This is a genomic window from Saccharopolyspora elongata, assembly GCF_004348985.1.
Taxonomy (GTDB): Bacteria; Actinomycetota; Actinomycetes; order Mycobacteriales; family Pseudonocardiaceae; genus Saccharopolyspora; species Saccharopolyspora elongata.
This window is the reverse complement of sequence record NZ_SMKW01000064.1, coordinates 1-53,947: the sequence shown is the minus strand read 5'-3', so window position 1 is coordinate 53,947 and position 53,947 is coordinate 1. Positions and strand designations below refer to the sequence as shown.

Here is a 53,947-nt window from a genome sequence, read left to right as displayed (position 1 = left end):
TCGTCGAGCGCACAATCGCCTGGTACCACGGCATGCGACGCCTCCGCATCCGCTGGGAACGCCGCGACGACATCCACGAAGCGTTCCTCGGCCTGGCCACCTGCATCATCTGCTACCGACACATCAAGACCCTTTGTTAGGAACCCTAAGCGTTGTGTCCAGCCGAGGGAGCAGGAAGAGACATGCCGGCAATCCGATTGGCGCCCGGGCGGCGGTGTTCGCCGCAGCCACCACCGTGCAGGCCCCCGCCCAGCGGGCGCTGACCACCCGGCCGGCACCGGAACAGCTCCCGGCCGCTCCCGAGCCGCAGCCGGCCGCTTCGGCGCCCGCCTCGCCCGGATCTCTTGCGGTGCAGGAGGAATCGAAGCCCGAGCCGGTCGTGGAGGCAGCGGTTCCCGCCTCGGGCGGGGTCGATGTGGCTTCGGTGAGGTCGGCGTTGTTGGAGGTGGTGTCGGAGAAGACGGGTTACCCGGTGGAGATGGTGGATCCGGGGATGGATCTGGAGTCGGATCTGGGGGTGGATTCGATCAAGCGGGTGCAGATCTTGGGGGTGTTGCAGGAGCGGTTTCCTGGGTTGCCTGTAGTGGGTCCGGAGCAGCTGGGTGAGCTGCGGACGCTGGACCAGATCCCCGGTTTCCTGGTGGCCGACGTGGGTGATGCGAACCCAAAAGCGCCGACCCGCTGAGGGACGGGGCCGCGCCCGCCGAGGACCCGGCCCCCACACCTCGGCACAAGGTGGAGTTGGTTCCGTTTCCCGGACGTGATCTGCTCGGTGACGCCTACGCCGCCGAGCCCGTGGCCGTGGTGGTCGACCGCAGCGGCGGCGACGCCGATGCGGTCGTCAGCGGGCTGCAGGCACGCGGCTGGACCGTGCGCCGCGTGGACCTCAGCGGTTCGCCGGCGGCGTTCGACGGCGAGACCACCGAACTGGAAAGTGTTCTGGCACAACACCTCCAGGGCCGCGTGGACCTGTGCGTGAGCCTGCTGGACGGCGATACGTGGGACGCCGGCGTCCGGCAGGTCGCGGAGACGATCCTGGTGGCCAAGCATGCGCACGCCGCGCTCACCGAAACCGCCGAAGCGGGGTCGAGGGCGGGCTTCGTCACGGTGACCCGGCTCGACGGCGGTGTCGGACTCCGGGGCGGGCGCCCCGCCGCGGAGGCGCTGGCCGGTGGCGTCGGCGGTGTGGTCAAGACGCTGGCCCGCGAGGCAACCGGCGTGTTCTGCAGGGCACTCGACGTCGACCCGGACGTGGACCGCGACGACTTCGTGGCCGCGCTGCTCGGGGAAATCGCCGACGCGGCCACCGACACCGCCGAAGTCGGCGTTGACGTCGCCGGAGCCCGGTGGACGGTCGTGCCCGGCGAGTTCCGGTTCGCCGTCGCGCAGCGCGAGGAGATCGGCGGCGACGTCCCGGACATCGGCGTCGACGCCGGGGACACGCTGGTCGTCACCGGGGGAGCCAGGGGAGTCACGGCGCTGTGCGTCCGTGCGCTGGCGCAGCACACGGAGGCGGCGTTCGTCCTGCTGGGCCGCACGGCACTCGCAGACGAGCCGTCCTGGGCGCGAGGAGTCACCGACTCCGAGCTCAAGGCGGCGGCGATCGAGGACATCACGGCAGGCGGCGAGCGCCCCACACCTCGCGAGGTCGAGCGGCGCTACCGCGACCAGATCGCCCAGCGGGAAATCCGCGCGACGATCGAAGCGGTACGCCGGGCAGGAGCCGAGGCCGACTACATCGCGGTCGACGTCACCGACTCCGATGCCGTCAGCACCGCGCTGGCTCCGCTGCGGGACCGGATCACCGGCGTGGTGCACGGCGCCGGGGTGCTCGCCGACGCGTACCTGACGGACAAGACCGGCGATGAGATCCACCGCGTGTTCCAGACCAAGCTCACTGGTCTGCGCACGGTCCTCGACGTGCTAGACGCAACGATTCGTTGCGCCACCTGGTGCTGTTCACGTCCGTCGCCGGTCTGCTCGGCAATGCGGGCCAGGCGGACTACGCGGCGGCGAACGAGGCGCTGTGCCGGCTCGCGGCGAGCTGGAAGCGGCAGCGCCCCGACTGCCACGTCACGGCGATCGACTGGGGCGCGTGGGACGGCGGGATGGACCACTTCCACGCCCGCGGTGTGTGGCTGCTGGATCCCGAGGTCGGTGCCCAGGCGTTCGTCGAGCAGTTCGGCAAGGAGCGCTCCGACGACGTGTGCGCGCTGGTGGGTGAGGACAAGTCGCTGTCGGCAGGAGACCCGGGCGCGGTGGCCACAACTGGGTCGAGGGAACCTACTTGGCCGCCGTCGAGAACCGCCACGCGGCGGAGCCACCCATGTCATGCGTGGTGCGGCGTTCACGAGCCGGGTGAACCAACTGCGCCTAGCCGGCGCCCGGCTGCCCGCCCGCGCCTGTTCGTACGTCCCCGCACCCCTGGATTCCGGCGCTTGGAGGAATCAGGGGTAAAGCCATTGCGGCCGCCTCTTCATCGTCCGCTGCGGACACGTCCTGGCCGGTGTGCCCGGGCTGCTCGGCCATGGTGTACGCAAGCGGTTCGCGCGCGCCCACCAGGCGTGCCCGGAATGCGGCAGGCACTCGCCGCTGACCGCGCGGCAGCGGATCGACGTTCGATGTGATCGTCGCTAACTCGCCCTTCAGCTTGAAGTGGAAGCCCTGGGCCAATGACCCGCGCCATCGGCGGTGTCGCCCCGCAGTCGTCGGCTGATTGGGCGTTTGTGCAGCATATGATCGCCAGCATGGGCCCGAAGAAGGGCCGTGCCAGCGTCGTCCTGCCTCACGGCGTCCTCTTTCGCAGTGGTAAAGAAGCAGCCATCCGTCGACAGGTCCTCGAAGACGCCTGAGAGCGGCGGAGGACCTAGGTGTAGCGCCGGAATCGCTTCTGGTGGTGGGGGATTCGCCCACGGCGCGTGAGCGGGACGCTCGGCGGGTCGGCCAGTGCTCGGCGGGGTGGTTCACCCGGCCGCGGACAGCTCGCCGAAGTCCTGCACGCCGCGCCCGACATGGTCGGTCGCCCGGATCCTCAGCAGTATGCCCGCCTAGCGAGCGGGCCCGGATGACGTCGGCTGGTTGAAATATTGCTTGATCGGCCATGCGACCTCGTCCACCCTGCTGCCGGTGTGCTGGTCAGCGGGTACTGTGACCGGCTCAGTCCAGTTTTTCGAAAGCTGCGACGGCTTCCCAGCGGGCGCCGAGTGCGTTGAGCAGTGTTGCGATGTTGGCGTCGCGGGCGATGTCGTTGCCGGCGAGCAGTGCCTCGTCCAGTTGCCGGGCTCGGTGGTGCACCTGGGTGAGCACTGCCTCGCCTTCCTCGGTGAGGGACAGCAGTTTGCGCCGGGCGTCGCGCGGGGATTCGATGCGCTGGATGAGACCTCGTCGCTCGAGCCTGCGACACAAGTCGGCCATCGTCGAGGTGTCCAGCGCGGCGGCACCGGCCAGCGAGCTCTGGTCGTTGCCCGGGTAGGCGCGGACGGCGGAGAGCACCGCGAACTGCGGACCGGTCAGCACCGAGTCGACGTGCCGGTTCCAGGCGGCGAGGTAGGCCTGGTACAGCCGGCGGGCGCCGTAGCCGGGGGCGGCCAGCAGGTCGGCGGGTGGTGCCGGAGCGACGGCGGACGTATCTGCAACACGTCGGTCCGTGCGCGCTGGCTCCCCCATTGCGTTCCTCCCATGCAGCTGGGCACCTGGGTTAGGTGCCCCTTAATAATACGTACCCGGATGGTTGCACTGGTACGGGACTGGCTTGGCCGGGGTGGATCCAGGTCGCTCCGGTGCGATCCGAGCCAGGTCGCGCTCGTTCAGGTGTGGGCTCGCCTGGGCCGCGCAACTCGGGGCTGTGCAAGGGAATCATCTTGTCCGCCATGTCATCTGGTTGATCAGCTCTCCGCGTGTAGCGGGGGTTGTTCTCGCGCGTGACGTGTGCAAGCGCCGTTGTTGACGTGTGGATCTTGTTCGCAGGTTCGGGCAGACAGGTCCCGTGAAAACAACTCTTGCGTGTTCGGATAATCCGTGCTCGGATTATATGCGGAGGTGGTCAACGGTGGACCAGAACCTGTTCAACGACATCTGCTTGCAGCAACTGCGCCTGTCCGGCGTGCACGAGGGTGAGACGGTCGTCGTGCTCACCCGCGGCGGGGAGCGTGCGGAGTACGCGGACGCGTTCCTGTGGGCCGCTCAGCAGTTGGGAGCTGCGGCGTTCCACATGCGGTTGCCCTCGCCGGCGAGCGCCTCGGGGGCGTGGGCCGTGGGCGACTCCGGCCTCGGGAACATCCCCAAGGCCGTGGATGCCCTCAAGGGCGTCGACATGGTCGTGGACTGCACCTTCTTGCTGTTCAGCAAGGAGCAGTTCGCCATCCAGGACGCCGGAGTCCGGATCCTGACCGCCGTCGAGCCGCCGGAGCTGCTCGCCCGGTTGATGCCGACCAAGGAACTGCGCGAGCGGGTGGAGATCGGCGCCGAGCTGCTGGCCAAGGCGAGCACGATGCGGATCACCAGCCCGGCCGGTACCGACGTCACCTACCAGCTCGGCATGTACCCGACGTTGTCGGAGTACGGCTACACCGACACCCCGGGTCGATGGGATCACTGGCCGGCAGCGTTCGTGTTCACCGGCGGAGCCGACGACGGTGTCGACGGGAAGATCGTGCTCTCGCCGGGGGACGTGCTCCTGCCGTTCAACACCTACGTGCAGACCCCGGTGGAGATCACCATCGAGAAAGGTTTCATCCGGGACATCCGCGGCGGCGCCGGGTCGTCCGGGCTGGACGCGGACCTGCTGCGCTCGTACATCGAGAGCTTCGACGACCCGCGCGGCTACGGGATGAGCCACGTCGGCTGGGGTCTCGACGAGCGTGCCCACTGGCACGGCCTGACCCAGTTCCCCGGCGGGATGGGCATGGAGCTGCGCAGCTTCTACGGCAACGTGATGTTCTCCATCGGGCCGAACAACGAGCTGGGCGGCCCGAACGACACCGCCTGCCACTTCGACATCCCGATGCGCGGCAACTCGCTGTACCTCGACGACGAGCTGATCGTCGACGCGGGCGAGCTGACCGTTGCCGAGATGCGCCCGGTCGGTCGCCGATGAGCGCGGACGCGGTGGTGCGCGAGCACCACATCGGAATGATCGTGCCCAGCTCGAACCTCACCATGGAGACCGAGCTGCCGCGGATGCTGCGAGCTCGGGAGGAGGTCGATCCGGGGGACCGGTTCATCTTCCACTCCGCGCGGGCGCGGATGCAGCACGTGACCCCGGAACAACTGAGGGCGATGAACGCGCAGGCCGAACGAGCGGCGGCGGAATTGGCCGACGCTCGCCCGGCGGTCGTGGCCACCGCGTGCCTGGTGGCGATCATGGCGCAGGGGCCGGGTTACCACTGCACCGCGGAGGACGACATCACCCGCGCGCTGCGCGCCGAGGGGTCCGATGCCCCGGTCGTTTCCAGCGCTGGTGCACTGCTGTCCGGCATCGGTGCGCTGGGCGCGCGCAAGGTCGCGATCCTGACGCCGTACATGAAGCCCCTGACCAAGGCGGTGGCGGACTACATCGAGGACGCCGGGGTCGAGGTGGTGGACGCGCTCTCGCTGGAGGTGCCGGACAACCTCGCTGTGGCGCGGCTGGATCCGGCCGATCTGCGCGAGCACTACCGCAAGCTCGACCTCTCCAACGCTGACGCGCTGGTCCTGTCGGCCTGCGTGCAGATGCCGTCCCTGCCCTCGATCCAGCCGATCGAGGACGAGGTGGGGATCCCGGTGCTCTCGGCCGCGACCGCCACCACCTTCCGGATCCTGTCCGAACTCGGACTCGAACCCCGAGTGCCCGGTGCGGGCAAGCTGCTCAGCGGAGCGGTCGCCGCCCCGGGAGTGCCGACGCACGCGGCCTGACCTTCCGGCGCGCGACGCTCGTGGCCGGGACTGCCCTCTGGTGGGGCGTCCCGGCTCCTCGAGCTGCGCTGCACGTATTGACCCGATGCGAGCTCGTGCTCGCTCGTCCGCATCCTGATCGCCTGCGCCCTCTTCGCGCTGATCAGAAGCGCATCAAGCGGTAATCACCTGCGAACAAAACCTTTTCAAACAAGACCTTGCATATCCGGATAGTACGTGTTCGGATCACCTGAATTCGACGCGGGTCCGGCGAGGACGAGGAGGCCAGCGTGGCTGCGAGCCAGTCGTTCGAAGTCGTTGTTGTCGGTGCCGGCTTGGGAGGCCTGTGCGCCGCGCTGTCGCTGCGGCAGCGCGGCCTGCGGGTCACCGTGGTCGAGGCGGCGGCGCAGCTGGGGGAGATCGGCGCGGGAATCCAGACCGCGCCCAACGCCAGCCGGATCCTGATCGGACTGGGGCTTCGCGCCGAGCTCGAGCGCGTGCGCACCGAACCCCAGGACCAGGTCCGCCGTCGCTGGGCCGACGGGAGCATCATCGGCCAGCTGCCGCTCGGGCAGCGCGTGATCGACCAGTACGGGGCGCCCTACTGGCACTACCACCGCGCCGACCTGCACGGCGTCCTGCTCGAGGCGTGCTTGGACCCGGCGGGGCCCGGCCCGGTGGTCGAGGTCGCCACCTCGGCGCAGGTGGTCGATCTCGATCGCACCGACCCGGCGCGCCCGGCGGTGCTGACCGCTGATGGACGCCGGTTCACCGGGGACCTCGTGATCGGGGCGGACGGCATCCGATCCGCGGTGCGGGATCTGGCGGGATTCGACGACACCCTGGAGTTCTCGGGGGAGATGGCCTATCGTGCGCTGATCCCCGGCGACCTGGTGGCCGCCGACCCGGCGACCCGGTTCCTCGTGGACCGCTTCCACTCCACGATCTGGTACGGCCCGGACAAGCACCTGGTGCACTACATGATCCGCGGCGGTCAGTACCTCAACATCGTCGCGATCGTCCCGTGCACCGAGGAGATCGCCCGGGACTGGAGCGGCCCGGCGACCGCGGCGCAGCTCGCCGCGGAGTACGAGGAGTGGGACGACCGCGTTCCGGCCGTCCTGGCCAAGGCGAAGGACGAGGACGTGTCGGTGTGGGCGATGTACCGCCGGCGCCGCGACCCGGTCTGGGTCGACGGGCGGGTCGCCCTGCTCGGCGATGCCTGCCACGCGATGCTGCCCTACCAGGCGCAGGGCGCTTCCCAGGCGATGGAGGACGCCGCTGTGCTCGCGGAGGAGCTCGGCCGGGTGACCCGCGACGGGATCGAGGCGGCGCTGGTCCGCTACGTCGATCGACGGGCGAAGCACGCGGGCATGGTCCAGGATGCGTCCCTGCAGAACATGAGCTTCTACCACCTGCCCGATGGCCCGGAGCAGCGTGAGCGCGACGAGAAGCTGCGTCGCTTCGATGGTGAGTCCGACGTGTCCTACGACTGGCTGTGGAACGGCAGCCCGCTCACGGACCCGGACACCGAATCCATCCATTACCAGTTCGCACGCTGACGCGTGACGCCGCTACAGCTCAACGGAGTGACTCATGCGTACCGGAGACCAAGTCGTCCAGGACCTGCCCTGGCGATGGAGCGTGCAAGGCAAGATCTTCCTGATCGGCGGACTGGGCTACATGTTCGATGCCTGGGACGTCGCGCTGAACGGCTTCCTCACCCCGCTGGTGGGGACCGAGTTCGGGCTGTCGCCGGGCCAGAAGGGGTTGGTGGCCACCGCTAACCTGATCGGCATGGCGGTCGGTGCGGTCGCCTGGGGGACGGTGGCCGACCGCATCGGCCGCAAGCGGGCGTTCAGCATCACGCTGCTGCTCTTCGCGCTGTTCTCCGCGGTCGGGGCGCTGTCGCCGAACCTGGAGATCTTCCTGCTCCTGCGCTTCCTCGCCGGCGTCGGTCTCGGTGGGTGCATCCCGGTCGACTACGCGATCGTCAGCGAGTTCTCACCCCGCCGGCAACGGGGACGGGTGCTCTCGGCGATGGACGGCTGGTGGCCGGTGGGGACCACGCTGGCAGGCGTCTCGGCGACGTTGCTGGTCCCGGTGCACGGGAACTGGCGCTGGATGCTGGTGCTGATGATCCTGCCGGCGGTCCTGCTGATCTGGGTGCGGCGCGGTGTTCCGGAGTCTCCGCTGTACCTGGTCCGCAAGGGCCGTGAGGAAGAAGCTCGCGCAGTCATCGACGATCTCGTCCGGCGCACCGGAGCGAATCCGGAGCCCTACGTGATTCCGGCGGCGGTCGTGGAGGACACCCGCGGTGGGGCACTGGCGGCAGCGTTCGACCAGCTTCGCCGGGTGTGGGCCTTCAACCCGCGGATCACTGCGGTGTCGTGGACGTTGTTCACCAGCGTGATGCTGGTGTACTACGCCGCGCTGAGCTGGATGCCGTCGATCCTGAAGGCGGAGGGCTTCGGCGAGATCGCGGCCTTCGCTTCGACCGCGCTGATGAACGCGGTGGGCATCGTCGGCGTCGCACTGGCGGTGCTCGTCGTCGACAGGGTGGGCCGCAAGCGGGTCATCGCGATCGCGGGGCCGGTCATGTCGGTGATGCTGGTGGTGTTCTCGTTGCTGTTGGGAACGCCCACGTTGGCGGTCGTGGCGATCGGCGCCTTCGGCCTGTTCGCCTTGGTGGTCATCCCGGTCATGTACGCCTACGTCTCCGAGCTCTACCCGACGGAGCTGCGCGCCTCGGGCTTCGGCTGGGCGTCGTCGTCGAGCCGCGCCGTCACCGGCTTCGCCCCGCTGCTGTTCGGCAGCGTGCTGTGGCCGGTGCTGGGCCTGCCGTTGACCTTCACGGTGCTCGGTGTGCTCGTGGTGGCCGCGGTCGTGTTCATGATGGTCGCCGCGCCGGAGACCCGAGGTCGCGAACTGGACCGCATCACCGATCTCGGTGCTGAGCCGACGGATGTGAAAGCGGCTGTCACAACGGAGACTTCGGCGCACTGACGGCGAAATCCGTTCCAGGTATCGAACAACGAGGAGGTTGACCGCGTGAAGCCCGCTGCGTTCAGCTACCACCGGGCGCATGACGTCGCCGATGCCGTCGGCTTGCTCGGCGAACTCGCCGCAGCGGGCGAGGAGCCGAAGCTCATCGCCGGTGGCCAGAGCCTGATACCGATGATGAACTTCCGGCTCGCCCGGCCGACGGTCCTGGTCGACATGGGACTGCTGCGCCGCGATCCGGCGATGAGCTCGATCCGGCGCGACGGCTCGGAACTCCGGATCGGGGCGTTGAGCACCCATCGTGCGGTCGAGACCGCCGGCCACACCTTGGGGCCGGAGTTCGACGTGATCTCCCGGGCCATGCGGTGGGTGGGCCACCTGCCGATCCGCTCGCGCGGCACCGTCGCGGGCAGCATCGTGCACGGAGACGCCACCGCCGAGTGGTGCTTGCTCGCCCTGCTGCTCGACGCCGTGATCGTCGCCGAAGGCCCGAACGGGCAACGGGAGATCCCGGCCGCGGAGATGTTCTACGGGTTCTACGCCACGGCCGTCGAACCCGACGAGGTCGTCGTGGAAGTGCGCTTCACGCGCCCGGCGCCGCGAGCCGCGCTCACCGAGTTCGCCCGCCGCCACGGGGATTTCGCCACCGTCGACGCAGCGGTCGCGCTCGACGCGGACCCCGTCGCCGAAGCGGGTCCGCTGACCGGAGGTCGGGTGGTGCTCGGCGGCGTGGCCCCGGCGCCCATCCGGGTTCCCGAGGCCGAGGCCGTGCTGGCCGGTGGTGTCCCCGGGCCGGATCTGTTCACCGCGTGCGGGGAGGCTGCCGCTGCGGCCATCGATCCACCCGACGACGCAGCGGGTACCGGCGCCTATCGCCGTCGGCTCACCCGGACGCTCGTCGCCCAGGCCCTGCACGAGGCGTGGGAGAAAGGAGTGACGCGATGACCGGACGCGATACCGGTGTCCGAGACGGATCTCCGCGGTCCGACGGGAAGCGCTGGGTCGGGGCCGCCGTCCCCCGGCGCGAAGACCCCCGCCTGCTGCGCGGTCGGGGGCGGTTCATCGACGACGTCCAGCTGAGCGGGATGCTGCACGCGGGTTTCGTCCGCTCCACCGTCGCGCACGGCCGGATCCTCGACATCGACCTCTCCGCGGTCCGGGAGGTCGAGGGCGTCGTCGCCGCCTACACCGCTGAGGATCTCGACCTCGGCGACATCGTGGCGCTGCTCGATCGCCCGCCGGAGGAGTTCGCACCCACCGCGATGCCCATCCTCGCGAAGGAGAAGGTGCGCTTCGTCGGCGAACCGGTGGCCGTGGTCATCGCTCGCGACCCGTACAGCGTGGAAGACGGCATCGAAGCCGCGGTTGCCACCTACGAACCCTTCGGCGCGGTCGTCTCGGAGGAGACCGCGTTCGCCGCCGACGCACCGCTCGTGCACGAGGAAGCGCCGGGGAACGTCCTCCTCGACGTGTCGATGTTCGACACACCCGGTGTGGACACCGCGTTCGAGGCCGCCGAATCCGGACCGGGGTGCGTGGTCGAGGTCGTCACGCGAAGCGGGCGGCAGAACGCGCTGCCGCTGGAAACGCGCGGTGTGGTCGCCTCCTGGGACGACCGCGACGACCAGCTGCTGGTGCAGACCTGCACGCAGGTCCCGCACCAGGTGCGCACGGTGCTGGCCCGCTCGCTGCGCGTTCCGGAGCGCACCGTGCGGGTCACCGTCCCCGACATGGGCGGCGGATTCGGCCAGAAGTGCGTGGTCGGCCGCGAGGAGATCGCGGTCGCAGCGGCGGCCCGGAAGCTGGACCGCCCGGTGAAGTGGATCGAGGACCGCCGGGAGGCGCTGACCGCCGCATTCCTGGCCCGCGAGCAGCGCTACCGCACGCGCGCGGCGTTCGACGCCGAAGGCAGGATCACCGCCCTGGACGTCGACGTCGTCTGCGACATGGGCGCTTACTCGTGCTACCCGTTCACGGCCGGCATCGAACCGCTGATGGCCTCCGCCGAGATGCCGGGCGTCTACCAGGTGCCCGCCTACCGGGTCCGCGGCCGCGCCATCACCAGCAACAAGGCGCCGACCGCGCCCTACCGCGGGGTCAGCCGTCCGCAGTACGTCATGGCGATGGAACGCGTCATGGAGCGCGCCGCGCGCGAACTCGGCATCGACCCGGTCGAGATCCGCCGGCGCAACGTGATCACCGAATTCCCCTACACCGGCGTCAACAACGTCACCTACGATCCCGGCACCTACCGGGAATCGCTCGACCTCGCCGAGGCCACCCTCCGCGATGAGGGCTGGTACGAGTTCCGGGAGCGGGCCGCCGCCGAGGGGCGGCACATCGGCATCGGCTACTGCTGCTTCTCGGAGCGCACCGGCTACGGTTCCGACGCTTTCGCCAAGCGCAAGATGCAGGTGGTTCCCGGTTTCGACGTCTCCGAGATCCGGATGGACACCACGGGGTCGGTGGTCGTCACCAGCGGCACGATGAACCACGGGCAGTCGCATGAGACGACCCTCGCCCAGATCGTGGCCGACCGGCTGGGACTGGACCTGGACAAGGTCAAGCTGCGGCAGGGCGACACCGAGCGCATCGCCTACGGATGGGGCACCTTCGCCTCGCGGTCGGTGACGATCGGTGGGTCGGCCGTGTCCGTCGCGGCCAGACGGCTCGGCGAGCTGTTGTGCACCATCGCCGCGCACCTGCTCAAGACACGCCCGGACAACGTCCGCCTGGACGGCGATGGGGGAGTCGTCCAGACCGACGACCCCGCGCAGCGAGTGTCCTTCGAGGACATTGCGGACGTGGCCTATCTGCGCAGCCACCTGTTGCCCAAGGGCGTCGAACCGACGTTGACGGCGACTGCGAGCTTCGACGTCGCCGGTGACGGCACGTTCTCCAACGCCACCCACGCGGTGGTCGTCGAGGCCGATCCGGGCACCGGCCAGATCAAGATCCTCCGCTACGCCTGTGTGGAGGACTGCGGAGTGGTGATCCACCCGCAGGTCGTCGATGGCCAGTGCCGCGGCGGGATCGCCCAGGGCATCGCCGGAGCGCTGTTCGAGGAGGTCACCTACGCCGACAACGGCGAGCCCTCGGCCGCCAGCTTCATCGACTACCTCGTGCCGACCGCGACGGAGATCCCGGATATCACCGTCACCCACCTCGAAACACCTTGCGCCTTCACCGAAAGCGGCGCCAAGGGTGCAGGCGAGGGCGGCACCATCGGTGCGCCGGCCGCCGTGCTGAACGCGATCAACGACGCACTGCGCCACACCGGAGTCGAACTCGACACCACGCCCGTGCACCCGCAAACCGTGCTGGCCGCGCTGGACGCGGCCCGCTCCCCGCAGTTGTCCAGCCGAGAGGAGGCGACCACCCCGTCATGAGCGAGCGACACCTGATCGGGCTGAACGTCAACGGTGCAACGCACGAGGCCCTCGTCGAACCGCGGAAGACCCTGCTCGACGCCCTGCGCCACGACCTCGGTCTCACCGGCACCCACGTCGGATGCGAGCACGGGGTGTGCGGGGCCTGCACAGTCCTCGTCGACGGCGAACCGGTGCGGGCCTGCCTGATGTTCGCCGTACAAGCCGAGAACAGCGACATCCGCACAGTCGAATCGCTCGGCGAGAACGGGGAGCTCTCCGACCTGCAGCGGTCCTTCCGCGACCACCACGGACTGCAGTGCGGGTTCTGCACCCCCGGATTCCTCATGCTCGCCGAGGGCTTCCTCGCCCAGCAGCCGAATGCCGACCGCGAGGAGATCCGAGAGGCGGTCTCGGCCAACCTGTGCCGCTGCACGGGTTACCAGACGATCGTCGACGCGATCGACGCGACCGCTGCGTGTCGAAGGTCCACTTCGGACACCGAACCTGCTTGCCCTGGCGGCAACTCTGCCGAGAAAGAAGCGACACCGTGATCCTGGAAAACCACCTTGAAGTCCCGGCCGACCCGGATGCCGTGTTCGCCCTGATCAACGACGTCGAGCGGGTGGCGGGCTGCCTGCCCGGCGCGACCCTCGACGGGCGGGACGGCGACACCTACCGCGGCCGCGTCAAGTTCAAGGTCGGCCCGATCAGCGCCGCCTACTCCGGCACGGTGAGGTTCAGCGAGGTCGCTGCCGCCGATCGCCGGCTGCGACTGCTCGCGCGGGGAGCCGACAGCCACGGCAACGGCGACGCCGAAGCCGATGTCACCCTGACCGTGATCGAAGCTCCCGGGGGAGCGACGCTCAACCTGCACACCGACCTGTCCGTGCGCGGAAAGCTCGCCCAGTTCGGCAAAGGCGCCATCAGCACCGTGTCCAACCGGCTGCTCGACCAGTTCGCCCGTAACCTCGCCATTCAACTGCAGCAGGGGCCGAGCACCGCAGCTCCGGAACCGGCCCTCGGAACCCCGGGCAGCAACGGCGTCGCGCCCGCCCCGGCCGCGAGGCCCGCTGCGAACGACAGCCTCGACGGGCTGGCGATGCTGCTTCCACCCGAGACCCGGCGATACGCCGCGCTGGCGGCCGTCGCAGCGCTCGGGTTCTTCCAGGGCTGGCTGCTCGGCCGGATCCGCACCCAGGACAAACTGATCAAGGAGTTGCAGCGTGCCCGTCGATGACCACCGATCCGCCGGCCTGCACGGGGCCGAGACCGATGCGACCTACGACCGGGCCGGATTCGGCGCCGCTGTTCCCCGCGGCAGCCGCCCGGCACTGGTCGTGGTCGACCTGACCCGCGGATTCACCGAACCCGGCTTCGCTTCCGGATCCGACCTCACCCGGGAGGTGACCGCGGCGGCCGTCCTCGCGACCACGGCCCGGCAACACGACGTACCGGTGATCTACACCGCGATCAGCTACACGCCCGCCGAGGCCGACGGCGACTCCATCGCCTGGCTCCGCAAAGCACCGGGCATGCGAGCCCTGCGGGAAGGAAGCGAAGAGGTCGCTCTCGATCCCCGACTCGAGCAGCACGCCTGCGACCACCTCGTCCTGAAGAAGGGTGCCTCCGCATTCCACGGAACCGGCCTGGCCACCCTGCTGACCAGCCTGGGCACGGACACGCTGCTCGTCTGCGGCGCCACCACCTCCGGCTGCGTCCGCGCCACCGCGGTCGATGCCGTGCAGTGCGGCTTCAACACCCTCATCGTGCGGGAAGCCTGCGGTGACCGAGCGCAAGGCCCGCACGATGCCGCCTTGTTCGACCTGCAAGCCAAATACGCCGATGTCATCGGCCTCTACGACGCCTTGGCCTACCTCGACCGCCTGCCCGGGCGCAACACTGCCGCGCCCCTCGCATCGGCGGCTGGGTAGCGCGCCGACCGCTGAGCCGACTCGCCGACACTGAAAGGCCACTCGTGACCACCTCCCTCCCGCCGATCCCGACCGAACCACCGACTGCCCGCACCATGAGCCAACTGGCGTTGGCCGATCTCGGCGCCGTCCCCGCGGTGAGCCGATGGGTGCGTTCGGGACCGCTCCGGCTGCACCTGCTCGACTACGGCCCGGCCGACGGCGTGCCGGTGCTGATCCTTCCCGGCATCACCAGCCCCGCCATCACGATGGACTTCGTGGCGCGAGAACTGACCGACCTCGTGCGCCCGCTCGTGCTCGACATCCGGGGCCGCGGACTCTCCGACAACCCGCCCGAGCCCATTGCAGCGAACGGTGCAGCTGCACTGCATGGCTACGACCTCGCCAGCTACGCCGCGGACGTTGATGCGGTCGTGTCCGGGCTACAGCTGGAAAGCCCCATCCTGCTCGGACACTCCATGGGAGCACGGATCGCGGCGCTGGCCGCGGCCACCGGCCATCACGAACTGCGAGGGGCCATTCTGGTCGACCCCCCGATGAGCGGACCGGGCAGGGACCCTTACCCCACAACCCTCGAAGCCTTCCTCCGCCAACTCGACCAAGCCCGCGACGGCACCAGCGCCGACGAGGTGGCGCAGTCCTGGCCCCGCTGGCCCCGCAGGGAACAGGAGCTGCGCGCCCGCTGGCTGTCCTCCTGCTCGCGGACCGCGATCGCGGCGACTCACGCTGGGTTCGAATCCGAGGACTTCTTCTCCTATTGGCCCAACGTGCCCGCCCCCGTGGTTCTCGTCTACGGAGCCGACAGCCCGGTCGTCACCGCCGCTGGCGCGCAGGAAGCAGCCAAGGCCAATCCCTCCGCCGAGCTCGTCGAAGTCCCCGGAGCCGGGCACATGGTCTTCTGGGACGAACCCAACGCCAGCCTCGCCGCAGTGCGTGCAGCACTGCGGAAGCTGAGCTGATCGCCTCACCGACGGCCTATCCGCGGCAGCGAGCCACCGCGCAGCCGGTCGGTGGGGATCGAGGTTCCCCGCCTCAACGCCGGGCAACCCTGATGCGGCGGTCGTTCGCGTCGAGAACCCCAAGGACTTCGCCACGATCGCCGATCTGGTGAGAAAGGGCTACATCGTGCGTACTCGCTCCGACGCCAACGTCGTTGAAGCCATCTCCGGTGACACTGCCCGGCGCGATGAAGCGATCGCATCGGGCGCCCAGTTGGTCAGCACCGATTTCCCTGAACCTGACCCGAGGTTCGACCCCGCCTACCAGGTCGATATGCCCGGCGGCACACCCGCACGCTGCAACCCCGTGAACGCGCCGGCGGAATGCACATCCCTGGACATCGAGAACCCAGCGCACCTCAAGTAATCGCACTGCACCCCACCGCCGTGGCGCCCCCTGGCCATCGCTCCACAGGGCGCCACGGCGATGATTCCGAGGCTGGCCGCACAGGCCGTCGATGAAGCGGCCCGTGGAGATCAGCATGAGCTCGTCGGCACCGGTGTGCGCTCGCCAGGGCTGGTGGCGAACTTCGCCCTGTCCGGGTCGTGCTCGATGCGCCGGCCAGGGGCGGGTGTGGTCCGGGGTGGGGACTACCGCTGCACTGTGATGGCTAGTGCGGGGCAGCCGGCCGCAGCCTGTTCGATCTGAGGCAGTAGTTCGTGTGGCGGGTCAGGGTTGAGCAGCATCACTCTGCCGTCCTCGTCGTGTTGGTCGAAGACGTCGGCGGCGATCAGTGCGCACTGGCCCGCGCCGATGCACTTGTCCTTGTCGGGGATGATCTTCAACGGAATTCCTCGTCTCATAAGGGCTGTGGGGTGCGTGGAGCAGCCCGGGGCACTACCAGGTAACGGGGACCTCGTTCAGGCCTCCGGTCAGCCGGTTCGGGCGGACCGCGATGTCCTCGAGGTCCACGGCCAGCCGTAGGCCGGGAAACCTCCGAAACAGCGTGGGGAAGACCGTGCGCAGCTCGGTCCGGGCCAGGTTCGCGCCGATGCAGAAGTGCGCGCCGTGGCCGAACGCGAGGTGCGGGTTGGGACTGCGTGTGGGATCGAACTGCTCGGGGTCGGTGAAGGCCGCCGGGTCCTGGTTCGCGGCGCCGAGCGCGATGATCACCGCGTCACCGGAGGGGATCGTGTGCCCTGAGATCTCGATGTCCTCGTGTGCGTAGCGCACCAGGCCCAGGCCGCCTGGCGAGGTCCGGCGCAGGATTTCCTCCACCGTGCCCTCGACTTGCCGGTCGGGGTCTGCGGCGAAGGCGTCCCGGCGGTTCACATCGGACAGCAGCATCAGGACGCCGAGGTCGATGCGTCCCGCTGTGGTCTCGTGGCCGGCGAAGATCAGCCCCGCGGCAAGTCGCGCGAGGTCCTCGTCGGTGAATGTGGGGAATGCCCGTTGCGCGAGTACCAGATCTGAGATGACGTCCTCAGCAGGATTGGCCCGCTTGGTGTTGGCCAGCTTGCTCGTGTACGCCTTGAACTCGGACATGGCGGTGCGGGCGACGTCGCCCTCGTTCAGCCGACCGATCCGGTCGGAGAGGTCGCGGAAGAGGTCGCGGTCTTCGTAGGGCACGCCGAGCAGTTCGCAGATGACGAGCACGGGCAGCGGGAAGGCGAGGTGTTCGTGCAGGTCGACCGGTTCACCGGGAGACCGGTCATGCGCTGCCTGCATCGCATCGAGGCAGCCGTCGGTCAGTTCCCGGATGTGATCGCCCAGCGCGCGCATCCGTTTTGCGGAGAATGCCGGTGCGAGCAGCTTGCGCAGCCGCTGGTGGTTCGCCTGCTCGGTGTTGTAGTCACCGACCGGGCCGCTGTTGAGCGCGGCGTCGGAGACCTTCGCGGCCGTTTCCGGCGCTGGGTGCGACCGCCCGAGGCGGGGATCGCTCAGCAGCGCCCGTGCTTCGGTGTGGCGGGTCACCAGCCACGCCGGGTCGCCGGTGGGGGTGCGGACCTGGGTGAGCGGGGCCTGGCGACGCAGGACGGCGTAGCGCGGGGCGAGGTCGAGCACGTTCGGACGGGCGAACGGAAGTTGGGGTGCGGTCATGGGCGTTTGCCTCCTCGATCGGTGGTTTCGTTGCGGATGCGCGTTCATCAAGCGGTCTCTTGCGGGGCAGGGGAACGGAGGGGATCCGGTGCATTCGCGCGAGCGTCACAGCGGTCGGTCGCGCGGGCACAGCGGTGCGTACCGGCCGCGCGGCGGAAGACCCGCCAGGCCAGCAGCGCGCCGAGTCCGTGCACGAACGGCCCGGCGGCATTGGTGAAGCCGAGGGTGACGGTCTGGCCGGCCAAGAACAGGGGGAGCTCGACCGACAGCAGGACGACCTTCGTGGCGAACAGGACCAGGTTGGCTCTGGTGAAAGCCCGGCGGCGGATCGGGCAGCGGCGCCATCTGGTCCGCTCGCCGGTGACCAGCCCCGCGACCAGGGCCAGTGGCGGCCAGCCGAACGCCAGCAACACCGGAGTCACCGCGGCCGTGACGCCTTGGATCACCAGGCCCGGGAGGAAGAAGTTGGTGGCGTCTTCGGTATGTGCGGCCAGCGCACTTCCAACGCAGACGACGCCGAGGGCGCCGAGGGCGCGCCAGGCGGGTTCCCTGCGAACCAGCCGGTAGATGCCGGTGCCGACGCCGGCCGCGAGAGCGAACGCCACCGCGGCGGTAAGCCGTTGGGTCAGCGCGAAGCTCAGCGTGAAGCAGAGGATCGGTGCGATGTCGATCAACGCTCCACGGGCCCGCTTGCGCACGTCGGGCTCGGTGTCGTCCGCACGGTCGTCTTCTTGAGGTGGCGAAGGGGCCACGGCTGCTCCAAGGGGCTGACTGGGCTCGTCCGGTGTGCTGACGCCAGGAAACCCAGCTCGGCTGACCCGGCGCGGTCACCGAGCTGACCATTGCCTGACAGCGGCGCCGACGATGTTTCCGCTGTTCAGTCGCGCGCTACCGGCGGACGATCTTGTTCGGCCGCGCAGTAGGATGCCGACGGCCGGAATCCGGCGGCGCGCTGCCGCCGCAGACGAGTGACAAGGCGATGGGTACCTGCCATGCGGTCCGCTTCGCGGAATGAGGGTGTGTCGCCGCCGCGCGGAAGCGGGCAACGGCTGCTCGTCGTGGACGACGATCCGAGACTGGCCGAGCTGCTGGAGACCACCCTGAGCCTGGCGGGCTACCAGGTGGCGGTCGTGGATTGCGGCACCGAGGCCCTGCACGCCTGTGACTCGATCTGCCCGGATCTGCTCGTGCTGGACGTGATGTTGCCCGACATGGACGGATTCACGGTGTGCCAGCGGTTGATCGAGAACGGGGCGCGGCTGCCGGTCCTGTTCCTGACGGCGCGGGATGCGATCGAGGACCGCGTCACTGGTTTGGCCATGGGCGCTGACGACTACCTCACCAAGCCGTTCAGCGTTCTCGAACTGCTGGCCAGGGTGCACGCCCTGCTGCGCAGAGCCGGCACGACCGCGGAGCCCAGCCCGGTTCTGCGTTTCGCCGACCTGACCGTGGACGAGCGCAGCATGCGAGTCCGCCGCGGAGATCGGCTGATCGCGCTGTCGCCGACCGAGTACAAGTTGCTGCGCTACCTGCTGGTCAACGCCGACCACGTGGTGTCGAAAGACCAGATCATGGACCACGTGTGGCAGCACCAGTTCGACCCCGGCGTCGTCGAGAAGCTGGTGTCCCGATTGCGGGCGAAGGTGGATGCACACCCGCCAGCCTTGATCCACACGGTGCGCGGTTTCGGCTACAGCCTGCGGCGCCCCGGAGGCGACTGACATGGCGCGCGCCTGGCACGGCTCACTGCGGGGCCGTCTCATGGCGGGGGTCCTCCTGCTGGCGGCCCTGGGCATGGTGGCGGCCAACGTGGCCTCACTGATCGGGCTGCGCTTCTACCTCATCGATGTCGCCGACACCAACCTCACCCAGGCCCGCGACGCCGTCCAGCGCCACGTCGAGAGCCAGGCCTCCCCGATCTCGGAGACCACCCTCGACACCTTGGTTCCCGCTGGCGCCTACATCGCGCTGCTCGACGAGCATGGCCGCGTAGTCACGGAGACAGCGGCACAAGGCCCCAACGGGCAGCCCACCCCACGTCCCGACCTGCCGGCACCGGTCCCGGGCGGATTCGCCGAGCACCCCATCACCGTGTCGGCCCGAGGCGAGCTCATGCCGAGATACCGCACCCTGGGTTTCCCCGTCGGAGCGCACACCTTGGTCCAGCCGGCGACCGGCACGGCACCAAAGCCGGTCAGCACCATGGTGATCGCCAGCAGCCTCGGACCGTCTGACGATGTCGTGTACTGGCTCATCGGCGCCGATGCGGTGGCCACCCTCGCCGTGCTCTCCGGAATCACCCTGCTGGGTCGCGGTGTGCTGCGGGTGGGCTTGCGGCCGTTGCAGGACATGGCCACAACCGCCACTGCGATCGCTGCCGGCGACCTCCGCCAGCGCATCGAGGTCGTCCAACCGCATTCCGAGATCGGCGAGGTCGGTAGCGCGCTGAACCAGGCGTTCGACGCGCGACAACGGTCCGAGGAACGGCTCCGCCAGTTCGTTGCCGACGCCTCGCATGAGTTGCGCACGCCACTGACCACCATCAGAGGCTGGGCTCAACTGCATTTGCACGGACTCGCCCAGCAACCTGAACTAGTTGAGCGGGCGATGCTGCGCATCGAAGAGGAAGCCTCCCGGATGCACTCCACAGTGGAGGAGCTGCTGCTGCTCGCCCAACTGGACCAGGGCCGCCCATTCGCCGACATCCCGGTCGACCTCGGCAGGCTCGCCACGGGCGCCGTCACGGACGCCCGTACTCTCGACCCCGGCAGGCCGATCACCGTCGATGTCCAGGGCGAGGTGTTCGCCAACGGTGACGAGGAGCGACTGCTCCGGGTGCTTCGGAACCTGCTCAGCAATGCACAGCGACACACACCCGCCGGAACACCGGTTGCCGTAGTGGTCCGCTCGCTGCCCGACGACCAGGTCGGACTGACAGTCACCGACCACGGCCCCGGTATGAACCCCCGAACCGCAGACAGAATCTTCGAACGCTTCTACCGCGGCGACGACTCCCGCAGCCCTAGCACAGGCGGCACCGGACTGGGGCTGGCCATCGTCAAGTCCATCACCGAAGCGCACGGCGGCACGGTGACGGTAACCACCGCAGAGGGCGAGGGCAGCACCTTCACCGTCACCCTGCCCGCCACCCACTGACCAACCAACATCCACAGCGCAGAAGAAGAGTCCCGAATATGGGCTCCTGCAACACTGTTGGGCCAGTAGCGAGTCGCGTTGCTCGCACGTGGCTCCCTAGCGCGTCCCGGTGGTAGGGAACGGGTCTTATGTGGACAGATCTGGCTTGCCTTGAACGCGATCCTGGCCGGCGCCAACGGCAGCGGACAACGGCTCTCGCTCACCCGACGTCGTCGGCCGGATTCTCCCTGGTAGCGCCACATAGCCAGCTCTGAGCGAAGTCGCGCCACGCGCCGACGCTGTGGCAATCGACTGCTCGAGCCGAGCGAGACGTCAGATCGCGCGTTCACTCGGATGGTTGTGCTGCGGGCCACCCAGTGTTAATTTCGTTCCTAGATTTAAAAAGTCCATGCAGGTTGTGCTGCATGTGACGGTCCTCCAGCGAAGGTGGGTCCGGAGTATGAAGCAGGTCGCGTCCCAGCAGGCGCCCGTTGAACAACGTCGTGAAGTGCCGCCCGGTCTGGTGTACTTCCTCGGTGCTCTCGGAGCGATCCTCTGGGGTTACGACAACGGCGTCATCGCGGGTGCGCTGCTGTTCATGACCGAGGAATTCCACCTCGGCCCCGCCGCGCAGGGGGTGGTCTCGTCGTCGCTGGCGATCGGCGCAGGGGCAGGGGCCGTCGTGAGCGGCGCGCTGGCCAACCCGCTGGGGCGCAAGCGACTCGTTTTCATCGCCAGCCTGGTCTTCATGGGCGGGACGCTTGCCTGGGCCACGTCCGGTTCTGTGGCGATGCTCGTGGTCGGCCGGATCGTGATCGGGGTCGGCATCGGCATCGTGTCCGTGTCCGTCCCGATCTACCTCGCCGAGATCTCGCCCGCGCGCATTCGCGGGCGGATCGGGGCGCTCACCCAGCTGATGATCGCTTCCGGGATCCTGCTGTCCTACGTGGTCGGATACGCGCTGTCCCCGTTCGAGGCGTGGCGGTGGATGGTCGCCTTCGCGTTGGCGCCCGCACTCGTCCTGATCGCGGGGATCTGGGTGCTGCCGGAGAGCCCGCGCTGGCTGCTCACCCGGGGGCGGGACGAAGAAGCGCGGGAAGAGCTCGCGCGGCAGGTCCCCGCGCACGAGGTCGAGCAGGCGATGCGCGAGATGCGCGAGACCTTCCACCGGGCGAAGCCATCGTGGCGGGAGGGATTCCGGCCGGGTGTCCGCCGCATCGTCCTCGTCGCTGTGGGATTGGCGGTGCTCACCCAGCTGCTCGGCATCAACACGATCACCTACTACGCCCCAACGATTCTGAAGTCGATCGGGTTCAGCGAGGAAGCGTCTCTGCTCAACACGATCGGCTTCGGCATCGTTTCGATCATCTTCACGGTGCTCGCGTCCAGGCTCCTCGATGGCTGGGGTCGCAGGCCGCTGTTGATGGTCGGGGCGCTCGTGATGGGGCTGAGCATGACGACCATGGCGGTGCTGTCCTGGACCGCCGGCCTCACCCTCGGTGCCAGCGGAATCATCGCGATCGCGTGCCTGGTCGTCTTCAAGGCGATGTTCTCGCTGTCTTGGGGCACTTCCTCGCGGATCGTGATCGCCGAGATCCTGCCGTTGCGGGTCCGGGGTTCGGCCCTCGGCATCGCGGAGGTCTTCAACTTCGCATCGACGTTCGCGCTGTCGCTGACGTTTCCGATCCTGCTCGCGGCCGGGAGCGGGCTGGCCTTCGTCCTCTTCGGCGTCATGGGCCTGCTCGCGTGCCTGTTCGTCGGCGTGCTCGTTCCTGAGACGAAGGGCAAGACCTTGGAGGAGATCGAGGCCGAAATGCTCCCGGCCGATAAGCGGTAATTGGCGCTCAACCCAGTCGGGGCGCGCTTCGACCGCGTCCCGCTGGGAGCTCCGAGGGTGGCGGACCGTAGTAGAAGGACTCGAAAGCGCTCGCGGCTGCTCCGACGACCCCGGGGGCGTCGAACGATGTCCGCTTGAGGCTCAACGAGTCTCGCAGCAAGGGGAAGGCTCGCTCGCGCGTGCGCTCCGTCAGGTCGCGCAGGAAGGGCTCGGGTGCCTCCGCGAGCAGGCCCCCGACGACGATCAGCGTCGGATTGAGCAAGTTCGCGACGGCGGCGAGGCCGGTGGAGAGGTGTCGCAGTACGGAGTCTCGGAGATCGGCGGCGTCCTTGTCGGTGGTTGCGGCGTTTTCCAGGGCATTGAGGAGTTCACCGGGATCGTTCACGCCGAGCTGGGACAGATTCCGCCGGAGCGCGGGCTCCGCCACGATCGTTTCGAGGCAGCCGTGTGCTCCGCACGCGCACGGCTCCCCATCGGACACGACTTGGATGTGGCCGAGTTCGCTGACGCCGTGCTCGCCGCACAGGAAGGGTTCGTCGTGGAGCACGAGGCCGAGACCGACACCGGTTTTGACGTAGACGAAGGCGATGCTCCGGGCGCCGTGGCCGAACCTGTTCTCGGCCAGCGCCATCGCGCGCACGTTGTGCTCGACGACGGTGGGCAGGCCGCAGGTTTCCTCGCTGATGGTCGCCATCGGAACGTCGTTCCAGCCGAGGTTGACCGACATGAGGTTGACCCGGTTGGTCGTGTCGACCGCGCCGGCCGCGCCGATGCCGATGCCGATCAGTTCCGATGCGGCCAGCGGCAGCAAGTCCTCCCGCACCCGCTCCGCGATCTGCTTCATGACGGCCTCTGCTGGTGCCGACGGATCGAACGTCCACGTCCGCACGTCGTGGGTGCGTCCCAAGGCGTCGACGAGTCCGGCCCGGGCGGTGCCGACGCCGATCTGGATACCGCAGACCTCGACGGCCTCCGGGACCAGGCGCAGCCCGATCGCGGGACGGCCGATGCGGGACTCGGCTTCGGCGCTCGACTCCTTGATGTAGCCCTTGCTGATCAGCGGTGTGACCGCCTTGGTCACCGTGGTGGGAGACAGGCCGGTGATCTCGGAGATCGCACTGCGGGAGAGCGCCTCGCCGGAGCGAAGCAAGGTGAGGATCAAGCCATCGTGGCGTCCTCGGGTCGGAAGGGTGACAGGAGTCGAACGGGGCATCGTCTTCCTCACGGAGCCATGCGGACCAGGCAGCTTGATCCTACCGCCCTGCGATGTTAATTTCTCTAGGGAAGAAAATAAATCTGCGCTGCGGAAGGGCGGTCTTATGTGCAGCGGGCCAGTGGGGCGGCGGACCAACGTGGTGCTCGTCCTCGCCGACGACCTCGGGTTCTCGGACCTGGGCTGCTACGGCGGCGAGATCGACACCCCGCACCTCGACCGGCTCGGCCGCTCCGGGGTCCGGATGTCGTCGTTCTACAACACCGCCCGGTGTTCGCCGTCGAGAGCCTCGCTGCTGACAGGTCGGCATCCCCACGAGACCGGGATCGGCATCCTCACCGACGACCAGCGGCCCTGGGGGTATCCGGGTTCGCTCGACGTGGCGGTACCGACCGCCGCCGAAATCTTCCGGGAAGCAGGCTATGCGACGTGCCTGTCCGGAAAATGGCACCTGTCCAGCGATACGAGCACGCTCAATGAGACCTGGCCGACCCGGCGCGGATTCGACGAGTTCTACGGGATCCTCCCGGGGGCGGACGACTACTTCCACCCTCGCAATCTGCATGCGGGAGAGGAGCGGCAGCCGCCGCCCACCGGCGATTACTACTTGACCGACGCCATCGGTGAGCACGCAGCGGACTTCGTCGCCCGCCAAGCCGACGCGGACCGGCCCTTCTTCCTCTATCTCGCGTTCACCGCGCCGCATTGGCCGCTGCACGCTCCCGAAGGCGAGGTACGCAGCTACGCCGAGCGGTTCTCGGCGGGGTGGGACGAGCTGCGCGCCGCCCGGCGTGAACGCCTCGTGGAAGAAGGAATCCTGGGCGATGAAGCTCCACTGAGCGAACGGGATCCTGAACAGTTGCCGTGGTCCGAGAACGAAGCGCAGGCGTGGGAAGCGCGCCGCATGGCGGTCTACGCGGCTCAGGTGACCGCAATGGACCGCGCGATCGGCCGAGTGATGTCCACTTTGGAGCACAGTGGTGTCGCGGACGACACCCCTCGTGGTGTTCTTGTCCGACAACGGAGGGTGCGCGGAGGAGCTGCCACCTCCGGACGCACCCAAGTTCCGCGATCGGCAGCCCGCGCACACGCCGGACGGTGTTCCGATCAAGCTCGGGAACGATCCCGGTATCCGGCCCGGCGGGGAAGACACCTTCTGCAGCTACGGCAAGGCATGGGCGAACCTGTCGAACACTCCGTTCCGCTACTACAAGAGATGGGTCCATGAGGGAGGAATCGCCACTCCGCTCATCGCCCACTGGCCAGGCGGAGGGCTCGACACCGGAAGAATCGTGCGCGCTCCGCACCAGCTCACCGACGTGCTACCGACCCTGCTCGATGCTGCTGGCATCCCGTCCGCGGCCGGCCCGGGCGGCTCGATGCTCGCCGAACTCCGCGGGGAGTCCGGCGAAGAAGAGCGCATGTTGTTCTGGGAGCACATCGGCAACGCCGCAGCCCGCCGCGGTCGCTGGAAGATCGTTCGGGAAGCCGGCAGCGCCTGGGAGCTCTACGACATGGCGAACGACCGCACCGAGCGGCACGACCTCGCCGCGCAAGAGCCCGGTTTGGTCGAAGAACTGGCCTCGCGCTGGCAGGAATGGGCCGACTCCGTCGGCGTCGTCCCGTGGGACACCATCCGCGCCGCAGGCCGCTGACGAACGACGGAAGGGAACTGACCAGCATGGCCACCAGTTCTGAGCGCCGCCCGAACATCGTGATGATCCTGACCGATGACCACGCCGCACACTCGATCGGGGCGTACGGTTCGGTCGTCAACAGGACACCGCGGATCGACGAGATCGGCCAGCACGGCTGGCGGTTCGACAACTGCTTTGCCACCAACGCGCTGTGCTCACCGAGCCGTGCGTCGATCCTGACCGGCACCTACAGCCACGTCAACGGGGTGACCACTTTGGACACCCCCATCGATGCGAGTCAGCCGACGTTCATCGGCCAGCTGCGGCAGGCCGGCTACCGCACAGCCATGATCGGGAAGTGGCACATGGGCCACGGCGAAGGCCACGACCCGCAAGGGTTCGACTACTGGGATGTGGTGATCGAACAGGGCGAGTACTGGAACCCGCGGTTCCTGTCCGAAGACGGCTTGCGCACCGTCGAGGGCTACGCCACGGACATCGTCACCGACCTCGCCTTGGGCTGGGTGGAGGGGCTCGAAGGCGACGAGCCCTGGTGCGTGCTGATCTACCACAAGGCACCGCATCGTCCCTGGGAGCCGAACCACGAGCACAAGGGCATGTACTCGGATCCCGTTCCGCTACCGGGCACATTCCACGACGACTACGCCACCCGCTCGGCCTCCGCTCGTCGGGCCGCGGTGCGCATGGCCGAAAACCTGAACGAGGAGGACCTCAAGGTCCAGCCGCCGGAAGGGTTGACCTACGACGAGCTGGCCGTGTGGAAGTACCAGCGGTTCATGGAGGACTACCTGGCCTGCGTCGCGAGCGTCGACGACAACGTGGGCCGGGTCATCGACTGGCTGCGGGAGCGAGGGGAGTTCGACGACACCCTCCTGATGTACGCCTCCGACCAGGGCTTCTTCCTCGGCGACCACGGGTGGTTCGACAAGCGGTTCATGTACGAGGAATCGCTGCGCATGCCGTTCCTGCTCAGCTACCCGCGCCGGTTGCCCGAGGGTGAGGTCTTCGCCGGCATGGTCACCAACGTCGACTTCGCGCAGACGGTCCTCGACGCCGCCGGCGTGGCCCACCACCCGCGCATGCAGGGACGGAGCTTCTGGCCCGGCCTGCTCGGTGCTCCTGCCGCACCGGTGGAGGGCATCTACTACCGCTACTGGGAACACGACGACCAGTTCCACCGGGCACCAGCGCACTACGGGTACCGAACCGAGCGCTACAAGCTGATCTACTTCTACAACGACGGACTCGGGCTCCCCGGGACCGGCCCGTTCACCTACCCGCCGGAATGGGAACTGTACGACATGCAGGCGGATCCGGACGAGCTGCGCAACGTCTACGACGACCCCGCATACCGTCAAGTCCGTAAAGAACTGAAAGCCGCTATGTGGCGCGAACAGGCCAGGCTCGGTGACGAGCCCCACCCCAGCCAGCCAAAGCCCGCGGGGGTTTGAGTGCGCGGTCGGCTGCGGACCAGACCGAGGTGGCACGAGGAACGGGAGGAGCCCGATTACCGGTTCACCCTCGCCAACGAGCGGAACTTTCCGGCGTGGTTGCGAACGTCGCTCGCGCTGGTCGCGGGTGCAGTGGCGCTCAACCAGCTCGTGCCGCCGTTCCGGCCGATAGGCGCAAGCACGCTCGCCGTCGTGCAGTTGGTCCTGATCGAAACGTAGGAGGGTGGGGTCGTGTCCCATTGCTGTCCGCCATCTCGCTCCGCCGTCAGGGACGAACCGGAACCGGTCGTGCACCTCCGATCAGGTTCCGATGTGGACGAATTGATCGCGTTGCCCGGCGGCGTCTTTCTGATGGGCACCGATGATGAGGAGGGGTTCCCCGCGGACCGGGAAGGGCCGGTGCGCGAGGTGACCGTCGCGCCGTTCGCGATCGATCCGCATTGCGTCTCCAACGCGCGCTTTGCCCGGTTCGTCAAGGAGACCGGATATCGCACCGAGGCGGAGGCCTTCGGCTGGACCTACGTGTTCGCCAAGTTCCTGCCCGCAGATGTGCGGAAGCGTTCGCTGCGACCGCCGCAGGCGCCCTGGTGGTGCGCGGTGCAGGGGGCTTGCTGGCGCGAGCCGGAGGGCCCGGGTAGCGGTCTCGACGGCCGATGGGACCATCCGGTCGTCCACGTCTCCTGGAACGATGCGGTCGCTTACTGCTCGTGGGCAGGGCGTCGGTTGCCCACCGAGGTCGAGTGGGAGTACGCCGCCCGGGGAGGCTTGCGGCAGGCTCGGTACCCGTGGGGCGACGAGCTCGTCCCAGGAGGGGAGCACCGCTGCAACATCTGGCAGGGGCGCTTTCCCGTCCGGAATACCGGGGAGGACGGTTACGTCGGCACGGCCCCGGTGGATGCCTTCCCGCCCAACGGTTTCGGCCTCCACAACACTTCGGGCAACGTGTGGGAGTGGTGCGCCGACCTGTTCGACCCGGCACTGCCTGGCCGGTCGATGCGCGGCGGTTCCTACCTCTGCCACGACTCCTACTGCAACCGCTACCGGGTGGCCGCGCGCACCGCGAACACGCCCGACAGCGCGAGCGGCAACCTCGGCTTCCGCGTCGCGGCGGATCTTCGCCCGATCGGACGCGGGCACTGAGCGGACAACCGCAGACGCCGACCGCGGTCGAGCAGGGCGAGTGGCGGTGCATCAGCCCTGGGCACGTGGCGATGGTTCCGCCCGCGCGTCTTGAGCAGCAGTGCGGCGCCAGACGCATGGGCACAGGCGAAACCAACTCCGGAAGAGAAGAGCGGATCGACGAAGTAGGCAGGTGTGAGCGCCTCGCGCGTCGTGGGTCGCCGGATTCCGGCGTACCGCTCCAAAAGGTGCAGGTGGTCTGGAGGCGCTGGTGGGGACGGAAAGTCGTTCGGGGTGGAACCGTCACGATAAGGTACGGGTGGAGGCCCCGTGACGAGAATCGGAGTACCTGGTGGCTGATAGCGCTGACATCGACTACACCGCACCGTCATCGCCGCGGATCTGGAACTACTGGCAGGGCGGCAAGGACTACTACGCCGTCGACCGGGCTGCGGGGGACGAGTGGGTTGCTCTCCAGCCGGAGATCGTGCAGATTGCCAAGGAATCTCGGCAGTTGTTGATGAGGGCGGTGCACTATCTGGCGGCCGAGGCCGGTGTGCGTCAGTTCCTCGATATCGGTACCGGCCTGCCGACTCTGCAGAACACCCACGAGGTGGCCCAGGCAGCCGCGCCGGAGTCGAGGATCGTCTATGTCGACAACGACCCGCTGGTGCTGTCGCATGCCCGAGCGTTGATGACGAACACCAGTGACGAGGGCGTGACCGCCTATGTCGACGCTGACTATCACGAGCCTGAGGTGATCATTGCGGATGCCCGGTCCACGCTGAACTTCACACAGCCGATCGCGGTGATGTTCATGGGCGTGCTCGGGCATGTCCCCGAGTACGAGGAAGCGTTGTCGATTGCGCGCCGGGTGATGGCGGCGGTCCCGTCCGGCAGCTACTTGGTGTTGTGGGAGAACACCAACCTCAGTGAGACGGCGCGCAAAGCCGCTGAGGAGTACGCGAAGAGCGGTGCGATCCCGTACCGGCTGTGTTCGGTGGAGCAGGTGGCGACGTTCTTCGACGGGCTGGAGCTGGTCGGCCCTGGCCTGACCTCGATCAACCAGTGGCGGCCGGGCGCTGACCAGACAAGCGCGGGAGAGCCGTTGGATGCCTACTGCGCGATAGGTCGTAAGCCGTAGTGGCGTGGTCCTGCCTACCGGGGAGCTGATCGTTTCCTGGCGGCAGGGGCTTTCTCCCGAAGCGTTGACGGCTCCGCGCGGAGCGTTGGGACGGCTCGTCAGACGAGGTCGTCGAACTCGCCGTCCTTGGCCCCGTACCAGGCCGCACATCATCTCTTGCGTCCCCGCGATGCGGACACATGCCGTTAAGAGGAGCGGTTCAGCGCGGCTTTCAAAGTCTTGCGGGTGTCTTCTGGGGTGAGAGCGTCGGAGGTGAGGCGGTGCAGAGCGGCGCTGTAGACCTCAACGTCCTCGGACTTGTCGAGATAGAGGGCGCCGCAGAGATGCTCGAGGTAGACGATGTCGGGAATTTCCGGCTGAGCGAAACGCAACAGGGTGAAGGGGCCCTCCGCGCCGGAGCGACCGACGTCGAACGGCAGGACCTGCAGCGAAACCGCGGACATGGTAGTTGCCTCGAGCAGGTGCTCGATCTGTTCCCGGAGCACTTCCCGGCCACCGATCGGCCGGTACAGCACGGACTCGTCGATGACCGCCCACAGCCGCGGCGGCTCCGGCCGGGTGAACAGCTTCTGGCGCTGCAAACGCAGCCGTACTCGCCGGGCCACCTCGTCGTCCGGGAAGTCCGGTCGGCCCTGGGTGGCGACCGCACGGGCATACTTCTCGGTCTGCAGCAGCCCAGGCACGAACTGAATCTCGAAGGTCTGAATGCGGGAGGCCGACTCCTCCAAACCGACGTAGTCCTGGAACCACGACGGCATCAGGTCGTTGAAGCGGTGCCACCAGCCCGGCTCGTTGGACCGGCGCACCATGTCGAGGAAGGATTCGCGCTCAGCAGCGGCCGCGACGCCGTAGAGGGTCAGCAAGTCGGCGACGTCGCGTTCCTTGAAACCAACCCGGCCCAGCTCCAGCCGGCTGATCTTCGATCCGGAACCGCGGATGGTGTATCCGGCGTCCTCCCGGGAAATCCCTTTTGCCTCGCGCAACCTGCGCAGCTGGCTACCCAGCACAAGCCGCCGAGCGGTGGGGCCGCCCTCCGTGGCACTGTCCTCGGCCACGCGAGACCTCCTCCACTACGGACTACTCCGCCAACATCGTAACCAACTCCCGCAGCTGACAGCCTTATTTATCATAGCTGGCGTAGCTGGCGGAGCATGCCGCGCACGAAGACCAGGGCCAACGGTGGCGGTGGCCGCGGGGTTCATTTCTGGTTCCCGGAGCGCAGTCGTGAGAGGCAGGCGTGGCAGCAGCCCGAACGCTCCTAGTTCGGAACCGAGACCTGGTTGAACGGGAGCATCGGTTCCAGCCAGGGGAAGACCACGAACAGCAACAGCGCGATCACTCCCAGGGCCAGTAGCAGCGCGAGCACCAGCTTCGCGCCCAGCGGCCCGGGGAGGTGACGCCAGATCCAGCCGTACATCTATGCCTCCCCGATGGCCTGCAACAACTGGGCATACGTGGCGTCGGCCGTCTTCGGGAACTGTCCGGTCAGCACCGCGTGCACGATCAGCCGTTGCCGATCGGAGAACTGCGGGTGGCACGTGGTCAGCGTGAGCAGTGCGACCTGCTGGGCGGGCGGCAGGATGTCGGGCGGTTTGTGCGGCACCGGCGCCACGACATCGCCCTCGTTCGGGCTGACGATCTCGCGGCCGTAGGTCTCGCCGTATGGGCCGCCGTCGGCCGCGTTCGTCCGCAGCGTGCCGACATGCGAGCACTGCGGTTGCGCGCCCTTTCCGGTCGACCAGTTCGCGATCTCGTCGGAGTGCGGCAGTACGCGGTAGACGAAGAAGTCGGTCTGCGTCTCCACTACGACCGCGTCGCAGGAGCTCAGCAGGTCCAGGTCGTTGAAGGGCGCACCTTTGCCGACCCGATGCCCGGCGACCGCGAAGTTGCCTGCCTCGCCGGGCAGCGCGGTGCCCTTGTAGTGCCCCGGCCCGACCTCCAGTGCCGCCGCTTCGGCGCCTTCCTGGATGGTGAAGTGGTAGTCGGCGCCGAAGGTTGGGATGTACAGCTTGGCGAACGCTTTGCCGTCGATCAGTTCGGGATGCGGCTGCCGGCCCTGCGCCCAGTCCTCGTTGAGCGTCGTCGCGCTGGCCTGTTTCTTCGCCGAGAAGAGGTCGGTCGCGTACAGCTCGTAGACGGCGAACAGCAGGACGACCAGCCCGGCGGTGATCAGCAGCTCGCCGAAGGTTCGCACGATCTTCGCGCCGAGTCCCCCCGATGACTTCGGCGCTTCCGGGATCGCCACGCGTGCTCCTTTCTAGTACTCGCTTACGTTAACGTGTCGGGTGCAGGGGGGTGCGCGCTGCCGGACCGTCGTTTCCGAGACGTTCCTTTCCTGTTCGGGCGCAGCTTCTCGTACGCTTTACGGATTCGCTGCGGCCCTTGGCGCACCGGATCCGGGTGCTGGTCCTCCCGGCCGACCTAGAGTGCGAGAGCGGCAATCGCGTGCCTGGCAACGCTTCTCGCCTTCACGGTCTGCTGCGGTGCTCCCGGCCTTATTGGGGTTGATGATCGTTGAAGTGGCTTACGAGCTTGGTGTGCTCTAACGCGCATGTGGAAGCTCGGGTGGGCGCTTGGCCGCACCCGAAGGTGCGGCCAAGCTGGTACCGCAACGGCACCGGCGTCTCGGCCGAACGTGCAGCACTGTCTACTGTGGTCGACCTGTACAGTGGAACAGCGTGGCGCCAAGAGGGTGTTGTTGGTCGAAACCGGGGAGTATCAGGAAGGTCGCGCTGGCGGTAGTGGTGGTGAATTCCAGCAGTGCGTCGGAATGATCCATTCGGGTCAGGGTGCTGGTGAATGTTCGTATGTCGTTCTGGAAGCTGATGAAAAGCAGGCCGGGGGCGGGTTCGTCGGTGCTGTAGGAACGACGGAGCATGAGGCCGACGCCAACGACGTTGGAGTGCGCTCTGCGGACGTGGGCGTCCGCCGGGATGAGGTAGCGTCCGTCCGGCGTTTTGGCGCCGAGGTTCGGGTCCGAGGTGATGGTGCCACCGGAGAGAGGCACGCCGGTGGCTCGGTACCGGCCGAAGACCGCCTCCTGGTCGGCAACGGACAGCGTGGCGAACCGCGGCAGATCGAGTTCCATGCGTCGTAGTACGGCAATGGTGCCGCCGGCGACTGGAGCCGGCCCGGCCAGCCACAGGTCTCGTTGTTCTTGGACGGTGGTGTGCGGGCCCACGATGCCGTCGATGAAACCGAACAGGTTTCGTGGCGCGGTAAGGCCCTGATCTACGGGAACGTTCGAGCCGCGGCGCCCGGACTGCCGCCAGCGTTCGTGCATCCGGTCACCAGCCTGGTCCAAGAGCGCGGCGGCGAGGATCGGTAATACCAAGGCGTCGCTGGCGCAGATCTGTATCAGCAGGTCACCGCCGCGTGCCTGCGGAGCGATCTGCTCGCGGGAGAACTGTGGGAGATCCACGGCGCCGGGTAGGGAAGGACCGACCATGCGCACCAGTCGGGGGCCCACTCCGATCGTCACGGTGAGATCGCCCGGAGGTAGGCCCAGCAGTCGTGCATCGGTCCCCGCGGTGAGCGTGAGGATGGCCTGGCCGAGGTCGGCCAATAATGGGCCGACGGCCACGGCATCGCCGAGGTCGGCCACCACGGCCAGCAGATTGGGCTGGGCCGGCTGCGGGAGCGTGATGCCCGCCTGATGCTGGCCCGTCGGTGACACCGGCGTGGTTGACGCGGGGGCATCGAGTTGGCCCGACTGAGGGGAGCCCGATTCGCACCCGGCGGCGAGGCCGGCGGCCATTGCGGTACCGGTGACACCGAGGAACGCGCGGCGTGACGGGCGATGATCGGCTCGGCTCACGGTATGGAGAGTGCCATATCCGCCCTCCCACAGGTTCCGGCGTCCATGCCAAACTGCGATCATGCCTCGTTTCGGTCTTCGCGTGACAGTCGCGGTGCTGGGTACGCTGACACTCGTCTTGGCCGGCTGCGGCGCCGGCGATGACGGATCGGGCCAGGGCCGACGACCGACCGGTGCACACGTGACGATCCGAGTGCCGGCTGACGCCCCGACGATCTCGGCCGCGGTGTCTCTCGCTCAGCCCGGTGACCTCGTGTTGGTCGCGCAGGGCGTGTACCAGGAGTCCGTGAAGATCGCCACGGCTCGAATTACTCTTCGTGGCGAGTCCCGGGACAAGGTCATTATCGACGGGCGGTTGCAGCAGCCGAACGGCATCGTCGTCGCCGCACCCGGGGTGGCCGTGGAGAACCTGACCGTGGAGAACAACACGCAGAACGGGGTACTGGTCACCGGTTCGGCGAAAGCGGTTGCCGGATTGCCGGGGACAAGCGGCGGCTACGACACCGGCGACGAGCCCGTCACTTTCCTGAAATCGTTCTTGGTCTCCCATGTGACCGCGACCCGCAACGGGCTGTACGGCATCTACGCGTTCTCCGCGCAGGACGGTGTCATCGAGCGCTCGTACGCGTCAGGTTCGGCTGACTCGGGGATCTATGTCGGGCAGTGCAAGCCGTGCAATATCGTGGTGCGGGACAACATCGCCGAACTCAACGCGGTCGGTTACGAAGGTACCAACGCCAGTGGCGACATGTACGTGGTCGGTAACCGCTTTGCCGGGAACCGGGTAGGACTCACCATCAACTCCGACCACCAGGAGAAGCTGCTCCCGCAACAGGGTTCCGTCGTCGCTGGCAACCTGGTCGCGGGCAACCAGCAGACACCCACCCCCGAGCAGGCCGACGGCGGGTGGGGCATCGGCATCGGCATCGATGGCGGCAGCGGGAATCAGTTCAGCCGCAACCGAATCGCCGACAACATCAACGCTGGGCTGGTGATTACCGCAACCGCCGACCTACCGCCGGACGGAAACCAGATCGTGGAAAACACTTTCGCCGCCAACGGCATTGACGTCGGCTGGACGTTTCCCACCGCCACGCAGGGACGGGGTAACTGCCTGCACGCCAATGATCTGCGCACGACGGTGCCCGCTCAGCTCGCGACGATCGCGTCCTGCCCGGTTCCTGCCCAGTCGCCCACGCCGTCCGACACGTGGGCGATGCCGAAGGCACCCGGCGGTATCCCGTTCACCGATGTGGCTGTGCCTGACGCACAGCCACAGTTCCCGAATGCCACCACCACCGGTGCCACGGCTGTTCCGGCCGTTCCGGTGCTACCGGACACCGCAAGCATCCCGCTGCCGTCAGCGTCACTGCTCGCCGGCAGTGCGCTGGTGCAGACATCCTGAGCGGCGGCTACCGCGGCGGGCTGACTCCAGGTACCGGCTGAACCGGAACATATTTCTCGGTGTCGAAATCGATGACCACTGGCTGCGGTTCGGAAGCCACCTTGACCTGAACCCGATACATGGTGCCGTCCGAGCCGATCCAGTAGCGCACGGTGCCCGCCGTACCGGGCTTGGCACCGGCGTCCGGCCCGGTCATGACGTCCACCTGGTGGCCGTCCACCTGGTCCTGTCCAGTCCAGGTGGCGCCGTTCTGCGGCAGTAGTGCGGCGTTGTCAGGCCGGTCGCTGCCGAGACTGAGCGCGATGGCCAACGAGGTGTCCAGCGCACTGCCGGTCGTTTGCAGCGGACGGCTGTACCAATCCGACCCGGGCGGCGATGCCGGTGCTTCCGCCGGGGCGTTCGCCATCGGGTGGACGAGCACGGTGGTGGCCGTCCATTCGATCAGCCCGTTGCTGGACGTATCGCGCCCGGTGCCGTGCACCACGCCGTAACCGAGTTTGGCGCGGTAGTCGATGGACCCATTGATGACCAGCCCACCGGCGGTGCTCGGCACGATGATCGTCACCGCGCGGCCCCCCGCTTGGTAATTGCGAAACCGCGTGATCGCCAGCCGATTCGCCTCATCCGAGGTCAATGCACGTGGACCGGTAGGGCCTGAGTCGTTGCCAGTGACCAGAAACGCGACCACTGCGGCAGCCGCAATGCCGATGACGGCTGCCACCCAGCGTGGCCGCAGCCATTGGCGTCGGCCGGCCGCGCGCCGCGGGAGACCTCGCCGGATTCTCATGCTCCGCACGCGGCGCGACGCTAACAGGTCCGCTGATGCGCCCCTAAAACACCCATCTTGGCAGTCGCACGGCTTTCTGGTTATATAAAGCGGTTCGGGATGATCTCTCGGGGTCAGCTGTCACCTGGGCTATGAAGCGGTTGTTCAGCCCGAAGAGGGCTTGTTCATCATGACAAGGGGGCAGCGATAGCTATGAGCCGATCCGGTAGAGGATCGAGCCGGACAGCCGGGAAGCGGCTGGTGCGGTTGGGCTTGAGCATTCTGTTGCTGGTAGGCAGCGCCACGGGCACGATAATGGGGACGGCCGGCGCTTCGGCAACTGACGGCACACTGACGGTTCAGGTTCTGCGAGATTTCTTCGGCACAGGCGTGATCAACACGACGATGGACGTGCCGCAGCAGGGTATGAAGGTTGATGTTTCCGACCCGGCCGGCCATCGCGTCACCGGCATCACGGATACCACCGGAAAAGTCGTGGTGTCGCCGTCGACCGTGCTGACCGGCGGCCAGTACCGCGTCGACGTCACCATCCCTGCGCCGTACAGTGACTATCTGCAGGCGGCACCGGCCTCGACGGCGGCAAACCACTTCGACAGCTTCACCACGTTCGTCGACGTGTCAGGCGGCAAGAACGCCTCGGTGATCACCGGGGTCTGGGACGCGGCCGACTATGCACTTCCGGATTCGCGGTATTTCGTGCCGATCCAGAATGCCGCTAGTGGGACAGACACCCGGTCATTGGTGGCGTTCGGGGCGAACCGCCGGGGTACGTGTCCCAGCGAGGTAGCGTGTCCGACCACGCTCACCACGCAATCCCAGGTGGGCACGACGTTCGGGCTGGCCTACGACAAGAACCGGCAGCGACTGTTCCAGAGCGCGTTCGCCCGGCGGCACGCCCCATACGGGCCGGATGGTGGTGATGCGATCTACACCGTGCCGGCCGACGGTGGGGGCGCGCCAACCTTGTTCGCGAAGGTGCCATTCGCCACGGTGACGCCGCACGACACCGCCAACATGAACAAGGACGCTGGGTTCACCAACGCGCCGGGTAAAGAGAGCATCGGCAGCCTGGCCCTGTCGGAGGACGGCGCGACCCTGTACGCGGTGAACCTGCTGACCCGGACTCTGGTGAGCTTCGATGCGACCGGGACCACCGCATCAGTACCCGAAGCGGCGGTGCCGATCCCGGACCCGGGCTGCGCGGCGCCCACCGACTGGCGGCCGTTCGGTCTTGAAACGCACAACAACACGCTTTACGTCGGTGGCGTGTGCTCCGCGGAGAGCACGCAGAACCGGGCGGACCTGAAGGCTGTTGTCTACGCCTACGACGGCAGGCAATTCAGCACGGTGCTGACCCACCCGCTTACTGCCGAGCGCGGTGACGTCTTTGTCGGAAGACGTGGCGAGGCCCAGAACAACCACTGGAACCCGTGGAACACCGACCTGTCGACCTGGGACGAATTCCGCCTGGGCGGCGCCTTCATCAATCCGCAGCCGGAGTTGGCCAGCCTCGCCTTCGCCCGTGACGGTTCGATGATCCTGGGTTTCCGCGACCGGTTCATGGACGTTCTCAGCGCGGGTGGGATCGACCCTCGGCCGGGCAACAACACCCCGGAACTCGGCATGTCCGGTGGTGACATCAACATGGCCTGCGCCAATCCCGCCGGTGGATACTCGTGGGAAGGCACCGGAAACTGTCCCAACCACGCGAAACCCGCCACCGACGGCGGGCAGGGCAATGGTGTCGTCGAATACTTCCCGGGTGAGTTCTTTTCCGGTGGGCACCAGGAAACCGCGCTAGGTTCGGTGGCCTACATTCCGCAGCAGCAATGGGTCATCAGCACGGAGTTCGACCCGACCGTCCACATCGAAACCAGCGGAACCGGTTACCACAACATCAGGACCGGCGAGGGTCCCGGCAACAACCCGGCCGCCAACGCCTACGAGTTCGTTGGTCGGCGCGAGAATGGGTTCGGTAAGGCCGGTGGGCTCGGCGATATCGCGTATGCGGCAGCGAATGCGCCGATCCAGATCGGCAACCTGGTGTGGTTCGACGGCGACCACAACGGGATCCAGGACCCCGGACAGGTGCCACTGCCGGGTGCGACGATCAACCTGTTGGACGCCAGCGGTAAGCAGGTCGCCACGACCAAGACCGATGCCGCCGGCGAGTACTACTTTGGTGGTGTCGGCGCCGCCTACGAGCTCACGCCGGGTGCGAAGTACACGGTGCAGTTCGACGTGTGTACCGCGAACACCAGCAAGGTGCCAAGCCAGCCGCCGGCAACCGAGCTGCGGTTCACACTCCCATTGGCCGGTGAGGACCGGGCACATGACTCCAATGTGATCCCGCCGACCACCGGGCAGCTGTGCAACGGATACGCACCTGTCACGGCGCCCGCCAACCCAGGAGGGGTTGATCACACGATCGACGCCGCCGTGTACATCCCACAGGCACCGCCGCCGCCGACGCCTACGCCGCCAACGTCTACGCCACCGACGGCCACGCCGCCGACGGCCCCGATGCCTACCAATCCGCCCCCATCCAACACGCGGCCGGGCTCGCTGGCCTCCACCGGTATTTCCAACCTGGCAGAGATGATCTTCCTCGGTGCAGTGCTCCTCGGTGCGGGCGCGGCATTCGTGTTCGTGAGCCGGAAGCGTCGCGCCAAGCAACGCTGAAAAACGGGTGGTCTGCCCGCCTGCGATCCGGAACAGCGCGGGCGGGCAGACAATGCCTGTCGGATGCCTCGACGAGAGGAGCCACGAGGCCTACTTCGTCGCGGCTGAACGGTCCGTACTTGGTCAGCCCGCGCCAGGCGAACTGCTCTGTTCGGTGCGCGCCGGGTCTGTCGCTGTGTGGTCCCAGGACATGCGATGCTGCAGCTGCAGGACCGGTGAAGCTCCCCGGTGCCCGCCTGCCGTCCGGCTGCGGGCACCGGAGCTCTTCGGCGGCGGCCAAGGTGGACGCGGTGATCCTGTTCTCGTGCTCTGACCGTGTGCCGCGGCAGTCAGCCCGATCTGGCTGGGACGCTGCACAACCTCGCCATGCAGTTGGGCGCAGTAGGTCAGAGTCAGGAGGGTCGGGGCTCAACACAGCCGAGCGACGGACCACGCGCAGCACGCGGATCATCTCCACTGCGCCGTCTTGGAACTCGGCCTGGCCGATCCCGGTGCCGGCCTGCACCGCAGGCGCCGCGGACTCAGCCGTCGACGGCCTCTTGGGTGGCACAAGCCGCGAAAAAATCGTCATGGACCTTGAAAACGCACCCTATCCCTAACGCCGTGTCCGCCGTGTCTCACCAGTGCGGATGAGGTTGTCGGCAAGGGCAGGCCGAGGTCGTGAATCCGGCCCTGATCCCACCCGCACCGAGCGCCGACACCGAGGCCGAGCCTGCGGCCGCCGTGGGGGTGGTGGGAGCTGCGGCCACTGCCTGAAGGCGATGTCACCAGCTTCCGCGCCGAAGCATTCCGTCGGCTGTCGGCCGCGGAGTTCCAAAGCGTCGACACGGTCTGCGGTTGCGGGCTTGCGGCCGGGGCGGAAGCAGCGCGGTCCGCCCCGGCCGGGGTCAGCGGGTCACATGAACCCGCGGTCGGTGCCCAGCAGGGCCTGCCATTCGGCGGTCTCCGATGCCTGGTAGTCCACGGGCGGCGCGGCCTGGCCCCCGGTGCCGTCCTGCTCGAACGCCTTGCCGTCGGTCTCCAGGTCTTCCAGGAGGTTCTTCAGCGCGCCGTCCTCGCTGACGTGCGGCATGACGAACATGTGGCACATCGTGGTCGTCTCGTCGATCGGGACGCTCGCCAGCGAGTACTTGCGGACGATGTGCTTGTTCGGTTGCAGGAATTGCACGCTGAGCGTTTCCGGTGTGTAGCCGGGGCGCAGGTCCTTGCCGAGCCGCTTCCCGAGTTCCTTGAGCTTGTGGTAGGTGTGGCGGGCGAGCTTGACGCTCTGGGCGATGCGGCGGACCTGCTCCTCCTCGGGGTGCTTGGCGAGCTGGTTCCACAGCACGATGGGCGAGAAACCGTTGCGAGATCCGCCGAACGTAGTGTCCGGCGAGGCCACGTAGGCGGCCATCGGCGGTGGCTGGATCTGGAACTTGCGGCGCGTCATGTAGATCCCGCACGCCCACGGTGATCCGGGGTACTTGTGGCCGCTGGTGACGATGGAGCTGACCTGCTCGACGCGGAAGTCGAAGTCCGGGATGTCGACCTGCTCCCCGTCCAGCAGACCGGCGTCATGCGCCTTCTTCAGGTACGGCAGGTAGGAGGCGCCCAGCGCGCCGTCCACGTGGATCCAGAACGCCCGTCGTTTGCCCTTGATCGGCTTGCCGCCCTTGGTGTTGACGGTGAACTCCCGCTCGCCCATCGAGTAGTGGTCGAACACTTCCTTCTGGAGCCGCTTGGCGATGTGCCCCACGTTGTCGTAGGCGCCTTTGAACGTGGTGCCCAGATTGCAGACCACCAGCACCGGGTGCCCCCGCCGGGCGAAGAAGTCCACAGTGGTCACAAGCCGCTGGACGTTGATGCTGCCGTCGTCGTTGGACGGGATCTCGGCGGGCCAGCAGTCCTGGTAACCGCAGGTCTCGTACTCGCGGAACTCGCTGTAGTACTTGTTGCCGACCTCACCGAAGGTCGGGATGGCGAGCGTGTGCGCGGCTTTGGCGACCGAGTAGTGGCTGTCCTGCGAGAAGAACGCCACCGGCTGCAATGCGTTGGCCCGCTTGGTCGGCGTGTCCAGGTAGGGCGCGCTGACCGCGGCCTGCGACATGAGCAGACCCGGGTCCGCGCCGGGGTTGGCGAGCAGGATCTTGCCGGACAGGTAGTCCCGGGCGTTGAGCAGCCCGTAGACGTTGCCCTCGGAAGAGCCCATGGACAGCACATAGCCCCACGCGCTCTTCCACGCCTGCTCGCTGGTGGACGCGTCGTGCGGCCCGATGCCCCACAGCTCCGCGTACCGCTTGAGCACCGCCTTCTCCAGCGGCTTGGTGTGCGTGGCGAGGTTGGAGTCGACGTAGGGATCGCCGATGTTGTTCGTGTGCACGCCGAGGAAGTGCGACAGGTCCTCCCGGATCTCGTGCAAGTCCTGGTTCACCTGGTAGCCGAGGAAGTGCTCCTGGTAGTAGTCCAGGTACTTCTTCAGCTCCCCGAGCCGGGCCGTGCGTTCCTTGTCGCTGAGTCCCTTGCTGGACAGCTCGAACGACTTGTCGTCCAGCTTGGGCGGTTCCTGCGCGGTCATCTCATCCTCCTGGTGATCACTGCTGGGACAGGGCTTTGAGGAACAGGGCCTGGGCGAGCGTCATCCGCTCCAGTTCGTCGAGGTGGACGCTCTCGCCGGGTGCGTGGATGCGGGCAGCGGGCTCCTCGCAGCCCCATAGCAGCACCGGCGCGTCGGGCTTGCGGGCCTGGAGCAGGTTGACGAGCGGGATCGAGCCGCCTTGGCCGAGCGTGGTGGGGGCCTGCCCGTACGCCTCCTGCAACGCCGCCTGGGCCTTGGCGAAGGTGGTCGAGCCGGTCCGGGCTTCGAAGCCCTCGCCGCCACCGGCATAGGTCACCTCGACGGGCAGGAACCACGGGCGATGCTGGTCGATGTGCCTGCGCAGCGCCGCGACCGCGTCGGCGGGCTTCTGCCCCGGCACCAGCCGGATGCTCACGCGGGCGGTTGCCTCGGACTGCAGCGCGTTGAGTGACTTGTGGACGGGCGGCGGAGCGCCGTCGAGCCCGGTCACGTTGATCGACGGCTTGAAGTAGAGCCGTTGCGCCACGGACCCGGTGCCGATCAGTGGTACGCCGCAGCGCACACCCGCGTTCTGCCGGTAGGTCGTCTCGTCGGGATGGTCGGCACCGGTCCACGGCTTGCTGAGCAGGCCCTCGACCGCCACGTCTCCCTTGTCGTCGTGCAGCGTCGCCAGGATGCGGGTCAACGCCATGAACGCGTCCGGGGCCGGACCGCCGTACATCCCCGAGTGCACGGGCGCGTCGAGCGTCCGCACCGTGACGTCGGCCTGGGCGATCCCGCGCAGCGTGGCGGTCAGCGCCGGACGGCCGACCGCGATACCGCCGGTGTCGGCGACGACGTAGGCGTCGGCCTTGAACCTGTCCTTGTTCTCCGGCTTCGCCAGGTACTCCTCCAGCGAGCCGGTACCGCTCTCCTCCTCACCCTCGATGAGGATCTCCAGGTTCACAGGCGGGTTTTTGTCGAATGCCCGCAGCGCGCCGACGTGCATCATGATCCCGGACTTGTCGTCGGCCGCACCACGCCCCCGCAAGCGGCCGTTCACCTCCGTGGGCGTGAAGGCTTCCGTCTCGTTCCACGACCCGGCCGGTTGCACGTCGTAGTGCGCGTAGAGCAAGACCGTCGGCTTGCCCGTCCGGCCGGTGACCGTGCCGTGCACCAGTGGTGCCCTGCCGGATCCGATTTTCACGGTCGTGGCGTCGCTGACCCCGGCCTCCTTCAGCAGTGACACGACCTTGTTGGCCGCTTCCGTGGTGGCGCCGCCCGCCGTGGACCTGATCCTGACCAGGTCGCACAGGTCGGACTTCAGAGTGCTCATGAGCGACGACACCTTCTGCTTCAGCGCGGTGTCGCCGGACGTCGTGGCGGTGTCGATGACCATCGGACTCCTCGTGTCGCACGCACGGGACCACGCCGTCCGCGCGTGGCGCGAGCGGCGGAGAACCAGTTTGTTCTGGGAAGATCCCCGGCTGGGGTGGGACTCGGGTCAGGTGCGTCGCACGGTCAATGTGAGCGTCCACAAAGGACTAGTTGCTGCCGTGCGCGGCGACGGTGGACGACCGGCTCGCCGTGGGGTGGATGGGGAAAACTCGCGCACCCTGACCTCTCGAACGTTGGCGAAGGGGACGACACCTGTATCCCACAGCCGTGGAACCGCTGGCGACCGGAACGGGACACCTTCACTCGCCGGGTGGTCGAGAACCCGCGTTCGGCCCAAAGCTAATTCACGATCCGTGTCTCGACTCCGACGAATGGTTGATCATGCGGCGGCCGACTCGCGATGGGTGTCCGCAGAGCGTCGAAAAGGCTGACAGCGCAACAAAAAGACTCTGTTGATCTATGTTGAGGCTGCCGTCCAGGCGCGCGTCTTCGTATGTCAGGTGGGCGGTCTGGGTTGGATCGGGGATCGTTCCGGCAAGGGGTGCGGCGGGCGGGCGTTCGCGATGCGTTGGTGAGGCCGGTGCGAGTTGTAAAACTCCTCGAGCTCCCGTTGGGCGTGCAGCAGGTGCCGCTGGTTCCAGATCAGGGTGCGGTCGAGGAGTTCGTGGCGCCCAGCCACACCGCACGGTCGCGTTGCTGCTCTTCGCGGCGAGCACTGCTTTCATCTGGTTCAGGTCCGTGTGCCTCGAGCGAGCCCCGGGGCTATCCAGGCACAGCGGGCTTGGCTCAGGGCTTGCGGGAGATGGCGCCGTACATGGCGATGTCGGCCTCCGGGATGGCGAGGTCGGCGTCGGAGTCCGGGCGCCACTTGTGCATCTGGACGATCCCGGGCTCGACCAGTTCGAGGCCGTCGAAGAATCGGGCGGCCTGGGCCCGGGAGCGCCAGCGCAGGGTCTCGCCGTGCTCGTGGTAGGTCCGGCGGACCTCCGCCAGCATCTCCGGGGCGAAGTCGTCGGTGGCGATCGTGGCGGCCATGTAGCTGCCGGAGGGCAGCACGTCGATGATCCGCCGCACGACGTCCAGTGCCTCGTCGTCGTCTTCGATGAAGTGCACGACCGCAATGAGCATCAGCCCGATCGGCCGGCTCGGGTCCAAGGTCTCGCGGAACTCCTGGGAGGTCAGGATCGTGTCCGGGTCGCGTAGGTCGGCGTCCACGTAAGCAGTGCAGCCCTGCTTGGTGCTGGACATCAGCGCGCGGGCGTGCACGAGCACGATGGGGTCGTTGTCGGTGTAGACGACGCGGGCCTCCGGCCGCACCTCCTGCACGACCTCATGCAAGTTCGGCGAGGTGGGAATGCCGGTACCGATGTCCAGGAACTGGTCGATGCCGCACTCGGCGGCAAGGTAGCGGCCGGCGCGGTGCATGAATTCGCGGTTGGCGCGCATGTGCACTGGAAGCGCGGGCCAGACCTGTTTGGTGGCCTCCGCGGCGGCCCGGTCGACGGCGTAGTTGTCCTTGCCGCCGAGGATGTAGTCGTAGATTCGCGCGCCGTGCGCCCGCTCGGTCCGCAGGTCGACGCTGCCGTGCCGAATCCCGTCGCTCATCGTGTTCCTCCCGATCGCAGCACCTCGGTGCTTTCAGCGATCAACATTGTCGTCCACGGATCCGATAGAGAGATGTGCTTGCCCGAGCAGCAACTCTACCGGCGCGACTTGCACTCGTCGCAGCCTGCGATCAGGCAATGCGAAGGACGGTCAAGAGGACGCGGGTGTGTCGTGCGCTTGGTGTTGGTCGAGCGGCGACCTGGTCCTGGCCGTAATGACCGTCTGTCGGCTAATGCGGTTCACCAGGTTGCCTGCCGCCAGCGCCACTCCGGTGTGGGCGCGCGCTGGTCTTGGGCCAGGACTAGCCCCGCGCACGTTGGCAGGTCGGACACGCGGAGTTGGGCGGGTCTTGCGGTTCATGTGGTGTTGAGAGCGACCGTGGGATGCAGTCGTGAGGCGCGGATGGCCGGGTAGAGACCGGCGATGGCGCCGATGACCAGTGTTGCCCCGATGCCGCCGCCCAGCGCCCACGCCGGGACGACTGCGGTCCATCCCTGTGCGGCGGCGAAGGTGGCGGTTGCGATCGTTCCCAATGCCGCACCGGTCGCGCCGCCGAGCACGGACAGCAGCAGGGATTCGGTGAGGAACTGGATCCGGATGTGGCCTTTGGTCGCGCCGAGGGCGCGACGCAGGCCGATCTCCTGGCGGCGTTCCAGAACGGAGATGATCATTGTGTTGGCGATGCCGACACCGCCGACGAGCAGCGCCACGGCGCCCAGCCCCAGCATGAGAGTGGTCAGTCCCTTGTCGGTGGCTGCGCGGGCGGCGAGCGCGTCGGATGGCCGGCTGACGTTGACCGATTCCGGGGCGCCGGGGTTGACGGTGCGGGCGAGGACATCGCGGACGGCTTCCACCGATTCGTCCGGGGATCGTTCGAAGACGGTGGTGGGGTGCCCGTCGAACCCGAGGTATCGCTCGGCGGCGGGGAACCCGACCATGGCTACCCGGTCCAACTGCGGCACGAGTTCCACCGGGGCGAGTACGCCGATGACGACGAACCAGGTGTCGTTGAGGAGGATTCTCTCACCGGCAACGGTCACCCCCAGGCGTTCGGCGGCGATGTGCCCGAGTACTGCTGCGGGCAGGTTCTCACTGGCGGGCGTGAACCAGGTTCCACTGTCAACCTGAGCGTTCAAGGCATCCAGCAGGTCCAAGCGAGCCGCTTGCACGGTCACGCCCGCGGGCATCTCCTTGGGGACCACGTCGCTGCGGCGTACCCGCGCATCGACTTCGGCGGTCGCGGTGGCCTTCTCGACGGGCCCGATCCGATTCACCATGGCGACCGCGTTCTTGGGCAGTTTGACCGGATCGCCGTCCAAGTCCTTGCCTGCTTCGGCGGTGAGCAGGTTGGTGCCCAGCCGATCCAGTTGTGACATGAGATCCGCCCGGCTGGACGTGGACAGGCCGATGACGGCCACCATCGTCGCGATACCGATCGCGACGCCCAGGGCGGAAAGCACAACCCGGGTGCGCCGGGCTCGCAAGCCGGTCGCGCCGGTCCGCAGGATGTCGGCAGGCGACATGCGTGCGGCGGTAAGCCTCCCGCTCATCGGCTTACCTCCTGGCGCGCGACAACCCCGGTGCCCGTGCACGCATCGGAGACGATCTCACCGTCTCGGAACCGGATCTGTCGTGGCATCGCATCGGCGATGTCGTTGTCGTGGGTGATCACGGCGACGGTCGTGCCTGCCCGGTGAAGCTCGCGCAGCAGCTCCATGACCACCTCACCGGATGCGGTGTCCAGTGCGCCGGTGGGCTCGTCGGCCAACAGCAGGTCCGGGGAGCCGACCAGGGCGCGGGCGATCGCCACCCGTTGCTTCTCCCCGCCGGAGAGCTGGTTCGGCTCGTGGCCGAGCCGGTGTCCCAGCCCTACCCGTTCCAGAGCGGTGCGGGCGCGGTCGCGACGCTGCCTGCGGGGGACGCCCGCGTAGAGCAGTCCGTCGGCCACGTTGGTCACCGCATCGCGTCCTGGGGCGAGGTGGAAATGCTGGAAGACGAACCCGATGTGCCGGGCGCGCAGCGTTGAGAGCTCGGTGTCGGACAACGCGCCCACGTCGTACCCCGCGACCTCGACCTGGCCACTCGATGCCCTGTCCAGAGTGCCGATCAGGTTGAGCAGCGTCGACTTACCGGATCCGGATGGACCGACTATCGCCACCAGTTCGCCTTGGCACACCCGCATGTTCACGCTGCGAAGCGCATGGACGCCGCCGGGATAGGTCTTGGTGGCTTCCCGCAGCTCGATGACGGCCGGTGCCGGGTTGTTCACGTCGTGGCCACCCCGACCTTCATACCTTCGGCCAAGCCTGGACCGGTCACCTCGATACGCCCGTCGGCGGTCATGCCGGGCTCGACGCGGACGACCCGGACCTGGTTGCCGGTCACGACCTGAAGTCCGTACCCGCCTTCCCGCAGCGCCACGATCGCCTCCACCGGGACCGTCAGCACGCCTCGGCGACTTTCCTGGATGAACCGCACGCTCGCCGTGCCCTGGGCGCCTGGGTTCTGCACCGGCTCGGCCAGGGTGATCTCCACCTTGAGGCCCGACTGCGTGGAACTGCCGCTTGTCCCGCCGCTGCTGGGATCAGAGGTGGTGTCGGGCTGGATGGTTTTGGAGACCTCGCCGTGGACGGTCGTGCCTTCCGGCAGGGTGACCTCGACCTTGGTCCCGGTTCTGGCCAGGTCCTGATCGGACTGATCGAGGTCGGCCAGGATGATCGGTTGCGGAGATGCCACCGTGAGCACCGGCTTGTCCGGGCCGACCCGCTCGGCGAGCGGTGCGTCCGCGGACACCACCCGGACGGCCTCCGGCTGGAAGACGACATCGCCCTGGCCGACCACGCCGCTGGGATCGATGATGCCGAGGTCCTTCTGCCAGGACTTCACCGCGGCCTCGGTGGCGCCGTCGAACTCCTGGGTGGCCTTGAGCCCGCGGCCGTAGCCCAGAGCACGCAGGTTCTGGTGGAGCTGCCGGACATCCGGCCCTTTGTCACCGAGCTTCATGTCGCGGAAGACCGGCGTCGTGCCGTAGAGCAGCACGACCGGCCTGGCATTCAAGCTGTAGAGCGCCTGACCGCGCTCCACCGTCTTGCCCACGGTGGCGGCCGTGGTCACGGTGCCGTCCACCGCAGCCTTCACCGCGCGGCGCGAGGCGAAGTCCCAGTGACCGTCCACGGTCTTGCTCTCGACCAGGTCGGTCCGGGTGATCTCGGTGGTGGAAGGGGGCAGCGCAGATGCTCTGTCCTCATTGGCCCCCTGGTTCCCGCAACCGGCCAGCACCAGCGTGCTGCCCCCCACCGCCGCTGCGGCCATCGCAACGGCGGCGCTCCTGAGTGCCGTGCGTCGATTCACTGCATGCCGTCCAGACCGTCGAGCAGCTTGTCCTTGCACGCCTCGCGAGCCTGCTTGTAGGCGGGCGAGTCCTGATCGATCGACATGCCGGTGGGATTCGCGTCGCCACCGGGTATGACCTGGCCGCCCTGCATCGTGGGATTGGTGAAGGCGGACACGCCGTTGTTACGCATGCACTTGGCGTGCTCCAACATCGACTCGTACTCCTGCTGGGCGTCCCGCTGGGGTTCAAGCGCATCCGCCGCCTGCATCTCCGGCATGCAGGTCCTCATGGCTTCAGTGAGCTTGTCCTGGCCCTGCCGGGCGTTCGGCCCGGACTGCAGCCTTGCCTGGACGACCTGGATCTTCGACCAGTCGGAATAGCCGCTCAGCTTGGGATCCGGCCAGTCCTCGATACCGTTCCTTCGCATGCACTGCACGTACTTGAGCTGCGCGTCGAAGAAGGCGCTCTTGCCGCCCTGCCGGCCAGCCGGGGCCGGCTCCCCCGCTGCCGGGGAAGCGGGCGGCGGGTCGCCGGCCGAGGCGATTCCGTCGCCGGGCTGGTCCTGCCCGCCGCATGCGGTCAGAAGCACGGCAAGGGCAGCGGTGATCAGGGTCGCAGCACGCAGGCCGGGGGGCTTGCGGCTCGCGCCGTCGAATCGGGTCATGGGATTCACCCTCGCGGCCCGATGTGATGGCACCTCCATGACGGTGTGATGAGCACGTAACAAAGATCGGAGGACGCAGGTCGTCGTGCCCATAATGGGCGTCATGCCGCACGTCCTGCTCATCGAAGACGACCACTCCGTGCGAAACGGCATCGAACTCGTCCTGCGCCGGCACAACCACCACGTACACGCGGTCGGCACCGGTGAGGAAGGACTGGCCCTGCTGCGCTCACGGCCCGTCGGAAACCAGATCGAGATCGTGGTGCTCGACCTGATGCTGCCCGGTATGGACGGCTTCGAGGTGTGCCGCCGCACCCGGGCCCTGGGCGCGACGCCGATCATCATGCTCACCGCCCGCGGCGACGACCTCGACATCGTCAGCGGCCTCGAGGCGGGCGCCGACGACTACGTCGTGAAACCGATCACCGCCCGCGTGCTGGAGGCGCGAATCCGCGCCGTGCTCCGTCGCGTCGAACCGGCCCGCACCGACACCACCGAGCTCGACGGTCTGGTGATCGACCGGGCCGCGCTGACCGTCACCAAACACGGCACGCCGATCGTGCTGCCGCCCACCGAACTGCGGCTGTTGCTGGAGCTCTCCGGTGCATCCGGCCGGGTCCTCAGTCGCGAACAGCTCCTCGACTTGGTGTGGGAGCACGGCTTCCTGGGCGACTCCCGGCTGGTCGACGCCTGCGTCAGACGGCTGCGCACCAAGATCGAGGACATCCCCGCACAACCCCGCTACATCCAGACCGTGCGCGGGTTCGGCTACCGCTTCGGACGGCCATGAGCCGGTTCGATTCCCGTCGAGGACTCCGCCCACGTGCACGCATCCGCTCCAGGCAGGCAGTCCAGGTGACGAACCGGGCGATGCCGCTGCTCGGAAGCCTGCGCACCCGGCTGATAGCCGCTTTCGTGCTGGTCGCAGCGCTGAGCGCGGTCACGGCCACCGCCCTGGCGTACCACGAGTCGCGGAGCTTCATCGTGACCCGCACCCAAACCGCGCTCGAACAGGACTTCCGACAGCGCGTCAGCGGCCTCGCACGGGAATTCGACGTTCCCCCCAGCCGGCAGACGCTCAAGCGCTTCGCCGGTGACGTGTCCCAGGCCGGTCTCCGCGATGCCGACGTCATCGTCGGCTACCAGGGCCTCACCGCATCGTCCCGTCCCGGGGCGGACGAATCGCGCATCACGCCCACCATGCGAGCCGCTGTCCGGACGGGGGACCGACTCAACGTCCAACGCATCACAAAGGATGGGCGGCCCTGGCTGGTACTCGGCACCCCGGTCACCTTCGAGGAATCCCACCGCACGTCCGGACTCGAGGTCTACGCCATCGTGTCCCTCCAGGACGAGGAACGCGACGTCAGCGACCTGCTGCGCACGGTCCGCAACGGCACGATCCCCGTCATCATCCTCGCCGCCGTCCTGGCTCTGCTCGCCGCACGCACCGTCCTGCGCCCGGTGCGGAACCTGGGCGACGCCACCCGCAGGCTCGCCGCCGGAGAACTCGGTGCCCGAGCCCAGCCGACCGGCCGCGACGAACTGGCCGACCTGGCGCACACCTTCAATGCCACCGCCCAAGCCCTGCAGACCAGCGTCACCGACCTGCGCGAGCAGGAGGCCACGGCACGCAGGTTCGCCGCGGACGTCTCCCATGAGCTGCGCACGCCACTCACCGCGATGACCATCGTGTCCAACGTGCTCGACGAAGAAGCCGACCAGCTCCCGCCAGACAGCGCGACCGCGATGCGCACCGTCAGCGCGGAAACCGCCAAGCTGGCACGACTCGTCGACGACCTCATCGAAATCTCCCGGTTCGACGCCAAAGCCATCCACCCCAATCGCAGTGAGATCGACGTCGGCGACACGATCTGCTCCACCCTCACCGTCCGCGGCTGGCATGACGATGTCCACACCGACCTACCCGACGAGAGCGTCCGCGCTCTGCTCGACCGCCGCCGCTTGGACGTGATCGTGGCCAACCTGGTCGGCAACGCCCTGCGCCACGGTGCGCCCCCCGTCACCGTCACGCTGCGCGCATCCGACGCGGAGATCACCATCGAGGTCACCGACCACGGACCGGGGCTCAACCCGGAGGTCATCCGGCACGTGTTCGACCGCTTCTACAAAGCCGACACCGCACGCACCCGATCCGAAGGCAGCGGCCTGGGCATGGCCATCGCCCAGGAGAACGCCCACCTCCACGGTGGAACGATCCACGCTGACAACGGTCTCGAAGGCGGCGCCGTGTTCACCCTGCGCCTGCCCCGCCACGTGGAAGGAACACCGTGATCCGCAGTCGCGCAGTCCTGGCTGCCGTCGCCCCCTTCGTCGCAGCACTCGCCGGCTGTGGCGTCCAGCCCACCGACGTACTCGGTGCCGGCGAACCGGCCACCGGCCTTCCCCAGGGCATGCGCGTGTACTTCGCCTCCGACTCCGGGCTGCGTGGCGTAGCGCGCCCCGGCGTGGAGATCAACGATCTCCGCGTGGCCATCAAACTGCTCCTTGGCGGCCCCAACGAGACCGAGCTGCACAGTGGGCTGTCGACCCTCTTGCGGGACGACCAGGAACTCCACGCGACCTCCGACCGAGGCCAGGTCACCGTCGAACTGCCCGACACACCAGTCGAAACCTCCCCGGGCATTTTCACCGGGCAAGTGGTCTGCACCCTGGCCCGTGCCGAATCCCTCCTGCACGGGACCCGCCCCGACGAAGTCCAGGTCACCCTCGTCGGCCCCAACCGCACGGTGGGGCCGTACCGATGCCCCCAGTTCCTCACCCGTTGAACCCACATGCCGCCCGCTGGGACACCCTTCGGCAGGATGCGCACGCAGCCCGGTGAACCCCACACAGCCCTCCTGCCAGCCAGGCCACAGGTTGCTGCCCCTCCGACAACTCCGCCGCGAGTACGTACAAGCGCGCCCGGACAAGGTGATCCGGCGTTAGCGCTGGTTGGAATCCCCCGGCTTTAGCCGTGGGGAGGACGTCAACGTTTCGAAGAAGTCGCATGCGAGGAGTGCGTTTGCTCGGGAGCGCAGGAAGTCCGCCCAGGTGCTGGAGACGCGCCGGACCAGCAACCGCATCCGGTGCAGCACGTGCGTTGGCAGCTGGTGTAGCAGCGCGGCCAGGAAGGCGTGGTCGCCTGATCGGAATGGGTCCGCTGGTGGCGACAACGCAGCCGTGCAACGACAATCCCCGGTGCGAACCCCTCGATGAGGGGATCCGCCAGCCAGTGGGTGGGTGAGACCTTCTTCGACTGCAACAACGGATGGTTCTGAAAACCCGGAGCCGCCACGGGCTCCTGCCAATGCCCCGAAGGTCGGCAGGAGTCCACATTTGGCGACAACATCCCATTGCCGAGCCAGGGGGACGGCCATCGCCGCGTGAACCTCTGATGCAACCGGGGGGGGGGGGGCGTCCGCTCGGGAGCCCTGCCGGTTGCGGAGCGGTTTACTCCGGCGGCGCGAGTTCGATCGTGTGGAGGACGATCCCGTCGATGTCGCGGAGCCGGACCGTCATGGCACGGGTGGCGTGGTCGATGGCGACCTCGCCGAAGAACTGGTACCCGAAGCCGGGGTTGCCGACCTGCTGTGAGGGCGCTGCCTTGGAGTAGACGACCTCGGGGCCGAACGTGGGGTCGACCCGATTCGGTTGCGGGGCAACGCCGACCGCCGCGTTGAGCGGGCCGGAGACGAACTCCCAGAACGGATCGAAGTCGGTGAAGCTCGCGCGGGACGGGTGGTAGTGGTGCGCGGCGGTGTAGTGCACGTCGCCGGTGACCCACACCATGCCGGTGATGTGGTGGCGCTTGGCGAAGGACAGGAGCTCGGCGATCTCCAGCTCCCGGCCCAACGGGGCCCCGGGGTCGCCCTGTCCGATCGCCTCGATCGCGGCGCCGTCCGGAACGACCAGGCTGATCGGCAGGTCCGCGGCCAGGACCTTCCAGGTGGCACGAGAGGCGCGCAGTTCGTCCCTGAGCCAGTCGAGCTGCCGACGTCCGAAAACGCCACCGTCGCTCTTGGTTTCCAGGCCGGGCGTATTCGAGTCCTTGTACGAACGCATGTCGATGACGAACACGTCGAGCAGTTCGCCGTACCGCTTGACCTTGTAGACGCGGCCTTCCTCATCGCCGCGGATGGTGGTCGGCAGGTATTCGTGGAAGGCCTGGCGCGCCCGCGCGGCCAGTACGTCGACTCGCTTCTCGGTGTACCGGCTGTCGTCGAGGATCTCGCCGGGATACCAGTTGTTGACGACTTCGTGATCGTCCCACGAGTTGATCTGCGCTACCTCGGCGTTGAACCGGCGCATGTTCTCGTCGAGCAGGTTGTAGCGGTAGTTGCCGCGGTACTCGTCCAGCGTTTCGGCGACCTTGGACTTCTCCGGTGTGACGATGTTGCGCCACGTGGTGCCGTCGGCGAGCGGCTTCTCGGCCGGGATGACGCCGTCGGCGTAGATCAGGTCTCCGGAGCAGATGAAGAAGTCCGGGTTCAGCGCGCGCATCGATTCGAAGATCCGGTAGCCGCCGCGGGACGGATCGATGCCCCAGCCCTGGCCACCGAGGTCGGCGGACCACAGGAAGCGAATGTCGGAAGCTCCGGTTGGCGCCGTGCGAAGCCGACCGAACGCTGGCTCGCCGGTGAGCGCGTCATCGTCCGGGTCGGCCAGGATGACGCGGTAGAAGACGTCCTGCCCGGCGGGAAGCTTGCGCAGCTGGACCTTTCCGGTCAGATCGTGGCTGGGGTCCAGGATCGGCCCGCGCACGCGTTCTACGCTGCGGAAACTCTCGGTCGGGCTGACCTCGACGAACATCCGAGCCGGCTGGTCGGCTCGGGCCCACACGACCCCACTTGACGCCGAGACATCACCGGTCTGGACGCCGTGGCTGATCTGTGGACGACCGGAACGCACCAAGGCCGGCGCGGCGAACCCCTGCGACGGCAGCAGGAGCGATGCTCCGGTCATCCCGGCGCCCAGAAGCACCGCGCGGCGACTCAAATGGCGGCCGGACTGGCCACGAGGGACAGAAGAAGATGGTTCAGACAAGGATGCTCCCCGAGATCGACGTTCGTCGCTCAAGGTTTATCCAGGCGCGATGAAAGTCCGGTGTTGTCTTGAAGAACAACGCACCACTTCCGGCGGACAACCCGAACGGGACTGCGAAAGATTCGCATGTCGAGAGCCGCTCGGGCCGTCGTCCGACGCGCCGCGCAAGCCATTCCGCAAGCTCTTGCTGCAACTGAACATGAGTGATGTCTTTCTGTGGCGCGCCGAACTCACGGGTACCCGCCCGCGCCGAACGGTCAACCTCCGAGGGCCTGTTCTGCTCCTGGGTGGCGGGGGACCAACGATGTCGTCAGGTCGGTGACCTCCGGGGTCGGCAGGCCGCCGGACCAGAACAGGCCGTCCACAGTGCCCGGCTTCATGCCGTCCACCGCCATGCCCAATGCGAGGCGCTGCGCCTGGATGTCGGTGCCCGGGTTCAGTCCCGCTCGCGTTGCCGGGGAAGTTGTCGGCTTCCCCGGCTGTTCAGCGGGTGTTCAGCGGAGGTGGGGGAGGTCGAGCTTCTCCCACAGCTCTGCCAGTTTTTGCGTCTTCTCCTCGTTGCGCCAGTCGTCGACGTATTGGTGGAGCACGAGGGTCAGTCTGCGGGCGCGTTCGTACCGTTCGTCGCTCCAGGTCCTCAGCCGCTCCAGGGCTGCGTGCACCGGTTCGAAGTCCGCGGAAGCGGGGAACAAGTGGAGGCCGATATCGGCCAGCGCGGGCTGGCTCACCTTCTTGAAGGTGAGGGCGGATTCGAAGGGGAACCGGATCACGCTGCCCTCGCTCGTGTGGTTCTCCTCCACCTGGTCGACGACGATGTCCAGCCACGGGTTGCTCGCCAGGAACTCGCCGTACCGGATCAAGGCCCACGGGAGCAGTCCCTCGGTCCCGGAGCTGCTCGGGTGGGCCTCGTCGGCGGCGTAGAAGAGCGCCCGGCTCGCGCGTTCGTTCTCTCCCTGCTCGTGGAGCACGTGTCCTTCGAGATAGCTCGCGTAGGCCGCGAGCAGGCCGTCGCAATGCGATCTCGCACTGCTCAGCGGCTTGCGGGCCGCGGCCGAGTCGCCGGTCTGGATCAGGACGTTGCCCAAGAGGAGTTTGGTGATGTCCCGCTGGTTCAGGATGGCGCTGATGGCATCGTCGTCGTACTCGGACTCGTTCTCCCACGCTCCTTCGAGGTGGGTGAGGGCTTGTTCGAATCCCTGCCGGGCGGCCGTCAGGTCTCCGGTGAGCTGGTCGGCGAGGTTGCTGAGCAGGGGCTCGGGTCCTGCGATGTGCTTCTCGAAGTCCGAGGAGAGCATCACCACGGCCAAGGGACCGAGCCAGGGGTCCTCGCCCGAGGCGACCTGTTCCAGCCACTTCTTGCAGGTGGCGCTGAGGCCGTTCTCGGCGAGTTCGATCCCCGCCAGCGCCATGGCCGCGTGTCCGGACAGGGCGGTGCGCCCCGATTCGGCGATCGTGCTCAGCGAGGTCTGTGCTTGCGCGACGTCGCCTGCCCGGTAGGCGGCCAGTTCGCGTTCGACTTCGTCCGGAATCGGGCTCAGGGGGTCCGGGGGAAGTGGCAGTGGCAATCGGTGGGCGTCCAGCAGGGATTGTTCGGTCACGCCGCTGCGTCCTTTCATCGGATCGTTGCAGCGCAGCTTGGCAGAAATGGCCGACAGTTCGATCAACAATCGTCGAAGAAGCGTTGGTGCGATTGCGGAAGTGGTGTTTCGCATTGCCGGGGAAGTTGTCGGCTTCCCCGGCTGATCCGCTGGTGTAGCAGCGCGGCCAGGAAGGCGCGGTCGCCTGATCGGAATGGGTCCGCTGGTGGCGACAACGCAGCCGTGCAACGACAATCCCCGGTGCGAACCCCTCGATGAGGGGATCCGCCAGCCAGTGGGTGGGTGAGACCTTCTTCGACTGCAACA

At 67.8% G+C, this 53,947-nt stretch carries 46 protein-coding genes and 4 pseudogenes; 30 read left to right on the top strand and 20 right to left on the bottom strand.

Features of this window, described 5'->3' with window-relative positions:
- From E1288_RS49185 to E1288_RS34185, 5 genes and pseudogenes are all read left to right on the top strand, one after another.
- Nucleotides 1-140, top strand: a pseudogene (locus tag E1288_RS49185) (IS5/IS1182 family transposase); the annotation flags it as partial.
- 74 nt (nucleotides 141-214) lie between these two features.
- Nucleotides 215-685, top strand: a complete 471-nt coding sequence (locus E1288_RS34195) for an acyl carrier protein (protein WP_235883998.1) — start codon at nucleotides 215-217, stop codon at nucleotides 683-685.
- Nucleotides 686-735: 50 nt separating this feature from the next.
- Nucleotides 736-1,917, top strand: a pseudogene (locus E1288_RS34190) (KR domain-containing protein); the annotation flags it as partial.
- Between the two features lie 35 nt (nucleotides 1,918-1,952).
- Entirely contained in the window at nucleotides 1,953-2,627 is a 675-nt protein-coding gene (locus E1288_RS50520; protein WP_408014244.1) for a KR domain-containing protein, read from the top strand.
- Nucleotides 2,628-2,672: 45 nt separating this feature from the next.
- On the top strand, nucleotides 2,673-2,852 hold the full coding sequence (locus E1288_RS34185; protein ID WP_207954706.1) for an N-6 DNA methylase: 180 nt from the start codon (nucleotides 2,673-2,675) through the stop codon (nucleotides 2,850-2,852).
- Nucleotides 2,853-3,156: 304 nt separating this feature from the next.
- Here E1288_RS34185 and E1288_RS34180 read toward each other — a convergent pair whose 3' ends face one another.
- Nucleotides 3,157-3,666, bottom strand: a complete 510-nt coding sequence (locus E1288_RS34180; protein ID WP_132492674.1) for a MarR family winged helix-turn-helix transcriptional regulator — start codon at nucleotides 3,664-3,666, stop codon at nucleotides 3,157-3,159.
- Nucleotides 3,667-4,048: 382 nt separating this feature from the next.
- Here E1288_RS34180 and E1288_RS34175 point away from each other — a divergent pair, with 382 nt between their 5' ends.
- The 11 genes and pseudogenes from E1288_RS34175 to E1288_RS34125 form a co-directional block, all read left to right on the top strand.
- On the top strand, nucleotides 4,049-5,095 hold the full coding sequence (locus tag E1288_RS34175; protein WP_132492672.1) for a M29 family metallopeptidase: 1,047 nt from the start codon (nucleotides 4,049-4,051) through the stop codon (nucleotides 5,093-5,095).
- Between the two features lie 14 nt (nucleotides 5,096-5,109).
- A complete protein-coding gene (locus tag E1288_RS34170) occupies nucleotides 5,110-5,892 on the top strand; it encodes a maleate cis-trans isomerase family protein (RefSeq protein ID WP_132492686.1) in 783 nt (260 codons plus the stop codon).
- Nucleotides 5,893-6,161: 269 nt separating this feature from the next.
- Nucleotides 6,162-7,433, top strand: a complete 1,272-nt coding sequence (locus tag E1288_RS34165; RefSeq protein WP_132492670.1) for an FAD-dependent monooxygenase — start codon at nucleotides 6,162-6,164, stop codon at nucleotides 7,431-7,433.
- A gap of 34 nt (nucleotides 7,434-7,467) precedes the next feature.
- Nucleotides 7,468-8,877, top strand: a complete 1,410-nt coding sequence (locus E1288_RS34160) for an MFS transporter (protein WP_132492668.1) — start codon at nucleotides 7,468-7,470, stop codon at nucleotides 8,875-8,877.
- Between the two features lie 45 nt (nucleotides 8,878-8,922).
- Entirely contained in the window at nucleotides 8,923-9,819 is an 897-nt protein-coding gene (locus E1288_RS34155) for an FAD binding domain-containing protein (protein ID WP_132492666.1), read from the top strand.
- The gene (locus E1288_RS34150; protein ID WP_132492664.1) at nucleotides 9,816-12,263 is read left to right on the top strand and encodes a xanthine dehydrogenase family protein molybdopterin-binding subunit; all 2,448 of its coding nucleotides are present in this window, start codon (nucleotides 9,816-9,818) and stop codon (nucleotides 12,261-12,263) included. Before E1288_RS34155 ends, E1288_RS34150 begins: the two co-directional genes overlap by 4 nt.
- Entirely contained in the window at nucleotides 12,260-12,796 is a 537-nt protein-coding gene (locus E1288_RS34145; RefSeq protein WP_132492662.1) for a (2Fe-2S)-binding protein, read from the top strand. Before E1288_RS34150 ends, E1288_RS34145 begins: the two co-directional genes overlap by 4 nt.
- Complete coding sequence (locus E1288_RS34140; RefSeq protein WP_132492660.1) at nucleotides 12,793-13,482, top strand: SRPBCC family protein; 690 nt, start codon at nucleotides 12,793-12,795, stop codon at nucleotides 13,480-13,482. The genes E1288_RS34145 and E1288_RS34140 overlap by 4 nt, the downstream gene beginning before the upstream one ends.
- Nucleotides 13,469-14,176 (top strand): isochorismatase family protein, encoded by a 708-nt coding sequence (locus E1288_RS34135; RefSeq protein WP_132492658.1) that lies wholly within the window; start codon nucleotides 13,469-13,471, stop codon nucleotides 14,174-14,176. Before E1288_RS34140 ends, E1288_RS34135 begins: the two co-directional genes overlap by 14 nt.
- Before the next feature lie 110 nt (nucleotides 14,177-14,286).
- Nucleotides 14,287-15,135 carry an alpha/beta fold hydrolase gene (locus E1288_RS34130; protein ID WP_235883997.1) on the top strand — a complete coding sequence of 283 codons (849 nt, stop codon included), beginning with the start codon at nucleotides 14,287-14,289 and terminating at the stop codon, nucleotides 15,133-15,135.
- A gap of 76 nt (nucleotides 15,136-15,211) precedes the next feature.
- Nucleotides 15,212-15,541 (top strand): annotated as a pseudogene (locus E1288_RS34125) (Ca2+-dependent phosphoinositide-specific phospholipase C); the annotation flags it as partial.
- Between the two features lie 224 nt (nucleotides 15,542-15,765).
- Here E1288_RS34125 and E1288_RS34120 read toward each other — a convergent pair.
- From E1288_RS34120 to E1288_RS34110, 3 genes are read right to left on the bottom strand one after another with little or no spacing between them, the layout of a single operon-like run.
- On the bottom strand, nucleotides 15,766-15,960 hold the full coding sequence (locus E1288_RS34120; protein WP_132492656.1) for a ferredoxin: 195 nt from the start codon (nucleotides 15,958-15,960) through the stop codon (nucleotides 15,766-15,768).
- Nucleotides 15,961-16,012: 52 nt separating this feature from the next.
- Complete coding sequence (locus tag E1288_RS34115) at nucleotides 16,013-17,215, bottom strand: cytochrome P450 (protein WP_132492654.1); 1,203 nt, start codon at nucleotides 17,213-17,215, stop codon at nucleotides 16,013-16,015.
- 47 nt (nucleotides 17,216-17,262) lie between these two features.
- On the bottom strand, nucleotides 17,263-17,967 hold the full coding sequence (locus tag E1288_RS34110) for a DUF3159 domain-containing protein (protein WP_132492652.1): 705 nt from the start codon (nucleotides 17,965-17,967) through the stop codon (nucleotides 17,263-17,265).
- A gap of 267 nt (nucleotides 17,968-18,234) precedes the next feature.
- On the opposite strand from E1288_RS34110, the gene E1288_RS34105 reads away from it, so the two are divergent.
- The 3 genes from E1288_RS34105 (at nucleotide 18,235) to E1288_RS34095 (ending at nucleotide 22,187) form a co-directional block, all read left to right on the top strand.
- A complete protein-coding gene (locus tag E1288_RS34105) occupies nucleotides 18,235-18,936 on the top strand; it encodes a response regulator transcription factor (RefSeq protein ID WP_235883996.1) in 702 nt (233 codons plus the stop codon).
- 40 nt (nucleotides 18,937-18,976) lie between these two features.
- Nucleotides 18,977-20,371 carry a sensor histidine kinase gene (locus E1288_RS34100; protein ID WP_165968401.1) on the top strand — a complete coding sequence of 465 codons (1,395 nt, stop codon included), beginning with the start codon at nucleotides 18,977-18,979 and terminating at the stop codon, nucleotides 20,369-20,371.
- Between the two features lie 439 nt (nucleotides 20,372-20,810).
- Nucleotides 20,811-22,187: a sugar porter family MFS transporter gene (locus tag E1288_RS34095; RefSeq protein ID WP_165968400.1), complete on the top strand. Its 1,377-nt coding sequence runs from the start codon at nucleotides 20,811-20,813 to the stop codon at nucleotides 22,185-22,187.
- A 7-nt stretch (nucleotides 22,188-22,194) separates the two neighbouring features.
- On the opposite strand, the gene E1288_RS34090 is transcribed toward E1288_RS34095, so the two are convergent.
- Nucleotides 22,195-23,349: an ROK family transcriptional regulator gene (locus tag E1288_RS34090; RefSeq protein ID WP_165968399.1), complete on the bottom strand. Its 1,155-nt coding sequence runs from the start codon at nucleotides 23,347-23,349 to the stop codon at nucleotides 22,195-22,197.
- 157 nt (nucleotides 23,350-23,506) lie between these two features.
- On the opposite strand from E1288_RS34090, the pseudogene E1288_RS34085 reads away from it, so the two are divergent.
- The 6 genes and pseudogenes from E1288_RS34085 to E1288_RS34065 all read left to right on the top strand — a co-directional run.
- Nucleotides 23,507-24,385 (top strand): annotated as a pseudogene (locus E1288_RS34085) (sulfatase-like hydrolase/transferase); the annotation flags it as partial.
- Nucleotides 24,378-25,055 (top strand): sulfatase/phosphatase domain-containing protein, encoded by a 678-nt coding sequence (locus E1288_RS50175; RefSeq protein ID WP_328592523.1) that lies wholly within the window; start codon nucleotides 24,378-24,380, stop codon nucleotides 25,053-25,055. The pseudogene E1288_RS34085 and the gene E1288_RS50175, both read left to right, overlap by 8 nt.
- A 26-nt stretch (nucleotides 25,056-25,081) precedes the next feature.
- Entirely contained in the window at nucleotides 25,082-26,509 is a 1,428-nt protein-coding gene (locus E1288_RS34080) for a sulfatase family protein (protein WP_132492642.1), read from the top strand.
- Entirely contained in the window at nucleotides 26,510-26,728 is a 219-nt protein-coding gene (locus tag E1288_RS34075) for a YidH family protein (protein ID WP_132492640.1), read from the top strand.
- Between the two features lie 12 nt (nucleotides 26,729-26,740).
- Nucleotides 26,741-27,649 carry a formylglycine-generating enzyme family protein gene (locus E1288_RS34070; protein WP_132492638.1) on the top strand — a complete coding sequence of 303 codons (909 nt, stop codon included), beginning with the start codon at nucleotides 26,741-26,743 and terminating at the stop codon, nucleotides 27,647-27,649.
- A gap of 331 nt (nucleotides 27,650-27,980) precedes the next feature.
- Entirely contained in the window at nucleotides 27,981-28,772 is a 792-nt protein-coding gene (locus tag E1288_RS34065) for an SAM-dependent methyltransferase (RefSeq protein WP_132492636.1), read from the top strand.
- A gap of 185 nt (nucleotides 28,773-28,957) precedes the next feature.
- Here the strand turns inward: E1288_RS34065 and E1288_RS34060 are convergent, their stop codons facing one another.
- The 4 genes from E1288_RS34060 to E1288_RS34050 form a co-directional block, all read right to left on the bottom strand.
- The gene (locus E1288_RS34060) at nucleotides 28,958-29,827 is read right to left on the bottom strand and encodes a helix-turn-helix domain-containing protein (RefSeq protein WP_132492634.1); all 870 of its coding nucleotides are present in this window, start codon (nucleotides 29,825-29,827) and stop codon (nucleotides 28,958-28,960) included.
- A gap of 203 nt (nucleotides 29,828-30,030) precedes the next feature.
- Nucleotides 30,031-30,189 (bottom strand): hypothetical protein, encoded by a 159-nt coding sequence (locus tag E1288_RS47360; RefSeq protein WP_010694616.1) that lies wholly within the window; start codon nucleotides 30,187-30,189, stop codon nucleotides 30,031-30,033.
- Complete coding sequence (locus tag E1288_RS34055; RefSeq protein ID WP_132492632.1) at nucleotides 30,190-31,017, bottom strand: class E sortase; 828 nt, start codon at nucleotides 31,015-31,017, stop codon at nucleotides 30,190-30,192. It lies immediately after the preceding gene.
- Nucleotides 31,018-31,419: 402 nt separating this feature from the next.
- Nucleotides 31,420-32,589, bottom strand: a complete 1,170-nt coding sequence (locus E1288_RS34050) for a Dyp-type peroxidase (protein WP_132492630.1) — start codon at nucleotides 32,587-32,589, stop codon at nucleotides 31,420-31,422.
- 82 nt (nucleotides 32,590-32,671) lie between these two features.
- Here E1288_RS34050 and E1288_RS34045 point away from each other — a divergent pair, with 82 nt between their 5' ends.
- Nucleotides 32,672-33,994, top strand: a complete 1,323-nt coding sequence (locus E1288_RS34045) for a right-handed parallel beta-helix repeat-containing protein (RefSeq protein WP_235883995.1) — start codon at nucleotides 32,672-32,674, stop codon at nucleotides 33,992-33,994.
- Nucleotides 33,995-34,001: 7 nt separating this feature from the next.
- On the opposite strand, the gene E1288_RS34040 is transcribed toward E1288_RS34045, so the two are convergent.
- Nucleotides 34,002-34,715: a hypothetical protein gene (locus tag E1288_RS34040; RefSeq protein ID WP_235883994.1), complete on the bottom strand. Its 714-nt coding sequence runs from the start codon at nucleotides 34,713-34,715 to the stop codon at nucleotides 34,002-34,004.
- 318 nt (nucleotides 34,716-35,033) lie between these two features.
- Here E1288_RS34040 and E1288_RS34035 point away from each other — a divergent pair, with 318 nt between their 5' ends.
- Nucleotides 35,034-37,463, top strand: coding sequence for an SdrD B-like domain-containing protein (locus tag E1288_RS34035; RefSeq protein ID WP_235883993.1), 2,430 nt, complete (start codon nucleotides 35,034-35,036; stop codon nucleotides 37,461-37,463).
- An 895-nt stretch (nucleotides 37,464-38,358) separates the two neighbouring features.
- On the opposite strand, the gene E1288_RS34030 is transcribed toward E1288_RS34035, so the two are convergent.
- From E1288_RS34030 to E1288_RS33995, 7 genes are all read right to left on the bottom strand, one after another.
- A complete protein-coding gene (locus E1288_RS34030) occupies nucleotides 38,359-40,017 on the bottom strand; it encodes a pyridoxal-dependent decarboxylase (protein ID WP_132492624.1) in 1,659 nt (552 codons plus the stop codon).
- A gap of 16 nt (nucleotides 40,018-40,033) precedes the next feature.
- A complete protein-coding gene (locus E1288_RS34025; RefSeq protein WP_132492622.1) occupies nucleotides 40,034-41,395 on the bottom strand; it encodes a M20/M25/M40 family metallo-hydrolase in 1,362 nt (453 codons plus the stop codon).
- A gap of 785 nt (nucleotides 41,396-42,180) precedes the next feature.
- Nucleotides 42,181-42,999 (bottom strand): SAM-dependent methyltransferase, encoded by an 819-nt coding sequence (locus E1288_RS34015; RefSeq protein WP_132492618.1) that lies wholly within the window; start codon nucleotides 42,997-42,999, stop codon nucleotides 42,181-42,183.
- Nucleotides 43,000-43,355: 356 nt separating this feature from the next.
- Nucleotides 43,356-44,549 carry an ABC transporter permease gene (locus E1288_RS34010; protein WP_132492616.1) on the bottom strand — a complete coding sequence of 398 codons (1,194 nt, stop codon included), beginning with the start codon at nucleotides 44,547-44,549 and terminating at the stop codon, nucleotides 43,356-43,358.
- Nucleotides 44,546-45,268: an ABC transporter ATP-binding protein gene (locus E1288_RS34005; RefSeq protein WP_132492614.1), complete on the bottom strand. Its 723-nt coding sequence runs from the start codon at nucleotides 45,266-45,268 to the stop codon at nucleotides 44,546-44,548. The genes E1288_RS34010 and E1288_RS34005 overlap by 4 nt, the downstream gene beginning before the upstream one ends.
- Nucleotides 45,265-46,311, bottom strand: a complete 1,047-nt coding sequence (locus E1288_RS34000) for a peptidoglycan-binding protein (protein ID WP_132492612.1) — start codon at nucleotides 46,309-46,311, stop codon at nucleotides 45,265-45,267. The genes E1288_RS34005 and E1288_RS34000 overlap by 4 nt, the downstream gene beginning before the upstream one ends.
- Nucleotides 46,312-46,346: 35 nt before the next feature.
- A complete protein-coding gene (locus E1288_RS33995; protein ID WP_207954704.1) occupies nucleotides 46,347-46,997 on the bottom strand; it encodes a hypothetical protein in 651 nt (216 codons plus the stop codon).
- 103 nt (nucleotides 46,998-47,100) lie between these two features.
- On the opposite strand from E1288_RS33995, the gene E1288_RS33990 reads away from it, so the two are divergent.
- The 3 genes from E1288_RS33990 (at nucleotide 47,101) to E1288_RS33980 (ending at nucleotide 49,786) form a co-directional block, all read left to right on the top strand.
- On the top strand, nucleotides 47,101-47,787 hold the full coding sequence (locus E1288_RS33990) for a response regulator transcription factor (RefSeq protein WP_132492610.1): 687 nt from the start codon (nucleotides 47,101-47,103) through the stop codon (nucleotides 47,785-47,787).
- Nucleotides 47,788-47,852: 65 nt separating this feature from the next.
- Complete coding sequence (locus E1288_RS33985) at nucleotides 47,853-49,292, top strand: HAMP domain-containing sensor histidine kinase (protein ID WP_328592521.1); 1,440 nt, start codon at nucleotides 47,853-47,855, stop codon at nucleotides 49,290-49,292.
- On the top strand, nucleotides 49,289-49,786 hold the full coding sequence (locus E1288_RS33980) for a GerMN domain-containing protein (protein WP_207954703.1): 498 nt from the start codon (nucleotides 49,289-49,291) through the stop codon (nucleotides 49,784-49,786). The genes E1288_RS33985 and E1288_RS33980 overlap by 4 nt, the downstream gene beginning before the upstream one ends.
- Nucleotides 49,787-50,450: 664 nt before the next feature.
- On the opposite strand, the gene E1288_RS33970 is transcribed toward E1288_RS33980, so the two are convergent.
- The 3 genes from E1288_RS33970 to E1288_RS33960 all read right to left on the bottom strand — a co-directional run bounded on the left by E1288_RS33970 (nucleotide 50,451) and on the right by E1288_RS33960 (nucleotide 53,641).
- On the bottom strand, nucleotides 50,451-51,962 hold the full coding sequence (locus E1288_RS33970; RefSeq protein WP_132492606.1) for an alkaline phosphatase D family protein: 1,512 nt from the start codon (nucleotides 51,960-51,962) through the stop codon (nucleotides 50,451-50,453).
- 338 nt (nucleotides 51,963-52,300) lie between these two features.
- Nucleotides 52,301-52,423, bottom strand: coding sequence for a hypothetical protein (locus E1288_RS49930; protein WP_268951981.1), 123 nt, complete (start codon nucleotides 52,421-52,423; stop codon nucleotides 52,301-52,303).
- Nucleotides 52,424-52,537: 114 nt separating this feature from the next.
- On the bottom strand, nucleotides 52,538-53,641 hold the full coding sequence (locus tag E1288_RS33960) for a hypothetical protein (protein ID WP_132492604.1): 1,104 nt from the start codon (nucleotides 53,639-53,641) through the stop codon (nucleotides 52,538-52,540).
- Between the last annotated feature and the right edge of the window lie 306 nt (nucleotides 53,642-53,947).

What these genes read in the sequence shown, in the direction of transcription:
- E1288_RS34185 (WP_207954706.1), top strand. Translation starts at nt 2,673, where the DNA reads ATGACCCGCGCCATCGGCGGTGTCGCCCCGCAGTCGTCGGCTGATTGG.
- E1288_RS34180 (WP_132492674.1), bottom strand. Translation starts at nt 3,666, where the DNA reads ATGGGGGAGCCAGCGCGCACGGACCGACGTGTTGCAGATACGTCCGCC.
- E1288_RS34160 (WP_132492668.1), top strand. Translation starts at nt 7,468, where the DNA reads ATGCGTACCGGAGACCAAGTCGTCCAGGACCTGCCCTGGCGATGGAGC.
- E1288_RS34150 (WP_132492664.1), top strand. Translation starts at nt 9,816, where the DNA reads ATGACCGGACGCGATACCGGTGTCCGAGACGGATCTCCGCGGTCCGAC.
- E1288_RS34145 (WP_132492662.1), top strand. Translation starts at nt 12,260, where the DNA reads ATGAGCGAGCGACACCTGATCGGGCTGAACGTCAACGGTGCAACGCAC.
- E1288_RS34115 (WP_132492654.1), bottom strand. Translation starts at nt 17,215, where the DNA reads ATGACCGCACCCCAACTTCCGTTCGCCCGTCCGAACGTGCTCGACCTC.
- E1288_RS34100 (WP_165968401.1), top strand. Translation starts at nt 18,977, where the DNA reads ATGGCGGGGGTCCTCCTGCTGGCGGCCCTGGGCATGGTGGCGGCCAAC.
- E1288_RS34095 (WP_165968400.1), top strand. Translation starts at nt 20,811, where the DNA reads ATGAAGCAGGTCGCGTCCCAGCAGGCGCCCGTTGAACAACGTCGTGAA.
- E1288_RS34080 (WP_132492642.1), top strand. Translation starts at nt 25,082, where the DNA reads ATGGCCACCAGTTCTGAGCGCCGCCCGAACATCGTGATGATCCTGACC.
- E1288_RS47360 (WP_010694616.1), bottom strand. Translation starts at nt 30,189, where the DNA reads ATGTACGGCTGGATCTGGCGTCACCTCCCCGGGCCGCTGGGCGCGAAG.
- E1288_RS34030 (WP_132492624.1), bottom strand. Translation starts at nt 40,017, where the DNA reads ATGACCGCGCAGGAACCGCCCAAGCTGGACGACAAGTCGTTCGAGCTG.
- E1288_RS34025 (WP_132492622.1), bottom strand. Translation starts at nt 41,395, where the DNA reads ATGGTCATCGACACCGCCACGACGTCCGGCGACACCGCGCTGAAGCAG.
- E1288_RS34015 (WP_132492618.1), bottom strand. Translation starts at nt 42,999, where the DNA reads ATGAGCGACGGGATTCGGCACGGCAGCGTCGACCTGCGGACCGAGCGG.
- E1288_RS34010 (WP_132492616.1), bottom strand. Translation starts at nt 44,549, where the DNA reads ATGAGCGGGAGGCTTACCGCCGCACGCATGTCGCCTGCCGACATCCTG.
- E1288_RS34000 (WP_132492612.1), bottom strand. Translation starts at nt 46,311, where the DNA reads ATGGCCGCAGCGGCGGTGGGGGGCAGCACGCTGGTGCTGGCCGGTTGC.
- E1288_RS33995 (WP_207954704.1), bottom strand. Translation starts at nt 46,997, where the DNA reads ATGACCCGATTCGACGGCGCGAGCCGCAAGCCCCCCGGCCTGCGTGCT.
- E1288_RS33990 (WP_132492610.1), top strand. Translation starts at nt 47,101, where the DNA reads ATGCCGCACGTCCTGCTCATCGAAGACGACCACTCCGTGCGAAACGGC.
- E1288_RS33970 (WP_132492606.1), bottom strand. Translation starts at nt 51,962, where the DNA reads ATGACCGGAGCATCGCTCCTGCTGCCGTCGCAGGGGTTCGCCGCGCCG.
- E1288_RS49930 (WP_268951981.1), bottom strand. Translation starts at nt 52,423, where the DNA reads ATGAAGCCGGGCACTGTGGACGGCCTGTTCTGGTCCGGCGGCCTGCCG.